Below are 56,174 nucleotides of genomic sequence, written 5' to 3'. Positions count from 1 at the left end.
CTCCTTCCGGCCATCGTGGTGGCCGAGGTCCCGGCCGCCCGCGCCGCCGAGGTGGCGGCGCGCAACGACCTGCTGACGGTGCGCGGTGCTGACGTCCAGGCCTACCAGGCCGCCGGCGAGTCCACCCTGCGCCAGGTTGTGGAGGCTTCGGTCCCCTTGCTGGATGCGGAGGACACCCGCCTGATCGCCTTCCGCGCGCCGGACGGCGGGGTGGAGCATCTGGCCATCCTGATCGGCAACCCCGACCCGACGCGGCCGGTGCTGGCCCGCCTGCATTCCGAATGCTTCACCGGCGACCTGCTGGGCTCCCTGCGTTGCGACTGCGGCGCCCAGCTGCGCGGCGCCATCCGCGAGATCGCGGCCCAGGGCAGCGGCGTGGTGCTGTACCTGGCGCAGGAGGGCCGCAACATCGGCCTGATGAACAAGCTGCGCGCCTATCGCCTGCAGGATGCCGGCGTCGACACGGTGGACGCCAACCTGATGGTGGGCTTCGAGGCGGACGAGCGCACCTACCTGCCGGCCGCCACCATGCTGAAGGCCCTGGGTTTCCACGCCGTGCGCCTGATGACCAACAACCCGGACAAGCTGTCCCAGCTGGCCCGCTGGGGCGTGAAGGTGGTGGACCGCGTCCCCCACATCTTCCCCGCCAACGGCCACAACATCGCCTACCTGCGCACCAAGGCGGAAAAGGCTGGCCACCTGCTGTGACGGGCAGGGGCTGTGACGGGGCAGGGGCCCGGCAAGTCCCGCTGGCCCTGCCCGGTTGAATCTGCCGATGGGCGGTTTCGCATGGCCGGTGCCTCAAGCTAATACACTGAAAATAATATATATTTATACTGGCATATCGCTTGCTTTGGGTTGTGGGTGCAGGAGAAAGCCCCATGACCCCCAGCGTCCAGTCTGCCCTGTCGCCGTCCTACCCCGATCCCGCGCTGGCGGGTGGCAACGCCACGGCCGCGACCGCCGGCCAGGCGGGGATGACGGGTGACTTCCAGGACCAGCTGGGCCAGCAGGTGGCGCAGGACGCGGCGCAACAGGCCGGCGCGTTGCCCGGCCAGGTGGGTGCCGCCCCGGTGGGCACCGCGGCCGCGGTCCAGGCCCAGGTGGACGCTCAGACCGCCGCCGCCCACAAGGACAACCACATGTCCTTCTGGGACGTGGTCGACATCATCAACCCCCTGCAGCACATCCCCGTCATCAGCACGATCTATCGCGAGATCACGGGCGACACCATCAAGGCCCCGGCCAAGATCCTGGGCGGCCTGCTCTATGGCGGCCCCATCGGCATGGCGCTGGCCACCGGCGACGCCATCATTGAGGAGGAAACGGGCGAGGACGTGGGCGGCCACGTCATGGACGCGCTGGGCCTGGGGCACCACAGGACCGGCACGGTCACGCTGGACCCCGATGAGGACCAGGGCGGTGGCAAGGGGCGCAGGGGCGGTGGCCAGGGCGGGCAGGAGCAGCCGGACCACGCCCCCACCGCTGGCCGCGCGCCCGTGGCCAAGGTCGACTCGCTGGTGCTGGCGCCCCAGACGGACGGTACGGCCCTGGCCGGGGCGCAGACGGCGCCGATCTCTGGTCAGCCTGTTCCGGGTCAAATGGTGCGCACCAGCTCGGTCCCCGCCGGCGCCGTGCCCGGCCTGGCCACGCCGGCCACCACGGTAAGGTCCCAGGCCCAGGCCTTCCCCAACCTGGCGGCCGTGCCCGCCGTGGCCGTAAACGCGGCGGCCATGACCTTCCCGGGGGCCGTGCCTGGCGCCAACCCGTCCCAGGCCCTGGCGCAGCAGGCCAGCCAGATCACCAACGCCACCCAGGCGATGGCGCAGGCCGCCAACGCCGCCGCCAACATCGGTGTCGGCACTCAGTCCATGCCCATGGCGGCCGGACCACAGCTGATGCCGGCCCAGGCCGCCGCCATGGCCAATGCCGCCAACCCGGCCGCCGCCGCGTCCGAGGCGGGGTCCCATCTGGGGCAGAAGCAGGCCCACGGCCTGACCCTGGCCAACTACCGCGCCATGGCGGGCGCTGGCGCCGGTGCCCCCACCGGCCGCACCCTGGTGGCCCCCAGCTATGTCCAGAACATCAAGTCCGCCACCGCCGGCCCCACGGTGCTGCAGACGGGGGCGGTCCAGGCCAACGCCGCGCAGTCCCAGGCGGTACAGTCCCAGGCCGCCCTGGCCGCCGCCTCCCATCCCGCCATGATCCAGGTGATGGATGGCGGCACGGCCGCCGCCGCGCAGCCGCAACGCACCCCTGTTCCCCAGGCCATCCAGGCCTACACCAACGCCATGGGCCAGGACACGGCCACCCTGCTGGCCCAGGCCACCGCCGCCTCGGCCAGCGTCAACGGCAGCCGGGCGCCCACCGGCGCCCAGCCCGCGATGCCGCAGCAGCCCGCCAGCGGCGGCACCCTGTCCGCCAGCGCCGTGCCCCCAGCCGGGGCTATGGAGGGACAGGGGACATCCCAGGCCGGTGCCGCCCAAACGGGCGCCGCCGTCATCAGCAACGCCACCGGCGGCCCGCCGCCGCTGCCCAAGCAGTTCATCGCCGACATCATGATGGCCAACCTGGCGAAGTACCAGGCCATGAAGGACGCCCAGGGCGCCCCCCACTAAGTCCTAAGTCCGGACGCATTGAGCCGGCCCAATTGATCAGGGCGCCCGTTGAGGTATAGAGGGGGGATGGACATCCATCTGATCCCCGATGCCGCCATTCCCGCCCCCCCTCGATCCGGCGCCGGTTACCGCCTGTGCTGGCGCGACGGCCAGGGACGGCCGCAGGCGGCCGCCTGCGTCATCGGCCGGGGTGGCGTCATCCAGGACAAACGGGAAGGGGACGGGGGAACCCCCGTGGGCTGTTTCCCCCTGCGCCGCGTGCTCTACCGTCCGGACCGTGTCCCCGCACCCGTGACAGCCTTGCCGGTGGCGCCGCTCGCACCGGATGAGGGTTGGTGCGACGACCCCAGCCATCCCGACTACAACCGCCCGGTGACCCTGCCGTTTTTCGCGAGCCATGAGGTGATGTGGCGGGACGACCATGTCTATGACGTTGTCGTGGTGCTGGGGCACAACGACGACCCGCCCGTGCCCGGCCTGGGCAGCGCCATCTTCATGCACCTGGCGCGGCCCGACCGCGCCGCCACGGCGGGCTGCACCGCCCTGGACCCGGCCGATTTGCGCCGGCTGCTGTCCCACTGCCAGCCGGGGGACCGGCTGTGCGTGCCGGCCCCATCAAAGGACTGATCCCCATGAGCGATATCCTGCCGTTGGGGCCCTTGCCCCGCCTGATCGGCCACCGGGGTGCCGCCCGCCACGCGCCGGAGAACACGCTGTCCGGCATCCGCATGGCGGCGGCGCAGGGCGCCAAATGGGTGGAGGTGGACGTCAAGCTGACGGCCGACCTGGTGCCGGTGCTGATGCACGACGACACGCTGGATCGCACCACCGACGGCACGGGCCCGGCCAAGGACATGACGCTGGACGCCCTGCGCCAGCTGGACGCCGGGTCCTGGTTCTCCCCCGCCTTCCGGGGGGAGAAGGTGCCGACCCTGGTGGAGGTCATCCAGCTGGTGCTGGCCCTGAACTTGGGGCTGAACCTTGAAATCAAGCCCTGCCCGGGTCGGGAGGAGGAAACGGCCGGCGTCGCGCTGACCCTGACCTATTCCCTGTGGCCGGACGACCGGCCGCCGCCCCTGGTTTCCTCCTTCGCCGACGCGTCGCTGGACATGGCGCGCCAGGTGGTGCCGCGCTGGCCCCTGGGCTATCTCATTGACCGGCGGCCGGCCAATTGGCGCCAGCGGGTGGAGCAGTTGAACGTCAGCACCATCAACGTCAACGCCCGGAGGGAGGACGCGGCCAGCATTCGGGAGTATAAGTCCACCGGGCGGCCGGTGCTGGCCTACACGGTCAACACGGTGCCCATGGCGCGGGAGGTGCTGGGCTGGGGCGTCTCATCGGTATTCACCGACACACCCAGCGGTCTCATGGAAATCGCGGGCTGAAAAGGCGGGCCGGGCAGGCAAAAACATCAGGCGCAGTCCACGTCAAGCGGATGAGGGGCCTTTCGCCCGCCCCGGTTTTCCTATATCCAGCCTGCGATATGTTAGCGGCCGCCCGCCGCCACCCTATATGTATTGGGGACCGAACCATTCCGGTCACCCCCGCATGGGGCACGGGTTGGCACGAGGTCCGGTTTTCAGGAGACGTGAGTTGAAGGCGCTGCGGTCATTGGTGATGTCCGGTAAGGAAGTGCTGCCCGTCGTCGAGGGTGGCAAAGGCATCTCCGTTTCCAACGGCGAAAGCTCCGGCGCCTGGGCGTCGGCTGGCGGCGTTGGCACCTTCTCCGGCGTCAACGCCGACGCCTACGACGACAACGGCCAGCTGATCCCCCAGATCTATCATGGCAAGACCCGCCGTGAACGGCATGAGGAACTGATCAGGCATTCCATCCGCGGCGGCATCTATCAGGCCCGCATGGCGCACGAGACGGCGGGTGGCGAAGGCCGCATCCACATGAACGTGCTGTGGGAAATGGCGGCGGCCGAACAGATCCTGCACGGCGTGCTGGAAGGGGCGCAGGGCCTGATCCACGGCATCACCTGCGGTGCCGGCATGCCCTACCGCGTGGCCGAGATCGCCGTGAAGCACGGCGTGTACTATTACCCCATCGTCTCGTCCGCCCGTGCCTTCCGCGCCCTGTGGCTGCGCGCCTACAACAAGTTCCGGGATTTCCTGGGCGGCGTCGTCTATGAGGATCCGTGGCTGGCCGGCGGCCACAACGGCCTGTCCAACAGCGAGGACCCGCTGAAGCCCGAGGATCCCTATCCCCGTGTGAAGGCCCTGCGCGAGATGATGAACAGCTTCGGCCTGAACGAGACGCCCATCATCATGGCGGGCGGCGTGTGGTGGCTGTCGGAATGGGACCACTGGCTGGACAATCCGGAGATCGGGCCCGTCGGCTTCCAGTTCGGCACCCGTCCGCTGCTGACCAAGGAAAGCCCCATTTCCGACGCGTGGAAGCAGCGGCTGTTGACCCTGAAGAAGGGTGATGTCTACCTGAACCACTTCTCCCCCACCGGCTTCTATTCCTCGGCCGTCAGCAACCCCTTCCTGGAAGAGCTGAAGGGCCGGGCCGAGCGGCAGGTGGCCTATTCGGTGGAGCCGGTCGGCGACCTGACCGCCGAGTTCATGGTGGGCCCGCGCGGCCGCCCGGTGTACCTCACCGAACATGATCGCGAGCGGGCGCAGGGCTGGGTGGCCGGTGGCAACAGCGTGGCCCTGAGGACCCCGGACACCACCCTCATCTTCGTCGATCCCGCCCAGGCGGAGGTCATCCGCCAGGACCAGATCGACTGCATGGGCTGCCTGTCGGCCTGCAACTTCTCCAACTGGGCGCAGAACGAGGAAGGGACCACGGGCCGCAAGGCGGATCCGCGTTCCTTCTGCATCCAGAAGACCCTACAGAACATCAGCCACTCCGAGGATGTGGAGCATCAGCTCATGTTCGCCGGGCATAACGCCTACCGCTTCGCCAGCGACCCCTGGTACCAGAACGGCTTCGTGCCGACGGTGAAGCAGTTGGTGGAGCGGATCGCGACCGGGTACTAATCGCGGATCGCGACCGGGTACATGACCTGGAATCATCGCAAGGGAAGGGGGCCGGTTTCGGCTCTCTTTTCGTTTGGCCGGCTGAATGATAGCCGCCACCAACCTTTTCCCCAGGCGCAGTCCAGGCCGGCGCCTTTAAATCTGGATTCATTCCAAATTTCATGGCTGAATAGCGGAAATCCTTGAGGATCGGCTCTTTTCCGGTCCGCGTTCTTGCCCATATGCAGATCATGACCGACCTGACCCCCGCCCCCCTCACCGCTGAAGATTTCAGCAGCGAAGCGACCGCCATCCAGGCCACGGCCATCCAGGCGACGGATCGCTTGGCGCGCGCGGGCCTGCGTCCCACTCGCCAGCGCGTGGCCCTGGCCAAGCTGCTGTTCGACGGCCATGACCGCCACGTGACGGCGGAACAACTGCATGGCGAGGCATCGACCGCCGACATGCGGGTGTCCCTGGCCACCGTCTACAACACTCTGCACCAGTTCACCGAGGCGGGCCTGCTGCGCGAGGTGGTGGTGGAGGCCGGGCGGTCCTACTTCGACACCAACGTGTCGGACCATCACCACTTCTTCTTCGAGGGTAACGGCCACCTGATCGACATCCCGGGCGACGCCCTGGCCGTTAGTGGCCTGCCCGACGCGCCCGCCGGAACCCGGGTCGCCCGCGTGGACGTCATCATCCGCCTCAGCGACGGCGCCTGAACGGCGGACGTTCATCCTCCCCATTCGTCAAACCGTCCCCTTGCGGGCGCGGCGATCATTTAGAATTTGTCTAGACGAATTGCCCCGCTCGCCTGGGCATGGCATGATCCTCTCCCGCATGAAAGGCCACCGCAGATGGCCGCTGAAGGTTGGCGTGAACCCTGTCGTGGAGGACTGTTGCCATGTCGCTCAAGGGTACCAAGACCGAAAGCAACCTGAAGGAAGCGTTCTCGGGCGAAAGCCAGGCCAATCGCCGCTATCTCTATTTCGCGCAAAAGGCCGACGTCGAAGGCTACAACGATGTCGCGGCCGTGTTCCGCTCCACCGCCGAAGGCGAGACCGGCCACGCCCACGGCCACCTGGAATTCCTGGAAGAGGTCGGCGACCCGGCGACGGGTGAGCCCATCGGCTCCACCGACCTGAACCTGAAGGCCGCCATTGCCGGTGAGACGCACGAATACACCGACATGTATCCCGGCATGGCCCGCACCGCCCGCGACGAGGGATTTGACGAGATCGCCGACTGGTTCGAGACGCTGGCCAAGGCGGAGAAAAGCCACGCCGGCCGTTTCCAGAAGGCGCTGGACCAGCTGAACAGCTGACTCTCCGCCCCCGGTGACGTCTGATCTTCCCCAGCCCTATCCCGACGCCGCTCCCTGAATGCGGGCCGGCGTCGGCGGAGGTGCGCCCATGCGTGAAGGCAGCCTGGAGGCTCCCGTCCGCCATCCGGTGGATTGGCGGAACCCGGATTTTTATGACGAGGCGCTGCTGGACGCGGAGATGCGGCGCGTCTTCGACGTCTGCCACGGCTGCCGCCGCTGCTTCAACCTGTGTGACAGCTTCCCCCGCCTGTTCGACCTGATCGACCAGTCCCCATCGGAAGAACTGGATTCGGTGGCGAGCCCGGACTTCGCCAGGGTCGTGGACGCCTGCACGCTGTGCGACATGTGCTTCCTGACCAAGTGTCCCTATGTGCCGCCGCATCCTTTCAACCTGGATTTCCCCCACCTGATGCTGCGCTATCGCGCGGTGCGGGCGCGCAAATCCGGCGTGCCCTTCGCGGTGGACCAGATGACCCGCACCGACCGCAACGGCCATGTCGCGGGCAAGGTGGCGTCCCTGGTGAACTGGGCCTCCTCCACCGGCAACCGGCTGACGCGCCGCCTGATGGAGAAGATGGCGGACATCGACGCCGCCGCCAGCCTGCCCAGGTTCCACGGACGCAGCTTCGTCGCGCGCGCGGCCGACGACCCGCCGGCGGTCAACCCGATGGGGCCGGCCGCGGGGCGCAAGGCGGTGTTCTACGCCACCTGCTTTGTCAACTTTAACAACCCCGGCATCGGCCAGGCGGCGCAGTCCATCCTGGCGCACAACGGGGTGGCGACGGATGTGGCCTATCCCGCCTGTTGCGGCATGCCCCAGCTGGAACAGGGGTGTATCGAACAGGTGGTGAAAAACGCCGGCCTGGTCGCCCGCCGCCTGGGGACCTGGATCGACCAGGGCTATGACGTCATCGCCCTGGTGCCGTCCTGCGCCCTGATGCTGAAATTCGAATGGCTGCACCTGGTGCCGGCGGACCATCCCGACCGCGCGGCGGTGGAGCGGCTGTCCAAGGCCACCTTCGACATCGCGGAATACATCGTCGACATCGCCCAGAAGGAAGGGCTGGCCCCCGGCCTGCGCCCGCTGGAGGGCGGTGTTACCCTGCACATCGCCTGCCATGCCCGGGCGCAGAACATGGGGCAGAAGGCGGCGGAGATGCTGCGCCTGATCCCCAAGGATGCCGAGGGCGGGCAGATGGGTCCGGCCGAGCTGAAGGTGGTGGAACGCTGCTCCGGCCATGGCGGCAGCTGGGGCATCATGAAGGGCAATTTCGAGACGGCGCTGAAGGTGGGCAAGCCGGTGGCCAGCCAGGCCGTTAAGAACGCCAAGCATTACCTGGCATCCGAATGCCCTCTGGCGGGGGAACATGTCCGCCAGGGGGTGGAGCGGCTGGATCCGGCGCAGGCCACCCTGCTGGAACAACTGCACCCCGTTGAAATCTTCGCCCGGGCCTATGGGCTGTAAGGCCTTTGGGGCATAGTCCGGGTGCGTTCAGGAGACCCCGCCATGACCCAGGCCCCTTCCTCCGTTTCCCGCCGGCGGCACGCCATCGGCCGCGACGACATCATGTCCATGGACGAGTACGGCCGGGTACGGGCGGAGCGCCGCCGCGCCCTGGTGGCGGTGAAGCGCAACCGTCGCCTGGCGGTGGGCCCCTACGCCACCTTCTATTTCGAGAGCTATGAGACCATGTGGTCCCAGGTGCACGAGATGCTGTTCATCGAGCGCGGCGGCGAGGCCCAGGTCGAGGATGAGCTGCGCGCTTACAACCCGCTGATCCCCAAGGGGCGGGAACTGGTGGCCACCATCATGTTCGAGATCGACGACCCCCTGCGGCGCAAGGCCCTGCTGGGCCGGCTGGGCGGGGTGGAGAACACCCTGTGGCTGGAGTTCGCCGGCGAAAAGGTCCACGGCCTGCCCGAGGCCGACCTGGACCGCACCTCATCCGCCGGCAAGGCCTCCAGCGTGCAGTTCGTTCACTTCCCCTTCACCGACGGCCAGGTGGCCCTGTTCCGCCAGCCGAACGCGCGGGTGGTGGTGGGTATCGACCATGACCAGTACCCACACATGACGGTGATGCCGGAGGCCGCGCGCGCCGCTTTGGCCGAGGATTTTGATTGAGACAAACAAAAGGCCGGCTCCGTCACGGGGGCCGGCCTTCGTCTTGATGGGGCTGCGTCGCCTATCTGACGGTTTCCAGCGGCCTCGCCGGTGACACCTTGCCGCCCACATGCGGATAAGGACTTTCCGTGTCGAACATGTCGATGCCGTCGGGATCGTAGGGGAACCAGTTGGTGGGTTTGTCGTCCGACCCCGGCGTGCCCGGCGGCACGGGCGCCAGGCTGTGACCGGAGGGCTTGCCCGGGCCGCTCTTCGCCACCACCTGGTGCAGGCCGTAGATGGCGGCCAGGCCCAGGGTCGGCCCCAGGATCATCAGGCTGGCCCCCCAGGCCAGGATGGCGATGTCCATCTTCAGGCCCAGACCGGGCAGCAAGAGCTGGGCGGCGCCGTACACGGCCAGTTCGGACATGCCGAAAACCAGGCCAAGGCCGATCGCGTTGAAAGCAGGCACATCCTGAAGGATCTGAGCGTCCTTTTTCATAGCAGCCTCCCTATTTATTACAGGAATGATGCGCTCACTTTTTCGATTCCGCCACTACCCATTTTGACGTCTGGAAAAGACGGACTCTGTCTTTCGCAATTGCGAAATAAACCCGGCTCAAACCGGCACCTCTTTCCTTAACGCCCAGGTCCCGTGTTAAGGTCCCGCGATTTCACGGTTTTGGGTCATTCGGCTTTCAAGGGTAGGCGGGCATGGATCAGGCGGGTGGTTTGCGGGTTTTGCTGGTGGGGGGCACGGGCCTGGTGGGCGCCCATGCCCTGACCATGCTGCTGGAGTCGCCCAAGGTGGCCCAGGTGGTCAGTCTGGTGCGCAAGCCCACCGGCCCCACGCCCACTGGCCAGCGGCATGCCAAGCTGCGCGAGTTGGTGGTGGACTTCGCCACCCTGGCCGACCTGCCGCCGGACGTGCGGGTGGACGCCGTGCTGTGCGCCTTGGGCACCACCCGCAAGGACGCCGGCAGCGACGCCGCCTTCCAGGATGTGGACCTGAAGTACGTGGTGACGGTGGCCAAGGCCGCGCGCCGCGCCGGCGCCACCTTCTTCGGCGGCGTCTCCTCCGTCGATGCCGACTCGACCTCCCACCGCCTGTATTTGAAGACCAAGGGCATGATGGAGGATTACGTGGCCACCCTGGGCTTCACCTCCCGCCATTTCCTGCGCCCCTCGCTGCTGCTGGGCCGGCGCAGGCAGGACCGGCCGCTGGAACGGTTCTTCCAGATGCTGGCGCCTTTCATCGGCCCCTTCCTCAGCGGCCGCCTGGAAAAGTACCGCCCCATCCCGGCCAAGGTGGTGGCCGCCGCCCTGGTCACCACCGCCAGCCAGCCGGCCATCGGCGGCGTGCGCACGCACGAATACAGCGCCATCCGCTCGCTGGCGGGGATGTGACTTACACGGCCAAGTCAGCGGCGCTCAGCCAATGGATGCGGCCGAAGCCCGCCACCAGGTGGGCCTGGGTGATGTCCATCCGCCAGAAGCGGAAATCGGGGAAGTCGGCGTAGAGCGCGGCCCCGGGATGGCGGTCCAGGTAGACCGCGCGCGCGGCCTCCGCCTCGTCCCCACCCAGGGCTTCCGCCCGGCCCATGACGGACAGGCGCGGCCCGGTCAGCGGGTTTTCCCGGCCGGCGGTGTCCTCGAACAGCAGGGCGGCGCGGCCGTCCTGGCGCAGGTTGCGGGTGTGCAGCGCCAGTTCCGACAGCAACAGCAGGGGCCGGCCGCCGCCATCCAGCGCCACCAGCACCAGGGATGGGTAGGGCCACCCGACCATGGCTGCGGCGTCATCGGACGAGCCCGCGACCAGGGTGGTCAGCGTGGCCTGGGGCCGGTTGGCCAACAGGTCCAGGGCGGTTTGCCGCGCCTCGGCCGGGGCGTTTGCGGGGGCCGCTTGTGGGGGTATATCGGGAGGCATTGTCACCGGCGTCACTCCACCCATTTCTTTGGAACCGCCCCGCCCCTTGCGGACTATTCCTCTAGTGGCAGGGGCGGCTGCATACTTCGCCGTAATCATGCCATAGTGCCGGGCAATCTGGTGAACTGGGGCTGTCCCCCGACGGTTGGTCGGACGGGCGGCCGGGGCAAAGTGGGAAGAGGGGAAACTCCGTGGTTCAGACCATCGCGCTGGTTGACGATGACCGCAACATCCTGACCTCCGTCTCCATCGCGTTGGAGGCCGAGGGGTACGAGGTGCGCACCTACACCGACGGGGATGAGGCCCACCGCGCGCTCAGCTCGCGGCCGGTGGACCTGGCCGTGCTGGACATCAAGATGCCGCGCATGGACGGCATGGAGCTGTTGCAGCGCATCCGCCAGAACTCGGCCATGCCCGTCATCTTCCTCACCTCCAAGGATGATGAGATCGATGAGTTGCAGGGTCTGCGCATGGGCGCCGACGACTACATCAAGAAGCCCTTTTCCCAGCGCCTGCTGATCGAGCGCATCAAGGCCCTGCTGCGGCGCGAGGTGCTGAACGCCGGCGGCGGCAAGGGGACGGTGGAGCCGGGCTCCGTCATGGTGCGCGGCGAGCTGGTGCTGGACAATGCCCGCCATTCCTGCACCTGGAAGGGGCAGGAGATCGACCTGACCGTGACGGAATTTCTGCTGGTGAAGGCGCTGGCCCAGCGCCCCGGCCATGTGAAAAGCCGCGACCAGCTGATGGACGCCGCCTATGGCGAGCATATCTATGTCGACGACCGCACCATCGACAGCCACGTGAAACGCCTGCGCAAGAAGTTCAAGGTGGCCGACGCGGACTTCGCCCAGATCGAAACCCTGTACGGCGTGGGCTACAAATACCGCGACGCTTGAGCGGCTAAGGGCGCTCCCTGGGAAAAATTCCGGAAAGTCCTAGGACGCGACCGCGTCCGCCGAAGCGTTCCGGGGAGCGCAGCGGACTGGAAAGCGAGGATAGCCAAGGGGCGCATGCCCCGCCGGCGCCTGAGGAACCTGATATGCTCAAGGACATGCTGGCACGGCGCGCGGCCCCCGCCGGGGGGACCGCCACAGCGCAGGAAATGGGGGCCGCCCCGCTGCGGCGCGGCCCCCAGGCGGAGGCGGACGGCGACGCCAAGCCGGTGGTGCGCGCCCGCCGGCGCCGCTCCTATGGCGTCATCTCCCCGCTGACGCGCCACATCCTGACCGTCAACCTGCTGGCGCTGGCCTTGCTGCTGTCGGGCCTGCTGTATCTGGAGCGCTATCAGGACTGGTTGGTGCAGCGCCAGCTGGACATCCTGACGACCGAGGCGCGCATCTTCTCCGGCGCCTTGGGCGAAGGGGCCATGGAGCCCAGCAGCGATGAGTTCAACGAGCCTGCAGGCACGCTGTCCTGGACGCTGGCGGCCCAGATGGTGCGCCGCCTGGGCGACACCACCGACACCCGCTTCCGCCTGTACGATCCCAAGGGCAAGCTGCAGGCCGACAGCCGCGTGCTGAGCCTGGCCAAGGGGACGCGCGTGCAGATCGAGGAGCTGCCGCCGCTGCCCGATGGCAACCAGCTGACCCAGCTGGGCATAGACCTCTATAACGCCATCGTGCGCGCCCTGCCCACGCGGGACCATCTACCGGTCTATGCGGAGAACCGGGCCGCCGACGGCAGCCATTTCCCCGACGTGCAGAAGGCCCTGAACGGTGAGGCGGCCACCCACGTCTGGCGCGTGGCCGGCGATGCCGGCAAACAGGACATGGTGCTGACCGTGGCCGTGCCCATTCAGCGCTACAAGCAGGTGCTGGGCGCCGTGCTGATCAGCCGCAGCGGGTCTGAGATCGATACCGAGGTGCGCGAGTTCCGCGTGAACATCCTGAAGGTGTTCGGCGGCGTCATCGTGCTGACGGTGCTGATGTCCATCTACCTGGCCAGCACCATCGTGCGCCCCATCCGCCGGCTGGCGGCGGCGGCCGACGATGTGCGCTACGGCCATGGCCGGCAGGCGGTGCTGCCCGATTTCTCCGGCCGGCATGACGAGATCGGCGACCTGTCGCAATCGCTGCGCGCCATGACATCGGCCCTGTGGGACCGCATGGACGCCATCGAGCGCTTCGCCGCCGACGTGGCGCATGAGATCAAGAACCCGCTGACCTCCATGCGCAGCGCGGTGGAGACGGTGCAACTGGTGAAGGATGAGACGCGGCTGCGCAAGCTGCTGGCCATCATCGCCGATGACGTCGGCCGCCTGGACCGCCTGATCAGCGACATCTCCAACGCCAGCCGCCTGGATGCGGAGCTGAGCCGGGCGGAAGCCAACTCCGTCGACCTGCGCCGCATGCTGACCATGTTCAAGGACATCCATGAGAACACGCTGGGCGCCCGCGACGGGGACGGGGACGACGATGCCCCGCCGCCGGTGACGGTGGAGGTGGAGCTGCCGCCGGCCAGCCGCAACCTGGTGGTCCCGGGCATCGAAGGCCGCCTGACCCAGGTGTTCCAGAACCTGATCTCCAACGCCCTGTCCTTCTCCCCGCCCGGGGGCAAGGTAGTGCTGGCGGCCAAGGTGGTGGGCGACCGGGTGGAGATCACCTGCACCGACGACGGCCCCGGCATACCGGCCGGCAAGACCGAGGCCATTTTCGACCGCTTCTATACCGAGCGGCCGGCGGGCGAGAAGTTCGGCACCCATTCCGGCCTGGGCCTTTCCATCTCCAAGCAGATCGTGGAGGCCCACAACGGCCGCATCTTCGCTGCCAATCGCACCGACGCGACCGGCAAGGTGCTGGGCGCGGTGTTCACGGTGCAGCTGCCTCGGGGCTGAAATCTTTCGTACGCGCAATTAAGTTGCTGGATCACGGGCCGTGGCGCATGGCGGGCATTAGGGCGCGGCCGCGCGGGCGGTCTTGAAATCGCCGCCAGGGCCGGTATCGTCGGCGGCCTACTTGCCCTTGGGTCCAACCGGGGTGAGCCCAGCTGACATGAGAGCGCCGCCCCATGAGCTTGAACACCTACCGCGCCGGTCCAGACGAGCACGGCCATTTCGGTATCTACGGGGGGCGCTTCGTCGCCGAAACCCTGATGCCCCTGATCCTCGACCTGGAAAAGGCGTACACCGCCGCCAAGGACGACCCGGCCTTCAAGGCCGAGATGGGCTATTATCTGAACCAGTATGTCGGCCGCCCCAGCAAGCTGTACTTCGCCGAGCGGCTGACCAATGAGCTGGGCGGCGCCAAGATCTATCTGAAGCGCGAAGAGCTGAACCACACCGGCGCGCACAAGATCAACAACTGCATCGGCCAGATCCTGCTGGCCAAGCGCATGGGCAAGACACGCATCATCGCCGAGACGGGCGCCGGCCAGCACGGTGTCGCCACGGCCACCGTCTGCGCCCTGTTCGGCCTGCCCTGCACCATCTACATGGGCGAGGTCGATATCGCCCGCCAGCAGCCCAACGTCTTCCGCATGAAGCTGCTGGGCGCGGAGGTCAAGCCTGTCACCTCCGGCTCGCGCACGCTGAAGGACGCGATGAACGAGGCGCTGCGCGACTGGGTCACCAACGTCGGCGACACCTTCTACATCATCGGCACCACCGCCGGCCCGCACCCCTATCCGGCCCTGGTGCGCGACTTCCAGTCCATCATCGGCCATGAGGTGCGCGAGCAGATGGTGGCCATGGAAGGCCGCCTGCCCGACACGCTGGTCGCCTGCATCGGCGGCGGGTCCAACGCCCTGGGCCTGTTCCATCCCTTCCTGGACGATGCCGAGGTCGCCATGGTGGCGGTCGAGGCTGCCGGCCACGGCATCGAGACCGGGGCGCACGCCGCCTCCCTCACCGGTGGGCGGCCCGGCGTGCTGCACGGTAACCGCACCTACCTGTTGCAGGACGGGGACGGGCAGATCCTGGAGGGTCACTCCATCTCCGCCGGCCTGGACTATCCGGGTATCGGGCCGGAGCATTCCTGGCTGCATGATGTCGGCCGCGTCACCTATGTCAGCGCCACGGACAAGGAGGCGCTGGACGCCTTCCAGCGCCTGTCGAAGGTGGAAGGCATCATCCCGGCGCTGGAATCCTCCCACGCGCTGGCCGAGGTCATCCGCCGCGCGCCTACCCTGCCCAAGGATCACCTGATGGTCGTGAACCTCAGCGGCCGGGGCGACAAGGACATCTTCACCGTCGCCCGCGAACTGGGGGTCAGCCTGTGAGCACCGCGAATTCCCGCATCGATCGCCGCTTCGCCGCCCTGAAGGCGGAGGGCCGCGCCGGCCTGGTCGCTTTCATCACCGCCGGCGACCCCGATCATGACACCTGCCTGGACCTGCTGAAGGGCCTGCCGGGCGCCGGCGCCGACCTGATCGAGCTGGGCATGCCCTTCACCGATCCCATGGCGGACGGCCCGGCCATCCAGGCCTCCACCCTGCGGGCGCTGGCCACCGGCGCCCGCATGACGCGCACGCTGGACCTGGTGAAGGCCTTCCGTGAGGGTGACGCCGACACGCCCATCATCCTCATGGGCTATTACAATCCCGTCTACGCCTATGGCGTGGACCGCTTCCTGGCTGACGCCAAGACAGCCGGGGTGGATGGCTTGATCGTCGTCGACCTGCCGCCGGAAGAGGATGGCGAGCTGTGCCTGCCGGCCCAGGCGGCGGGCGTCAACTTCATCCGCCTGGCGACGCCGACGACGGACAAGGCCCGTCTGCCGGCCGTGTTGGCCAACACCTCGGGCTTCATCTACTACGTTTCCATCGCCGGCATCACCGGCGCCGGCTCGGCCACCAGCGACGCCATCGCCGCTGCCGTGGCCCACCTGCGGACGGGGACCGACCTGCCCGTGGCGGTGGGTTTCGGTATCACCACGCCGGACGGGGCGGCCGCCGTGGCCCGGGTGGCGGACGCCGCCGTGGTGGGCAGCGCCATCGTCCGCCGGCTGGAGGCCAACCTGGATACCGAGGGCAAGGCCAAGCCCGGCCTGTTGCCCGACGTTCTGGGTTTCGTGGCCGAGTTGGCGGCCGGGGTGCGCGGCGCGCGGAAATAGGCTACAAGATCGGCTTTCACCTGTCCGGGGGCGCGCCATCAGGCGCCGCCCCCGCTGGTGTTTGTCAGCGCCGGCCCTGGCCAGGCGAATGTCTTTAAGGTTAAGCACATGAACTGGCTCACTAATTTCGTCCGCCCCAAGCTTCAGGCCCTGGTGTCCAAGAAAGAGGTGCCGGACAACCTCTGGCACAAGTGCCCGTCCTGCGGCGCGATGATCTTCCACCGCGACCTGGAAGATAACCTGCACGTCTGCCAGCACTGCGGTTTCCACATGCGCCTGGATCCCATGCAGCGCCTGAAGATGACGCTGGACGCCGGTTTCCAGACCATTGAGCTGCCCAAGCCGGTGGTGGACCCGCTGAAGTTCCGTGACCAGAAGCGCTACACCGACCGCCTGAAGGACGCGCAGTCCAAGACCGGCCGCCCCGACGCCATCGTCGTGGCCCATGGGCGCATCGATGGCCGCCCGGCCGTGGTCGCCGCCTTCGACTTCACCTTCATGGGCGGCTCCATGGGCATGGCGGTGGGCGAGGGCCTGCTGGCCGCGGCCAAACTGGCCGTGCTGCAGCAGGCGCCGCTGATCGTGGTCCCGGCTTCCGGCGGTGCCCGCATGCAGGAAGGCATCCTGTCGCTGATGCAGATGCCGCGCACCATCATCGCCGCCGAGATGGTGAAGGAGGCGGGCCTGCCCTACCTGGTCATCCTGACCGACCCGACCACCGGCGGCGTCACGGCCAGCTTCGCCATGCTGGGCGACATCCACATCGCCGAGCCCGGCGCGCAGATCGGCTTCGCCGGCGCCCGCGTCATCGAAAGCACCATCCGCGAAACCCTGCCGGAAGGCTTCCAGCGGTCGGAATACCTGCTGGAACACGGCATGGTGGACATGGTGGTGCACCGGCGCGAGATGAAGGGCATGCTGTCCCGCCTGATCGATCTGCTGCGCAGCCCCGGCCCCGGTGCCGACGTGGTGCGCATCCCCACCGAGCCGTCGCGCCCGCGCCCGGTGCCGGTGAAGGGCCGCTAAGGCCAAGGCTTAAACGAAGGGGGGCATTCCGTGTCGCATCTGGACCAGGTGCTGGCCCGGCTGGGCCAGCTGCATCCCAAGGTCATCGACCTGTCGCTGGATCGGGTGAAGCGCCTGCTGGACCGGCTGGGCCGGCCGCAGGATCAATTGCCCCCCGTCGTCCACGTCGCCGGCACCAACGGCAAGGGCAGCACCATCGCCTTCCTGCGCGCCATGCTGCAGGCGGCGGGCCATCGGGTGCATGTCTACACCAGCCCCCACCTCGTCCGCTTCAACGAGCGGGTGCGCCTGGCCGGCCGCTTGGTGGATGACGCCGCCCTGGTCACCCTGCTGGAACGGTGCGAGGCCGCCAACCAGGGCGACCCCATCACCATCTTCGAGATCATCACCTGCGCCGCCTTCCTCGCCTATTCCGAGGTGCCGGCCGACGTGCTGCTGCTGGAGACGGGGTTGGGCGGGCGGCTGGACGCCACCAACGTGGTGGACCGGCCGGCGGCGACCGTCGTCACCCGCATCTCCTTCGACCATACCCAGTTCCTGGGCGACACGCTGGCGGCCATCGCGGGCGAGAAGGCCGGCATCTTCAAGGCCGGTTGTCCCGCCGTGGTGGGGCCGCAGGCGACGGACGTGCCCCTGGCCGTCTTCCGTGACCGCGCCGCCGTGCTGGGCGCGCCGCTGGCCATCGCCGGGGCGGACTGGTCGGCCCTACCCACCGCCGTCGGTTTCCGCTTCGAAGGCTTTGGCCGTACGCTGGACCTGCCCATGCCGGGCTTGCTGGGCGCCCACCAGATCGGCAACGCCGGCACCGCCATTGCCGCCTTGCAGCACCTGCCCCTGACGGTGCAGGACGCCGACATCATCCAGGGCCTGGCCACGGTGGAATGGCCCGGCCGTCTGCAGCGCCTGACGCGCGGGCCCTTGGCCCAACTGCTGCCCGGCACGGAGCTGTGGCTGGACGGCGGCCACAACGACTCGGCGGGCGAGGTGTTGGGCGTCCAGGCTGAACGCTGGACCGGTACCGGTGAGGTGCTGGACCTGGTGGTGGGCATGATCACCAGCAAGGTGCCGGCGGACTTCCTGCGGCCCATCGCCCCCTACGTCCGCCGGCTGGTGGCCATTGCCATCCCGGGCGAGGACGCGACCCGTCCCGCCGCTGACATCGCCGCCGCCGCCCGCGCGGTCGGCATCACCGACGTGACCGAGGCCGGCAGCGCCGCCGAGGCCATCGCCGGACTGGCGGCCCGGGGGGCGGCGCGGCGCACCCTGATCTGCGGGTCGCTCTACCTGGCGGGTTCCATCCTGGCCGACAACGGCTGAAAAAAGGTAGGCTGACGGGGGCCCGCCCTCACCAATGCACCTCCAGCGTGCCGCCGATGGTGCGCGGCGCGCCCAGGATGGCGCGGTTCTGGGACGTCAGGACGTACTGGGCATAATGCTCGTCCGTGAGGTTGCTCACGAACAGGTAGGCACCCCACAGGCCCGTCTCATAGCCCACGCGCGTATTGGCGATGGCGCGGGCGCCCACGCGGTACTGGCCCTGCGTCGCGCCCACGGCGGTGAAGACGGCGTCGCGCCAGTTGGCGTTGAGGTTGGCGACGAAGCCGCCGCCGAAATGCAGGTTCACCCCACCCGCCACCGTCCAATGCGGGGCGTAGGGGAATTCCGACCCCGTCAGGTCCACGGTGGCGCTGCTGCCGTTGGGCAGGTGCAGCTCATCGAACTTGGTGCGCAGATAGCCGACGGAGGCGTACCAGTCCACCACCGGGCTGATCCTGTGCGTGGTTTCCAGCTCAACACCGTAGAGGTGGGATTTGCCGGCGTTGACGGTGTTGTAGTCGTAGACGTTGTCGCTGAAGCGGGCGGTGACCTGCTGGTCGCTCCAGTCCGTGTAGAAGGCGTTGGCGTTCACGGCCAGCGACCCGTCCAGCCAGGTGGAGCGGACGGAGCCCTCATAGTTCCAGCTGTACTCCGGATCATAGGGCACCAGGGCGGCGTGCGCGGCGTTCTGGCTGGATCCGCCGGACCGATACCCGCGCTGCACCGTGAAGGCTGTCACCAGGTCCGGTGTCCAATCCATGGAAACGCCCGCCTTGGGCAGGAAGGCGTCGAAGGTGCGCTGGTTCGAGGCGGTGGCCGAGGCCGCCTGGGCCACGATGCCGGCCACACCCTGGTTGATGGCCTGCACGGCCAGGTTCAACGGCGTGCCCGCGGCGCCGAAGGTGGCGGGGTCGGGATAGATGCCGGTGAACTGCGTGGCGGTGCCGGCGCCATAGCGATTCTGCTCATGATCGTAGCGGAAGCCGGCCAGCAGCGACAGCCGGTCGGTCACGCGATAGCGACCGTCGCCGAACAGGGCCGCCGTCTCCACCTGCTGCGGCTGGTGGGCCTGGTAGGACACCGGGATCACGGGCAGGACCTTGCCATAGGCGGCGCTGATGGCGCTGGCCGTGGCGGCGGGGAAGCCGCCGCTGCGCAACAGGTTGGTGATGGTCGTCAGCGGCGTGGTGACGGTGACGTGGCTGTCGGCGTCGATGGCCAGGTCGCGGTTGTAGTACCAGCCGCCCAGCAGGCCGCTGAACCGGTCGCCCTGGTAATTCAGGCGCAGTTCCTCGGTGTAGGTGGTGGCCTTGGTCTTATTGTCGACCACCTCGATATCCGCCGGCGTGCCGTCGCTGTCCTGGCTGGCGTCCTGGCGCAGCCGGTTCCAGGAGGCGACGTTTGTGATGGTCAGCGCGTCGCTCAGCTTATAGGACAGGTTCAGGGTGGCGATGTCGGTATCGACCTTGCCGATGTTGGGCCGGTTGGAGAACGAGGTGCGGTGGTCGTAATAGTCCGGCACGTCGGTGCGGACATATTGGTAGAGATAGCCGCCATCGCGCCGCGTGCGGTCATAGCTCAGCACCGCCGTCAGGTCGGGCAGGGCCTTGAGCGTCCATTTCAGCTTGCCGCGCAGGTTCAGGCTGCGCAGGGCGTCATCGCGGTCGCCCAGCACCTTGTTCTCGATGATGCCGTCGTTGACGCGGCGCTCCGCCGCCACCCGCAGGCCCAGCTCATCCGCCACCAGCGGTCCGCCGGCGGCGGCGGAGAAGGTGCGCTCCTGCTGGTCGGTCCATTGCACGCGGGCGTCGCCGGCCCAATGGTCGGCGGCGGGGTCGCGGGTGGTGATGACCACGGCGCCGGCCATGGCGTTCAGCCCCTGGATGGTGGATTGGGGGCCGCGCAGGATTTCCACCTGCGCCACGTCCCACATGTCCGTCGGCCCGCCGAACAGGGCGGCACCGGGGATGGGCGCCCCGTCGATGTAGACGGTGGCGGCGTCGGCGTTGCCGGCGTTGGACACGCCGGTGTTGCCGATGCCGCGAATGGTGAAGCCGGCGGCGCCATAGGTCTGCGCGACGTTGGCCGTGCGGTCGTAGATGTCCTGGATGGTCTGGATGTTTTCCTGGGCGATGCGCGCCGGCGTGGTGACGGCCACGCTGGTCGTCGTCTCCTTCAGCGTGCGGTTGGCCTTCTCACCCGTGATGATGATGTCGTCCAGCGCCTCGCCCTCCGCGGGGGCATCCCCAACGGCGTCCCCGGAGTTGGCCAGCGGCGCAGGCGTGGCCTCAGCGGCCAGCGCGGCCCCCGAAGACGGCCAGGAAAGCGCGGTCATGGCCAACAGCAGGAAGGAATAGTTTGTTTTCGCACGCATTTTTGTCCCCGTCTTTTGTCGGGACCGTAAATGCTATGAAACTAAGAATCAATATCATTATTAACAAGATTTTTAGGCGAGGGCTGATGCGCCTTCCCGGGAAGGCGGTCCCAGGATGCAGGCCCTGCGCGAGTGCGCAAAGAAGAAGGCGGGCGCCCCGGGGACGCCCGCCTCTCTCTACCCGACACGTTCGGCCCTGGTGGGCCGCTTCAGATCACAGGTTGGACTTCACCCAGTCGGTCAGGGCCTGCTTGGGCAGGGCGCCCACCTTGGTGGCGACCACTTCGCCGTCCTTGAACAGCATCAGGGTCGGCACGCCGCGCACGCCGTACTTGCCCGGGACGTTGGGGTTGTCGTCAATGTCCAGCTTGGCCACCGTCAGCTGGCCGTTCAGCTCTTCGGCGATGGACTCCAGGGACGGGGCGATCATCTTGCAGGGGCCGCACCAGGTGGCCCAGAAGTCGACCAGCACCGGGCCGCCGGCCTTCAGCACGTCGGTCTCGAAGCTGCTGTCCGTCACCTTCACCGTATTCTCGCTCATAACGCTATCCTTGGCTGCTAGGGCCCCAGGACTTGGGGGTTCCTATGGTGGCCCTACCTAGTGCGGGTAGGTGCGCGGGGATTCCGCGCCCAGTTTCACCGGTAAATGTAGGTGCCCTGGGCGGGTATGGTCAAGGCGGGGCCGGATGGGGGGCAGGGCGGTGGCGGGGCCCCCTTGAAAAGCGGCAAAACCGTCCCTTTCAGGCCCCGAAACGCAGGAAATGCCCAGTTCAACACGACGCGGCCTCATGGTCATGGCGTCGGGCCCCCCTGGCGCCAGGGGGCAACGGTGGCGGCCCATCCTCGAAGACGGGGGCGTTAGGCCATGCCGGTTCGCCAAGCCACCCCTGTCCGCTCTCTTTTCCGAGTCGGTTGAAATATTTTAACGCGATATCTGTAAGCTTCTTTCCTCGGCAGCATCCGGGGCGGCATCCGGTAAAATTCCGGACGCCGTCGGTTTATTAGGATGCGCAGCAGTGGCCCGGGATTTGCTTACAGAATTGTCCAAGGTCAGTCCGTGGCCCGGCTGGGTGGAATTGGGTTCCACCACGTCCCGTCACAATTAATCATTTGTCTGGCATATTGCCTTTGGATAGGAGAGGCTGAGTTCGCCTCCCCCAAAATGGGGGGCGGGTGGGGCCCGAGGGACAGCGGGGGCGGCGGTTTCTGGGATGAGCCAAGCGAAAAGTCTGGATATTTCGCCGGGTACGTTTGGTGAGCGGGGAATTTCAATTCCCTTCACCACCCCGATGCTGAGTCAGGCCCGCATGCGGCCCACCCGCCAGGGCGAACCGGAATTCCTGCTGCCCAGCTTCAACGGCGGCAAGGGCATGTACATCATGCCCTGGCGCTCCCTGCCCGCGGTCATGACCGTCACCCTGCATGACAGGCTGTTGTACGACGCCCTGCTGGAACTGAAGCAGTATTCGCCCGACACGGTGCGCCAGGCGGTATTGGCCGTGCAGGCGACGGGCGTGGCCGGCGGCGACGCCTCGCTGGCGGCGGAAAAGACCCTGGCGCTGGATGCGGGCTATCAGGCGTTGACCCAATTCACCCTGGTCATCGAGTTGCTGAAGCTGGCGCGCATGGACCCGGCCGAGCTGCTGGCCACCGGCATGACCGGCTCGGAAAGCCAGCGCCTGGTACGCGCCGCCCTGGGGCAGCTGGGCCAGCGGGCCAACCTGCCCGTGGAGGAAATGGTATCGCGGGTGGAGACCCTGGCCACGCTGATCGCCCCCGTGGGCCTGCCGCAGTGCCAGCAGCTGGGCCGCCTGCGCATGGCGGTGGGCGAACTGGAGCGCACCCGCGCCAGCCTGCAGCGCTGGGGCGCCACCGACTTCTCCGAGGTGTCGCAGCTGGCCGATTTCGTGGCCGAGACGGCCAAGGCGGCGCTGGACATATCGCGCGACCGGCTGGCGCGGCTGGACAACCGCTGCCGCGACCTGGGCGCCATCGCCGGTGATTTCCGCGCCCTGCGCACCGCGGTGGCGGAGGATGTGACGCGGCTTGGCTGGCTCATGGACGGCTGGCCCTTCCTGATCCGTCTTTGGGACAGTGTGTCCGACAGCCCGCTGGAGGCGCAGCAATCCACCATGGGTGAGCTGTTCCGCCTGGCCCCCCTGATCCCGGTGGGCGAGGGCGGCAAGGAGCCGTCGGCCTACGACCTTGAGGTGCTGGGGAAGATACAGACGCGCTGGCTGCGCATGGGGGAGGACTGGCGCACCGGCGCCCTCGACATGGCGGCGGTGATGCGGATCGAAGCCTTGAAGGCGACGCTGTCATGACCGATCCGGCTATTGCCCAGTGGCAGACCTTGGCGCGTGACGCCACCCGGCTCAGCGACGCCAAGTTCCTGCAGATCTACGCCTTGCTGGAACAGCTGGGGGAAAAGCCCGGCATCGCCGGGGCGTTCGACGCGATGCGTCCGCGCCTGACCCAGTTGCGACCGCCCCGCCGGCCCACCGTCTCGCGCCTGTTCTTCCGCCCCGCGGAGGATCTGTTCGACGATCCCGGCGTCTATACCCGCCGGCTGCAACGGGTGTCGCGCGGCACCTTGCCCACCGCGTGGAAGCTGGTGCGGGCGCGGCTGGACGGCGGCATGGTGGACGGCGTCGCCCAGGGCATCCTGAAGGCCGACCCGCGCGATCCGCGCGTCATGGCCCGCGTGGCGGCGCCCCTGTGGGAAGCGGGCGCCCAGGCGCTGGCCGCCATCGCCGACGAGGCGGAAAACAACCTGCGCTTCATGGTCGACAATTTCGGCCGTGACGACGACGTGCTGCGGCAGATTCAGACGCTGCGCGACGTGCTGCTGCTGGGCGGCGTCATCGAGGATTTGAAGCAGCGCCTGCCGGAACGCCCCATCGGCGACCTGGCGGAAAGCCATGTCGAGGCGATCAAGGGCGTCATGGCCCAACTGGGCGGGGCGGAAAGCCCGCAGGCCGCGGCGCCCGTGCTGCTGGTGCTGACCGCCCGTATGCTGCGTCCCGGCGTGATCCTGAAGATGCTGACCGACATGCGCGTGACCGGCAACAGCCAGGCGCAGCGCGACGCCCTGACGCGCGATCTGTCGGGCGTGGTGGTGGGCAACCTGCTGCGCCAGACCGGCACCATGGCCAAACCGCCGGAGCCGACGCCCGGCGCCACATCGGGCGCCGCCCCGGCGGTGAAGGACCCGGTGCAGCAACTGGGTTCCCTGGCCGCGGTGGCGGAACGGCTGACCGATGGCCTCACCTCGGTCAATGACAGTGTCGCCATCCTGCGCGACAAGAAGATCGTCGACCGCGTGGCCGCCGCCCGCAGTGAGATCGGCGAATTCGTGCTGACCACCGTGCTCGGCGACGTGGAGAAGACCCTGGCCGCCCTGATGTATTCCGCCGGTGGCGTCTCCACCCCGCCTGACGAGATGAAGAAGGCGGAGGCCACGGTTCTGGCCCTCAAGCGCTCGTCCAAGCTGGCGGGGCACCTGGGCATCCAGCGCGAGGTCACCGCCAAGATCACGGAAATCCGGCGGGAGATCGACCGCCAGACCGAGCGCATGATGGCGGCCCCCGGCGCCCGGGGCGATCCCGAGGTCCGCCGGCAGATGTTCAACAACCTGCGCCTGGTGGAAATCCTCGCGGGCTCGGACGAGGCGGAGCGGATGTACCGCGAGTGGAACCGCCGGTTGACTTGAGGCCGGTCAACTGACAGGGGGCCGCCTACCGGCCGCCTTAGCCGTTAACCGCCCTTTTCAGCGATTTCTCGATCTGGCCGCCGCAATAGCTGTCGCCGTAGCGCCTGACCGATACCTTGTCCCAGGCAGCCAGGGCCGGCGTCTGCCAGACCCGGCGGCTCAAGGCAGCGACCCCCGGGGCCATCTCGTCCAGGATCGTACCGATCCCGGGGAAGACGCGGCGCAGGGTGGACCACAGGGTGGCGGTGACAATGTCGGCCACGCCGATGGCGTCGCCGCCCAGCATCAGGCCATGGTCGCGCTGCAGGCCGTGGCGCTGGCCGGTCGCCTCGAAAATGGACATCCAGCGGCGCAGCCGGGGGACGAAGTCCTCCCACGTCGCGGGTGTCCACATCTCCCGCCCGCCGTTCAGGGTGATCTCGTCGATCACGTCGTTGGCGTCGGCCACGACCTTCAGGGTCATGGCCCGGCCCTGCGGCGAAGGCGGCAACAGACCCAGGGTATCGCCCAGATACAGGGCGATGGCCGGCATCTGCGACACGGTGAAATCGGCCGCGCGGTCCACCAGCACGGGCGGACCCATGAAGGGCACCGGCTGGTCGCCGGGGGCTTCCTCCATCACCTCCACCAGGGTGCTTACCTCAGGCTCGTCCCAGGCCTTGCCGGCCTGGGTCAGGATGGTACGAATAAACTCCCCCCGAAAGGGGACAGGCCAGTAGTACAAGGTATAGTCGGACATCGTCAGGGGTCCTCCGGTAGGCTGGTGGGCCCATCACCCAATTATCCCCCAATTGTCCCCCTCTTGTATCCCCCAATTGTCCCCCTCTTGGGTAACTCCCGGCGCGCGATAAGGTTCAGCCCAAAATGACGGCGTCCATGCGGGCGGGATCAACCTCGGTGATGAAGGGGCCGTCGGTCCACAGCAGCAGGCAGCGGATGGCCAGGTCCGGATAGATGCGCCTCAGGGCGTCCCGGTAGGCGGCCATTTGCGAGACGTACAGGCCGGGAATCTCCTCCGCCGTGCGGGGCGGGGGGCGGTTGGTCTTGAAGTCGATGATCTTGACCTCGGTCGCCGTCACCACCAGCCGGTCGATCTGTGCCGCCAGGGGACGCGTGCCCACCGTGCCCACCAGGGGCACTTCCGACCGGCTGTCGGGGCCGAACAGGTCGGCAAACTCATCGTGATTCAGCACGCGCAGGGTTTCCGCCCAGATCTCCTCCCGCGCGGCCTCATCCAGGCCATGGGCCGGGCGGTCCAGCCAGCGGCGCGCGGCCCCGGCCCGGGCCGCCACCGGCATTTCCGGCAACAGCTGCAGCAGCTTGTGGATCAGGGTGCCGCGCTTGAAGCGGCGGGCCTCTTTCGCCTCGCCATCGCCCAGGGGCGACCGCACCGCCGGTTCCTCCCCGTCCGGGCGGGAGGGGGCCAGCGGGCGCGACGGGGCGGGCTCGGCCGCCGGCGGGGCCAGCAGCCAGGCGGGGGCCGGCGGGACCGCCTCGGCTCCTTCGCGCGCGGCGCGCTGGGCGGGCGGGGGGCGGGTCTGCGGTTCCGACAGCACCCGGCCGTCACCGGTCCATCCCTGGCGCGACACGGCGGTCAGGTCGAAGGCCCGGCTGGGCGCCACGGCGGCCAGCGCCCGTTCCGTCAACCGGAACCAGGTGTCGTCGCTGGTGGCGGTCTTGCCCTCATAGCCGCAGACATGCAGCCGGTCTTCCGCCCGGGTCAGGGCCACGTACAGCAGGCGGCGGTATTCCTGGTCGCGCCGGCGGTCGGCGGCGGCCCGGGCGGCCCGGGTCTTCACGTCCTCCTGCTCCCGCCGGGGGGCGTACAGGGGAACGCCGGGGGCGGCGGCGCCCTCTTCGTCTCCGTGGGGCCACAGGATACGGGGGCTGGTCACCGGCTTGCGCGTCGTATCGGGCAGGATGACCACCGGCGCCTGCAGGCCCTTGGACCCATGGACGGTCATGATGCGCACCTGACCGCCCTCCGGCCCGCGATCCTTGGCGCCCGTGTCCAGCTCGCGCTTCACCTCCGTCTTTCCCGCAGCCAGCCAGTGCAGGAAGGTTTGCAGGGACGGCGGATGGGCGCGGTCAAAACCCAGGCACAGGCTCAGGAACTCGTCCACCGGGTCGATGGCCTCCGCCCCCAGGCGGCCCAGCAGGGCCCGCCGGCCGCTGACCGGGTCGGCCGGACAGGGCCGGGTCAGCAGGCCCGCGAACAGCTCATAGGGGGCGGTGTAGTCGACCTCGCCCAGCAGGCGGCGCAGCCAGGCGTAGGCGGGCTGGAAGCGCATGTCCGTCTCCGCCCGCTTCACCAGGGCCGGCCACAGGCGGCCGCCGCGCCCGTGCGCCAGGGTGAACAGCGCCTCCTCATCCAGGCCGATGAAGGGGCTTTTCAGCACGGTGGCCAGGGTCAGGTCGTCTTCCGGCATCAGCAGGAACTGGCCCACCGCCATCAGGTCCATGACGGCCAGCTGCTCGGTCAGCACCATGCGGTCCACGCCCGCCACCGGCACGCGCCGTTCCTTCAGCGCGCGCACCAGCTGTTGGACGAAGGCGTTGCGGCGGCGGACCAGCACCAGGATGTCGCCGGCGGTCAGGGGCCGGCCGCGCGCCTCCAGCACCTCCCCCTTGGCGATCCAATGGGCGATCTGGTCGGCGATGACGGTGGCCAGGCGGGCCTGGGGCCTGTCTTCCGGCTCATGGTGCAGGGGCGGCGACCAGGCCGGGGTGTCCGCCCCGTCGCCGGGCCGTACCAGAGGCCACAGCTCCACCGTGCCCGCCATGCCCTGGCGGAAGGGGCGGTGGCGGATGGCCTGCGCCGACACGCCGTCCCGGGCGTCCTGCTGCGCGAACACCGTATCCACCGCCTGCAGCACGGCGCCGACGGAACGGAAGGACGTTTCCAGGTCCACGATGGCCCAGGGCCGTTCCGCCGCCTGTACCCGCGCCTGGAAGGTGCGGCGCATGCGGGCGAACTCCGCCGGGTCGGCGCCCTGGAAACTGAAGATGGACTGCTTCTCGTCGCCCACCACGAACAGGGTGCGCCGGGCCTGCGACTGGCCCTCGCCAGCGAAGAACTCCTCCGCCAGGGCGCTCACCACCCGCCACTGCTCCGGGTTGGTGTCCTGCGCCTCGTCGATCAGGATGTGGTCCAGGCCGCCGTCCAGCTTGTACAGCACCCAGGCGCAGGCCTGGGCATCGCCGGTCAGCAGGGCGCTGGCCGCCAGGATCAGATCGTCGAAGTCCAGCTGTGCCCGGCTGTCCTTCCAGCGCTGATAGCCTTCCAGCATGCTGCCGGCCAGGGTCAACAGGCTGGCGGTGGAATGGGCGACCGTCACGGCGCGCAGGCGTTCCTGCAGGTCCAGCAGGCGCTGGCCTTCCTGGGCCAGGATGTCGGCGGTGCGCGGATTCGCGGCCAGGGCGCCCTTGGTCGCCAGTCGGGACCGCACCGTGCCGTCGGCGGTCAGGAACAGCTGGCGATAGGCCGCGATGTCGGTCAGGCGGCGGTCGATCTGGTCCAGCCACCGCTGGATGCCCATGCCGCGCTCCACGTCCGTGGCCGTGCCCTCGGCCAGGGCGGCGCAGGCCGCCCGCAGGTTGGCGACGTCCAGCACCTCGTCCCGGCAGCCAGCCGCCAGCACGCCGGCCTCCGTCTCCTCCGGGCTCACGCCCAGGTGGCGGAACAGGGCGGCGATGGTGCCGTCCAGCCCACGTTCCCCGGGGCCGCCGTGCGCCTCCAGAATGCGGCGGATGCGGCCGCGCTGGGCCACCAGATCGGCCAGCAACTCGGCGAAGCTTTCCTCATTCAGGGCGCCGGCCAGGCGCTTCAGGGCTTGGCCCAGGGGAGTGGCCGGCCGGTCCTGGGCCGACGCCAGCATCTGCGCCTGCGCCTCGGCCAGCGCTTCGGCCGCCGTGCGGTCATCCATGACCTGGAAATTGGGCGGCAGCCGCGCCTCCAGCGGGAAACGGCGCAGCAAGGACTGGCAGAAGGCGTGGATGGTCTGGATCTTCATGCCGCCGGCGGTGTCCAGCACGCGGGCGAACAGGCGGCGGGCGGTCAGCACCTCATCCCGCGTGGGCGGGCGGCCGTTCAGCTCGGCCAGGGCCTGCGTCAGGTCGCCATCCGCCATGACTGCCCAACTTGCAAGGCGTTCTGCAATGCGGTTGGCCATTTCCGCCGCGGCCGCCTTGGTGAAGGTCAGGCACAGGATGCGGCCGGGCTCGGTGCCGGCCAGCATCAGGCGCACCACCCGGTCGGTCAGCACCTTGGTCTTGCCGGTGCCCGCCGACGCCCCCACCCAGACCGATGTCTCCGGGTCCGAGGCTTGGCGCTGCTTGACCGTGGGGTCGATCGGGCGATCCGGGGGGGGCGCCGCGCTCATGCCTCACCCCCGTCGCCCATCGACCATTCCGCCACGCGCGCCAGGTGCAGATAGTCGGAATAGCGCGGCGCCATGCCTGGCCGGGGCTGCGAGCGGTAGGGGGTGGATTCCTGGTCGAACAGGTCGATCAACTGGCGCAGGCCTTCCACCGCCTCCGCCGCCAGGCGGGCGGGGTCCAGTTTCAGCACGACCTCTAGGCCGGCGGGCTCGCCGCCCGTAAGGCGCCAGAACGACAGTTGGCCAACGGCGCTGGTTTGAACGTCGGGGCCGAAGCCGTTGGCCAGCGCGATGGCGGCTTCCAGCGGCAGCTGTGGGGAAAAGCCCAGTTCCACGTCGCGGGCGCGAGGAGGGCTACCGGTCTTGTAATCAATGATTTCGACGGACCGGTCGATCAGCCGGTCGATACGATCGGCTTTGGCGATGATGTCGAACGGCAGATAGGACGTTTCCAGGGTCAGGCTGCCTTTCGCCTCGGTCTTCAGGGGCTGGATGCCGCTGGCGCGCCGCGACCGCTCCTTCGCCAGGAACCAGTCGGCGATGCGCTCGAACCGCGGCCACCAGAAGGTTTCCAGGCTGGGCTGGCCGCTATAGGGGGCGAAGGCCAGCCGGCCGAAGCGCAGCAGCTGTTCGCGCGCGTCCTCGGGCAGCAGGGTGCCGGGGTTGGCTTTGATGAAGTCGTCCAGCGCCTCGTGGATCATGGTGCCGCGGTCGGCCGCCCCGGGATCGGCGTCCAGCGGGTCCAGCGCCTCCAGGCGCAGCACGTGGCGGGCGTACAGGGCATAGGGGTCGCGCATCCAGGTCTCCACCTGGGTGACTGACAGGCGGCGCGGCCGAGCGGCCACGGGCGGGCGCGGCTCCGGCGGGGGGCAGGGCCGTACGGCCGCCGGCGTGTCCATGGCCTCGGCCCAGGCGGTCCAGCGGCCCATGGTGGCGCCCAGCGCCAGTGGGCGCCCAATGGGACGGCCCAGCGCCTTCAGCACCGTGTCCAGCCGCAGCAGCCAGCGCGACGGCACGGTGGGCGTGCCCTCCACCCGCTCCGACCGGGTCAGCACCACCGTGGCGGCGCCGCAGGCCTGGGCGAAGTCATGCGCCGTCTGGCCCAGGTGGCGCTCCGGCGTTGGCAGGCCGAAGCGCTGGCGCATGGGGCGGGACAGCCAGGGGTCGGCCTTGGGCTGCGGCGGCCAGGTGCCCTCGTTCAGGCCGCCCAGGATCATGACGTCGAACTGCTGCAGCCGCGCCTCCAGCAGGCCCAGGATGTACAGGCGCGGGTGCAGGCCATAGCGGGGGCGCACCGCGCGGCCCACCATCAGGGCGCTGATGACGGCGGCATAGTCCGGTCCGCCCAACTCGGGGAAATCATGGCCGGCGTCCTGCAACTCATCCACGAAGGCGGCGGCGGCCTCGCCATCATCCAGGCGCCACAGGCGGTCGGCCCCCGATTGCGTGTCGCCGGCGGCCAGGGCCTCCGCCGTGCGGGCATGCAGGTCCAGCCAGCCGGCCAGGGTCTTGCCTGTGCCACTCATGGCCGCCAGCAGGGGCCGCAGGATTTCCTCCAGCCCGTCGATGAAGGCCGACAGGCGGGCGCGGTGGGCGTCGATGTCACCATGAGTGTCGAAACGCCGGGGCTCCGCCTGGGCCAGCGCCAGGCGCAGGCCCTGGAAACCGTCGGCCGGCCGGGGGCCGCGCAGCACCGCCCGTTCCAGGTCGCGCACCTGGGCGCGGAAGAAGGATGGGTTCTGCCCGCCCGCCGCCAGGGGGTGCTTCAGCAGGGACAACAGCGCCAGGGGGGCCGGCTCCGCCGCCCAGTCGGCCAGCAGGCGCAGATAGCTGCCCACGGCACTTTGGGTCAGGGGCAGGCCGGCGCTGTCGTTGACGGCGATGTCCCAGCGTTTCAGCGCCAGGGCCACGCGCCGGGCCAGGTCGCGGTCGGGCGTCACCAGGGCTGCCGTTCGGCCCGGCGTTTCCAGCACCTCGCGCATCATCAGGGCGATGGCGCCCGCCTCCTCCTGCGGGGTGGCGGCATCCAGGCGCGACAGGCCGGCCAGGGCCTGGTCGGCCACCGCCGCCAGGGTGCTGGCGGACAGGTCCTGCCAGGCCTCCGTCGTGCCGGCGGGGCGCAGGGCTTCCGCCACTAGGCGGGCCCGGACGGGGGCGCTGCGGCGGTGGGCCATGACGTCCGGCAACGGGTCGGGCAGGGGCCAGGGCCGCACCGCGCCCCGGCGGATCTCCAGCCGTTCCAGCAGGCGCTTCAGGCCGTATTGCGGATGCGCCTCGTCCAAGTCCTGCCAGGTGGCTTCATCGCAATCGAGGTCCAGGCCGGGCAGGACGACGGCACCCTGGGGCAGCCTGGCCACCACCGCCAGCAGGTCGGCGGTGGCGGGGATGCTGCCGGTGGATCCGGCGGCGATGACCGGGCCGGGCGGCGGCTGGGCGCGCCAGGTCTCGGCCAGGGCCTTGAGCCGCAACTCGCGTTCCTTGGCGGGATCGACACCTCCCTCGTCGGCCAATAGCGCCGGCCAATGCTGGGTGATGATTTCCAGGAAGCGCAGGGTCACTTGCCAGTGCTGGGCGTAGTCGTCCGGCACCAGGCGGGCCAAATCATCGAATTTGCAGCCCTCGGTCTGCACCTCGTCCAGCAGGCGCGCCAGCTCGCCCGCCAGGCTCACGGCCTGGGCGGGCGTGGCGGCCAGATCGGGCGCGCGCATGACCAGTCGGGCCAGCAGCAGCTGGCGGCGCAGGGCGGGCACGGCCTGGGGCAGCTCGGTGCCGCCCTGGGTGAACACCACCTCGTCCGTGTCCACGTCGCCCAGGGGCGACAGTCGGGGCAGCAGGATGGGCTTGCCGCCCGACAGGCGCAGGAATGCCTCACGCAGGGACCGCACGGCGCGCACCGTGGGCAGCAGGACGGTCAGCCGCGACAGGGCCAGCGGATCATCGCCCACCCGCGCCAGGATGCCGGCCGCCAGCGCGTCCACGAACGGCAGCCCGGGCGCGATGGTGAACAGGGATGCGCCAGTCTCCTCCCCCGATGCGGCAGGCCAGGTCATGGGTTCAGGGCTCGGCCTTGCGCGGTTGGCTCAGCTTGGCGTCGTGCAGGATGGGATGGCCCAGCAGGGTGTTCACTTCCTCCACCGCCTCGGGCGTGCCGACATGGAACCAGACGCCGTCGTGGCGCATGCCGTAGAGGCGCCCCGCCTCCTCCGCCTGTTGCCAGAGCCTGAGGTTGGAGAAACGGTTCTCGGTGATGGCGTGGTACAGCTCCGGCTTCACGATGTGCACGCCGGCGAAGACGAAAGGCGCCAGTTCGCCCTCGGCGCGATAGCGCAGGCGGCCGTCGGCTTCCATGTGGTAATCGCCGGGGCCGTCATAGCCGACGGCGGCCACCGTGGGCATCAGCAGCAGCAGCACGTCCATGACCGCCGGGTCCCAGGTGGCGGCCAGCCGTTTCAGCGCCGGGATGGGCCCGTCCAGCCACAGGATGTCGGCGTTGACGACGAAGATGGGATCGGTGCCCAGGTGGGGCAGGGCGTGGCGCACGCCGCCGCCCGTCTCCAGCAAGTCCGCCTCGGGTGACAGGGTGATGGCGGGGCTGGACCGGTCGGCCAGATGGCTTTCGATCATGGCGCCCAGGTGATGGGTGTTCACCACCGCGCGTTCCACCCCGCTTTCGGCAAGCCGGTCCAGGGCGTGGTCCAGCAGGGGGGCGCCACCCACCTCCACCAGCGGCTTGGGCCGCGTCAGGGTCAGCGGGCGCATGCGCAAGCCCAGGCCGGCGGCCAGCACCATGGCGGTATGGGGGACGGAAGCGGCGGGGGCGGGGGTGGCAACGGCGGCGGCAGAAACGGACATCGCGTCAGAAACTCCGGACGATGGTATCGGCATCAAGGTTAGCGGGCAGGTGGCGTTCCACCCAGTGGGCAATCGGCGACAGGGCGGGATGGCGGATGGCGCCGGTGAACTGCCCCCACACCCGGGGCAGGAAGGACAGCTGCGGCGCGCCGGTGGTGGCCTGGATCAGTTGCGCCACCCGGCCCAAGATGCGGGCGTGGCGCACGGCGCCCAGAATGGCGGCGGACGCCCTGAAGGTTCCCTGGTCGACGTCGGGGAAGGCTGCCAGGTAGCGCAGGGTCATGGCCTGGCGCAACTCCTCCGGCACGTCGCGCCGCGCATCCTCCAGCAGCGACACCAAGTCGTAGGCGCGGGGGCCGATGCCGCCATCCTGGAAATCCAGCAGGCCGCAGGCCGCCACGCCGGCGCGACCGGTCAGGCGCATGAGGTTGCCGGGGTGGTAGTCGCGCAGCAGCAGGGTGGGCGGCAGTGACAGGGCGGCGGGCAGCACCCCCTCCCACGCCTCGGCCAGCTCGTCCCAGGCGCCGGCGGGCAGGGCCCGGCCGCGCACCACGGGCGCGAAGGCGTCGGCGAACAGCATGACCTGGTCGCGGAACAGGCCGACGTCATAGCGCGACAGGTCGGGGGCGGAGGCGGGCACGAAGCGCTGGTGCAGGGTGACCAGCACGTCGGTCGCCACCTCGTACAGCGGTTGCCACGGATCTTCGCCGCCGTCCAGCAGGCGGGCGTAGTCGTCGCCGCCGAAATCCTCGATCAGCAGCAGGCCCTGCGGCTCGTCGCCGGCCAGGATGACGGGGGCCGACAGGGCGCAGTCGCGCAGCAGGCCGGCGATCTGGACGAAGGGCGGCACCTGGCTGGCGGCCACCTCGTCACGGCAATCCATCAGGATGGCCGTGGCGCCGCCCCCACCCGCCCCCGGCAGGGTCAGGCGTTCATATCGCCGGGCCGACCAGTCGGCGCCCATGGGTTGGCGCCGGGCGGCACCCCAGCCGGCCTGGTCCAGGAAGCGGCGGATGACGGTCTCACGGGGCGGGGTGTCGCGTCTCATGGCTCGGAAGCTTTCCCAGTCTCGGGGGCCCAATCGGGGGCGTCCAGGCGGCGGGCCCAGGCGCCGTGACCCGTCAGGGTGGCGCGCCGACTGTCGGGCCCGGTGATGGCGAGGTGCAGGTCCAGCCGGTCGGCGGGCAGCAGCGCGCCCAGGCGCGCCGGCCATTCCACCAGCGCCACGCCCTCATGAATAACCTCCTCCCACCCCAGTTCCAGCACCTCATCCGGTTCCGTCAGGCGGTAGAGGTCGAAATGCCACAGGGGGAAGCCGGGCAGGTCGTAGGTCTGCACCAGGGTGAAGGTGGGGCTGGGCACCTCTTCCTCGGCATCGCCCAGGCTGCGGATCAGGTGGCGGGCGAAGGCGGACTTGCCCGCCCCCAGATCGCCGGACAGGGCCACCACGTCGCCGGGGGCCAGCAGGCGGCCCAGCCGCGCCGCGAGATCGGCCGTCGCCTGCTCATTAGCCAGATCCAATGTCAGCGCGTGGGGCATGGGGCTCCTGAGGGTGGGATGGCGGGGGCCGTCGGCGGATACTGCGGCGGCGTAGGTTACCGGAGCAAGCATCCAGGCGGGGCGCCCCCCGCAAACTGGGCAGTTGATTAGCGCATCAATTCGCGTGATGAAAGCAACCCGAACCGCCGACCGGCCGTGCGTACCCCGTTGGACACGCCCTTCGCCGCCGGTCCCTGCGTGCCGTGCCAGGAGTAGACCCGACCCATGTCCAGCCAGCTTGAGACCATCGCCCCCGGCGGCGTTCACCGCACCGACGTCTGCATCATCGGCGCCGGCCCCGTGGGCCTGTTCGCCATTTTCGAATGTGGCATGCTGAAGCTGGACTGCCACGTGGTCGACGCGCTGGACATGGTGGGCGGGCAGTGCACCGCCCTCTATCCCGAAAAGCCCATCTACGACATTCCGGGCTATCCGCAGGTCGAGGCGGCCACCCTGATCGACCGGCTGGCCGAACAGGCGGCCCCCTTCAAGCCCAACTACCATCTGGGCCAACAGGTCACGACCCTGACCCCAGGCCAGGATGGCCGCTGGCTGGTGGGCACGGACAAGGGCACCACCATCGACTGCCGCGCCGTGCTGGTCGCCGCCGGTTGCGGCGCCTTCGGCCCCAACAAGCCGCCGCTGGACGGCCTGGACGCGTATGAGGGCAAGTCGGTGCACTACCTGGTGCGCCGGCGCCAGGATTTCGCGGGCAAGCGCGTGGTCATCGCCGGTGGTGGCGACAGCGCCGTGGACTGGGCCATCTCGCTGTCCGAGGTGGCGGGGCGGGTCATGGTGGTGCACCGCCGGGCCAAGTTCCGCGCGGCACCCGAAAGCGCCGCCCGGCTGGACCAACTGGCCAAGGACGGCGTCATCGACATGGTCGTTCCCTACCAGCTGGCCGGCCTTGAGGGAGAAAACGGCCGGCTGAGCGGCGTGAAGGTCGCGACGCTGGAGGGGGAGGAGAAGACCCTGCCCGCCGACGCCTTGCTGGCCTTCTTCGGCCTGGCCATGGACCTGGGCCCCATCGCCAGCTGGGGCCTGAACGTGGAACACCACCACGTGGCGGTGAACCCGGCCACCATGGCCACCAACGTGCCGGGCGTCTACGCCATCGGCGACATCGCCACCTACCCCGGCAAGGTGAAGCTGATCCTGTGCGGCTTCGCCGAGGCCGCCATGGCCGTGCACGCCATCCACCCCCTGGTCCACCCGGGCGAAGCGCTGCACTTCGAATACTCCACCAGCCGGGGCGTGCCTGGGAGTTAAGGTTGCCTCAAACGCCGGGCGCGGGCATCCGCCCGCTTGGCGGGAGTCAGCGGCTCTCTTCCCGCACGATCAGGCGGTCGATGGCGTCCGACAGCGGGGGCAGGTGCTCCAACACGCTGTTCCACAGCACGCGGGTGGCCACCCGGCGGTCGGGGGGATGCAGCAGCTGGCCCATGGCCGCGATCTGGCGCCAGGGGATGTCCGGCTCCGCCGCCGTCACGTCGGGCGGCAATTGCCGGACGGCGGCCGACACCATCTCCAGCGATCGTTCCACCGCGCGCTGCAGGCCCCAGCTTTCGGCGAACTCCGGATAGGCGGTGCCGGCGGTGATGCCGCTGATCCCATCCAGCATTTCACGCAGGTCGCCCAGGCGCAGGATGACGTTCCGCCGCATCGTCAGAACACGCGCAAGGCGTCGGCCTCGATCCCCGGGCGCAACTGGGGGTGCAGGCCGTCGCGGGTGGTGACTTCGGATTGCCGGCCCAGGATGGCGCGCACCTTGTCCTGAATGTCCGCCAGTTCGATCAGGCTGAAGCGCGGGTTGTCGCTGTCCAGGAACAGGTCCACACCGCCCTCCCGCTCCGGCGCCGCCGGGCCGCCCACCAGGAACAGATGCGCCACGCCGGCCCGGTGCAGCTCGGCCTCATGGGCCCGCAGCTTGCTGACCGCCTGTTCCTGGTTCATGACCGCCCCGCTTCCTCAGCCGTTCTTGAGCGACGCTAACATCTCCCGCCGCAGAATGGCATTGATCCGGGATTGGTAGCCCTTGCCCTGGGATCGCAGCCAGGCCAGTACGTCGGAATCGATCCGTACGGTCGTCGATGTCTTGGTCGGCTTGTAGAAGCGGCCACGCGCGGCGTTCTGCCAGAAATCTTCCGTCGTTTCGGGAATGTCGCTGAAGTCGATCTCACTGTCCGGCCGTTCGGCCAGAGCTCTCAATTGCGCCTTTTGCTCCTCGGTCAGAGGAGGAACGTCGGCCCTACGCATCCTAACGATCTTCGTGCTCATATTGGCGCCTTTCGGTCCGCGTGGCCCTTCGTGCTGAAATGATCCGTATAACCTCGATCGCGTGACCCTGATCGTCCTCTTCCCATAGGGTATGGGCGACCAGCAGCAGCAAATGTCCCGTAACCACACCCAGGGTTTGCCACCGGAGCTCGCCGCCTTCGATACGGTCTTGCCGGGTCAGGACGAACGGGTCATCGAAGGCGAGCACGGCCATTTCAAAGGTGACGCCGTGCTTGCGGTAATTGCTTACCGCTTTCGCCTCATCCCATTCGAAGAGTCTTTCCATACGAAAACGTTACTACAAATCCGTTGGTACGGAAAGGCGGATCATTCCTCTCGCAGCAGCGGAGCCGCCGGTTGGCTGAGCGCCCGCCAGGTGGCCACCAGGCCCAGGGCCAGCGTGATGGCGGTGCTCAGCAGGGCGGTCAGCACCAGGGTCTGGGGCAGGAACACCCACTTCATGCTCATGACCTTGGTCAGCACCGCCCAGGCGGTCAGGGTGCCCAGCGCGCCCGAGATGACGGCCGTCACCAGGCCCAACGCACCGTATTCGATAAGGAAGGTGCGCAGAATGGTGGCGCGCGCGGCCCCCAGCACCTTCAGCACCACGGCGTCATAGACGCGGCGGCGGTGGCCGGCGGCGATGGCGCCGGCTAGCACCAGGGTGCCGGCCACCAGGGTCACGGCCGCCACCACCCGCACCGCCATGCCGATGTTGACGATGATGGTGGACACGGTGGCCAGCGCCTCCTTCACCCGGATGGCGGTGATGTTGGGAAAGGCCTGGATGACGGCGCGCTGGATGGCGGCCTCGGCCTCCGCCGGGGCCCGCACGGTGGCCAGGTGAGTCTGGGGCGCGTGCTCCAGCACGCCGGGGCTCATCACCAGGGTGAAGTTGATGCCCAGGGTGGTGAAGTCCAGGTCGCGCACCACCGCCACCTCCGCCTCGATCTCGCGGCCCAGGACGGACAGGGTCATGCGCGCGCCGGGGCCGATGCCGAAGGCCTGCGCCACATCCTTGGAGATGGCCAGCTTAGGATCGCCGCTGTAGTCCGCCGGCCACCAGGCGCCGGCCACCACCTTGTCGCCGGCGGGGGCGGCGGCCTGGTAGGTCACGCCGCGGTCGCCGTTCACCACCCACTTCTTGTCGGGATCGTGCACCTGCTCCTGCGCCGGCTTGCCCTCCACCCGCACGATGGTGCCGCGCAAGCTGGGCGTGGTTTCCAGATCGTGCGCGCCGGGAACGGCCATGACCGTCTGGCGGAACTGGTCCAGCTGGTCGGGCTGGATGTCGACGAAGAAGAAGCTGGGGGCGTTGGCCGGCAGGGATTCCCCCACCTCGCGGCGAAAATTGCCCTCGATCAGGGCCACGGCCACCAGCACGGTCAGGCCCAGGCCCAGCGACAGCACCACCATGCCCGACAGGTTGCCCGGCCGGTGCAGGTTGGTCAGCGCCAGGCGCAGGGCTGGTCGCCGGGGGCGCGGCAGCAGGCGGGCCAGGCGGGTGATGGCGGTGCCCGCCCCCAGGAACAGCAGCAGGGTGACCGCCGCCCCGATGACGAAGAACGCCGCCAGCTTCTGGTCGATGGAGGTCAGCACGGCCAGGCTGCCCAGGGCCGCCGCCAGCCAGGCCAAGGCCGCCAGCACCAGGGCCGGCGGCCGGCCCCGGCGCCCGGCCGATCCCTCGCGGAACAGCCGCGCCGCCGGCACCCCCTGCGCCTGGCCCAGCGGCCAGAGGGAGAAGACCAGCGCGGTGGTGAGGCCGAACAGCGCGGCCAGCGCCAGGCGGCCGGGATAGACGCCGATCTCCGCCGTGATGGGCAGCAGGCCCGCCAGGGCGTGGCCTGCCGCCAGCGGCAGCACGGCGCCCAGCATCAGGCCGGCGGCGATGCCCAGCCCGGCCAGCGCCAGGATCTGCATCAGGTAGACCTGGAAGATCAGACGGGCGGGCGCGCCCAGGCATTTCAGGGTGGCGATGGAATGGACGCTGGCGTCCATATGGCTGCGGACGGCGTTGCCCACGCCCACCCCGCCCACCAACAGGGCCGTCAGGCCCACCAGGGTCAGGAACTGGGCCAGCCGGTCGATGAAGCGGGTCAGTTGCGGGGCGGCGTTGTGGAAATCGCGCACCCGCCAGCCGGCGTCGGGGAAGGTCTGGTCCACGGTCTTGGCCCAGGCGGCGGCGTCAGCGCCCTCCGGCAGGCGCAACTGGTACGACCAGTTGACCAGGCTGCCCGGTCGGATCAGCCCGGTGGCGGGCAGGGCATCCATGGCGATCATCAGGCGAGGCCCCAGCGCGATGCCGCCTGATCCCGCCTTGTCCGGCTCATGGTCGATGATGCCGCGCACCTCCACCGTCGTATCACCGACGGTCAGCCTGTCGCCGATCTTCAGTGACAGGCGGGTGGCCAGGGTGTCGTCGACGAAGGCGCCGAAGATGCCGCCGCGCGCCGCCAGGCGGGCCTGCACGTCGCTGCCGCCATCCGTCAACGTCAGCCGGCCATAGAGGGGGTAGCGGCCGTCCACCGCCTTCAGCTCCACCAGGCCGCTGGCGCCCAGGTCGGTTTCTCCGCCGGCGGTATCGGCCGCCTTGCGCGCCATGGCCCGCATGTCGGCGGTGACGGCCACGGTGCCCTGGCCCTCCAGCCACTGGCGCTGCTCCGCCGTCGCCTCGCGGTAGAGGACGCGGACGCTGGCGTCGCCACCCAGGATGGCCCGGCCGTCCTGGGTCAGGGACCGCTGGATGCCGCCCGCCACAGACTGCACGGCGGCAATGGCGCCCACGCCCAAGGCCAGGCACAAGAGGAAGATGCGGAAGCCCCGGATGCCGCCGCGCAGTTCGCGTCGCGCCAGCCGGGCCGCCAGCTTGAGTTCGGTGAGGCTGATCATGGCGGCCTCAATCCGCCCCTTTTCGTTCACCAGACGCCGCACGCGCCACGGCGGTATCCTCCACCACCCGGCCATCGGCCAGGCGGATGGTGCGATCGCAGCGGGCGGCCAGGCCGGGGTCGTGGGTCACCAGGATCAGGGTGGTGCCGTGGCGGCGCGCCTGGTCGAACATCAGGCGGATGATCTGCTCCCCCGTCTCCTGGTCCAGGTTGCCGGTGGGCTCATCCGCCAGGATCAGGCGGGGCCGGGGGGCGAAGGCGCGGGCCAGCGCCACGCGCTGCTGCTCGCCGCCCGACAGCTGGCCGGGATAGTGGTCCAGCCGGTGGGACAGGCCCACGGCCGCCAAGCCGTCGCGGGCGCGGTCGAAGGCGTCGGCCTCGCCCGCCAGTTCCATGGGCAGGGCCACGTTTTCCAGCGCCGTCATTGCCGCCATGAGGTGGAAGGATTGGAAAACGATCCCCACATGATCGCGGCGGAAGCGGGCCAGCGCGTCCTCCGACAGACTGTTCAGCGTCTGGGTCGCCACTGTGACCGTGCCGCCGGTGGGCCGTTCCAGCCCGCCGATGACCATCATCAGTGACGATTTCCCCGACCCGCTGGGCCCGACGATGCTGATCCGCTCCCCCGCCTGGATTGAAAGGTCGATGCCTTTCAGGATGTTGACGCGCCCGGCGGCGCTTTCCAATGTCAGGGTCAGGCCGTTCAGTTCCAGGGCGGGCTCCAGGGCGGGCTGGACAGGGGGCATGGGTGCTGGGCTTTCGGGCTGAAGGTCTCCAGCCGATATGGCCCGGGCCCCTTTTATTTCAACAGGAATACCGGCAATGCGACTTTCCTTTCTACTGGCCTCGCTGCTGTTTGCCCCGCTGCTGGCCCTGGGCCTGGTGACGGGCACCGCCCAGGCCCGGCCGCTGAAGGTGGCGGTGCTGGGCGACAGCCTGTCGGCCGGCTACAACCTGCCGCCGGGCCAGGGCCTGACGCGCCAGCTGGAGGCGGCGTTGCGCCAGGACGGCTTCGACGTCACGGTGGGCGACACCGCCGTCTCCGGCCAGACCTCGGCCGGCGGCCTGGCCGGCCTGGACTGGATGCTGGGCGACAAGCCGGACCTGGTGGTGGTGGAACTGGGCGCCAACGACATGCTGCGCGGCATCGATCCTAAATCCACCCGCGCCAATCTGGACAAGATTCTGGCCACCCTGAAGGACCGGCACGTCCCCGCCATCCTGGCCGGCATGAAGGCCCAGCCCAACCTGGGCGCCGACTACGTCGCCGCCTTCGACAAGATCTATCCGGACCTGGCCAAGCAGTATGCGCTGCCCTTCTACCCCTTCATCCTCGACGGCGTGGCGCTGGACCCGAAGCTGACCATCGCCGACCGCATGCACCCCAACGGCGACGGCGTGGCCATCATGGTCCGGGGCCTGAAGCCCCTGGTGGCCAAGGCGCTGACGACGCTGAACGGTAACGCCGCAGCCGGCAAATAACGGTTACACAGGCCCGCGGGCCTGGCGTATGAGAGGCGTCAACCTTTCCCGCTTAGAAGGACCCTGCCCATGGAATACCGCCGTCTCGGCCGCACCGACATCACCGTCAGCGCCATCTGCCTGGGCACCATGACCTGGGGCCGCCAGAATACCGAGGCGGAAGGCCATGCGCAGATGAACTACGCCTTCGACCGGGGCGTCACCTTCTTCGATACGGCGGAGATGTATGCCGTGCCGCCCACCGCCGACACCTACGGCAAAACCGAGGAGATCATCGGCACCTGGTTCCAGGCCACCGGCCGGCGCGCCCAGGTCTTCCTGGCCAGCAAGGTCAGCGGCCCCGGCCCCATGCCCTGGGTGCGCGGCGGCCAGCACCGGCTGGACCGCGCCAACATCCACGCCGCCGTGGACGCCAGCCTGCGGCGCCTGCGCACCGACTACATCGACCTCTACCAGGTGCACTGGCCGCAGCGGCCCCTGGCCCTGTTCGGCCGGGCCACGCCGGACGGGCTGTACAGCGACGGCGGTGTGCCCATCGAGGAGACGCTGGCGGCGCTGGATGAACTGGTGACGGCCGGCAAGGTCCGGCACATCGGCGTGTCGAACGAGACGGCGTGGGGCGTCATGGCCTATCTGCGCGCGGCGGAACGGCAGGGGTTGCCCCGCATCGCCAGCATCCAGAACGTCTACAACCTGCTGTCCCGCGTCTTCGACACCGACCTGGCGGAGGTGGCGGTGCGCGAGCAGGTGGGCCTGCTGGGCTATTCGCCCCTGGCCGGCGGCACCTTGAGCGGCAAATACCTGAACGGCGCCATGCCGGCGGGCTCGCGCCGCGCCATCGACACCCGTGGGTCCCGCTACGGCGCGCCGGTGGTCGACCCCATCGTGGGGCGCTACCTGGACATCGCGCGCCGCCACGGCCTGAACCCGACGCAGATGGCGATATCCTTCGCCCTGGGCCGGCCCTTCATGACCGCCGTCATCATCGGCGCCACCAGCATGGCCAACCTTGAAAGCAACATCGCCGCGGCCGACGTTACGTTGAGCGACGCGGTGATCGACGAGATCGAAGCCGTGCACCGGTCCAACCCGTCCCCCTGTCCTTGAGGGTCGCCCCTGAGGGCCGTGTGGGGGGGGAGCCTTAAGGTAAAGCGTCATGATCCGCCTGTTCGTGGGCCTGGAAATGCCGGAAGCGGTGCGGGACGCCCTGTCCCGCCTCACCGGCGGCCTGCCGGGCGCCCGCTGGGTGCCGCCGGAAAACTATCACCTCACCCTGCGCTTCATTGGCGAGGTGGATGAGGGCGTGGCCCAGGACATCGATGAGGCGCTGGATTTGGTGGTGGCGCCCGCCTTCACCCTGGCGCTGGACGGCCTGGGCCAGTTCGGCAAGGGGGAGAAGTCGCGCGTGCTGTGGGCCGGGGTGCGGGCGGAGCCGGCGCTGGACCACCTGCAGGCCAAGGTGGAGAGCGCGGTGGTGCGGGCCGGGCTGGCGGCCGAGACGCGCAGGTTCAGCCCCCACGTCACCCTCGCCACCCTGGGCCGCGAGACGCCGCCGTCGCGCGTCGGGCGGCTGATGGAGGAGCACGGCCTGTTCCAGGCGGGGCCGTTTCCTGTCGACCGCTTCGTCCTTTATGAAAGCGTGCTGGGCCGGCAGGGCAGCACCTATCATGCGCTGCGGGATTATCCGCTGGGCGGCTGGTGGCCGGCGGACGAGGCGCCCTGACGCGCAAGCCCCCTCGCGCATAATTGCGCATGCGCGGTGGGCGCGGATCCCGTATTCCCTCTAAAATCCTATCGATAGCCGGAGCAGCGCCCCGCCATGATCCCGCCCGCCCGCCGCACCTTCGTCGCCCTGGACACGCCCGAGCCCAAGGCGGCCCGCGCCCTGGCCCAACGGCTGGCCGGTCATGTCGGCGGCGTCAAGCTGGGGCTGGAGTTCTTCTGCGCCGCCGGCCCCGATGGCATCCGCGCCGTGACCGAGGGCCTGGACATGCCGCTGTTCCTGGACCTGAAGCTGCACGACATCCCCAACACGGTGGCGGGCGCCATCCGCTCCGTCATGACCCTGGCGCCGGCCTTCATCACCCTGCACACCCTGGGCGGGGCCGCCATGATGCGGGCGGCGGTGGACGCGGCCGCCGACGCGGCGGCCCAGATGGGCGTGCCCCGGCCCCGGCTGCTGGGCGTCACGGTGCTGACCAGCATGAGCCTGCTGGACCTGGCCTCGGTGGGCGTGGACCGGCCGGTGGCGGACCAGGTGGCCCTGCTGGCGGATCTGGCCCATGTCGCCGGCATGGACGGTGTCGTCTGTTCCCCCAATGAATGCGCCGTGCTGCGCCGGCAGCTGGGGCCCGACTTCACCTTGATGGTGCCGGGCATCCGCCCCCTCTGGGCCTCGGCCAATGATCAGAAGCGCATCATGACCCCGGCCGCCGCCGTGACGGCCGGCGCCACCTACCTGGTCATCGGCCGCCCCATCACCGACGCCCAGGACCCCGTCCAGGCCGCGCAGCGCATCGTCACCGAGCTGGCCGCGTGATTTTTATCAGGCCTGCGACCGCGGGCCCCCGGAGATTTCCGGGGAGCGTGGCGGATTGGAAATCGAGGATAGCCAAGCGGCCGGATGGCCGCGCCGGCGCTTGAGGAGCAGGCAAATGCCCGCCAAAGCGAAGATCTGCGGCATCAATCACCCGGACGCCCTGAAGGCCGCCGTGGAGGGGGGCGCCCGCTACATCGGCCTGGTGTTCTTCGCCAAGTCGCCGCGCAACGTCTCGCTGCCCCTGGCGGCGGAGCTGGCGCGCATGGTGCCCACGGGCGTGCGCACGGTGGGCCTGTTCGTCGACCCCACCGATGAGTTCCTGGACCAGGCCCTGGCCCAGGTGCCGCTGGACCTGATCCAACTGCACGGGGAAGAGACGCCGGAGCGCGTGGCCGCCATCCGCGTCGCCCATCGCCTGCCCGTCATGAAGGCGCTGAAGGTGGAAACGGCCGCCGACCTGGACGCGGCCGCCGCCTATGAACCGGTAGCCGACATCCTGCTGTTCGATGCCAAGCCGCCGGCCAAGTTGCCTAATGGGGGTGCGGTTCTGCCGGGCGGCAACGGCGTCGCCTTCGACTGGACCCTGCTGACCGGCCGCCGGTGGTCCAAGCCCTGGATGCTGTCCGGCGGGCTGGCCCCCGACACGGTGGCCCAGGCCATCCGCATCAGCGGGGCCGATGCGGTGGACGTGTCCTCCGGCGTTGAGGACAGGCCGGGCCACAAGGACCCGGCCCTCATCCGCGCCTTCCTCGACGCCGTGCGCGGCGCCTGAATAAGAAAAAAAGGGAGCCAGGCGCGATGCCTGGCCCCCGGTGTGGTGTCTGGGTGCGACCGGCCTGAAGCCTCAGAACCGGTCCAGTTCCATGGTCTTGCTCCAGGCCGCCACGAAGTCCTTCACGAACTTGTCCTTCGCGTCGTCGCTGGCGTAGACCTCCGCCACCGCGCGCAGCTCCGCGTTCGATCCGAAGATCAGGTCGACGGGGCTGGCGGTCCACTTCAGGGCGCCGCTGGCCCGATCATAGCCCTCATAGACGCCCTGGGTCTTGGTGGACGGCGTCCACTTGGTACCCATGTCCAGCAGGTTCACGAAGAACTCGTTGTTCAGCGTGCCCGGATGGGTGGTCAGCACGCCGGTCTTGGATGCCCCCTCATTGGCGTTCAGGGCGCGCAGGCCGCCCACCAGCACCGCCATCTCCGGCACCGTCAGGGTCAGGGTGTTGGCCTTGTCCACCAGCGCCTCGGCCGGGGACAGGCGGTTGTGGGGACCGTAGTAGTTGCGGAAGCCGTCGGCCGCCGGTTCCAGGTAGGCGAAAGAGGCGACGTCGGTCTGCGCCTGGGTGGCGTCGGTGCGCCCGGGCTTGAACGGCACCTCGACGGTGTAACCCGCCTGCTTGGCCGCCTGCTCGATGCCCACGCCGCCGCCCAGCACGATCAGGTCGGCCAGCGACACCTTCTTGCCGCCCTTTGCGGCGCGGTTGAAGTCGGCCTGGATGCCCTCCAGCTTGGCCAGCACCTTCTTCAGCTCCGCCGGGTCGTTGACGGCCCAGTCCTTCTCCGGCGCCAGGCGGATGCGGGCACCGTTGGCACCGCCGCGCATGTCGGTGCCGCGGAAGCTGGAGGCCGAGGCCCAGGCGGTGCGCACCAGTTCCGGCACCGTCAGGCCCGACGCCTGGATCTTGGCCTTCAACTGAGCCACGTCCTGCGTGTCGATGGGGGCGTAGTCGGCGGCGGGGATGGGGTCCTGCCAGCTGAACACCTCCTTCGGCACCTCGTTGCCCAGGTAGCGGGCGCGCGGACCCATGTCGCGATGGGTCAGCTTGAACCAGGCGCGGGCGAAGGCGGCGGCGAACTCCTCCGGGTTCTTCTGGAAGCGCAGGGCGATGGCGCGGAAGCCCGGGTCCATCTTCAGCGACAGGTCCGTCGTGAACATCATGGGCGGGTGGCGCTTGTTCGGGTCGTGCGCGTCCGGCACCAGTTCATCGGCGCCCTTGTCCTTGGGTTCCCACTGTATGGCGCCCGCCGGGCTCTTGGTCTGCACCCAGTCGAAGCCGAACAGGTTGTCCAGGTACTGGGTGGTGAAGGCGATGGGGTTGGCGGACCAGGCACCCTCCAGGCCGCTGCTGACGGTGTCGGCGCCGTTGCCGGTGCCGCACTTGTTCTCCCAGCCCAGGCCCTGCTTCTCGATGCCGGCGCCGGCCGGGTCGCTGCCCAGGCATTTGGCCTCATGCGCGCCGTGGGCCTTGCCGAAGGTGTGGCCGCCGGCGATCAGGGCCACCGTCTCCTCGTCATCCATGGCCATGCGGCCGAAGGCCTGGCGGATGTCCTTGGCGGCGGCGATGGGGTCGGGGTTGCCGTTGGGCCCCTCCGGATTCACGTAGATCAGCCCCATCTGGGTGGCGGCCAGGGGGCCCTTCAGCTGGTGCTGGCCATCGAAACGCTGGTCGTCCAGCCACTTCTTCTCCGGCCCCCAGAACACCAGGTCGGGTTCCCACTCATCGACCCGGCCGCCGGCGAAGCCCAGGGTCTTGAAGCCCATGTTCTCCAGCGCGACGTTGCCGGCCAGCACCATCAGGTCGCCCCAGGACAGCTTGCGCCCGTACTTCTGCTTGATGGGCCACAGCAGCCGGCGCGCCTTGTCCAGGTTGACGTTGTCCGGCCAGCTGTTCAGCGGCTCGAACCGCTGCTCCCCGCCGCCGGAGCCGCCGCGCCCGTCACCCACGCGGTAGGTGCCGGCGCTGTGCCAGGCCATGCGGATGAAAAAGGGGCCATAGTTGCCGTAGTCCGCCGGCCACCAGGCCTGGGGCGTGGTCAGGACCTTGTCGATGTCCTTCTTCACCGCCTGCAGGTCCAGGCTCTTGAACTCGGCCGCGTAGTCGAACTTGTCGCCATAGGGATTGGACGCGGCCTCGTTCTGGCGTAGCGGGCTGAGGTCCAGCCGATTGGGCCACCAGTCCTGGTTGGACATGGGTTTGTCCTGCTGGGGCCGGTCCATCTGGGGCTTATCCTGGGCGTGGGCGGTGCTGGCCAAAGCCAGCGGCGCAACGGCCACCGACAGCAGAAGGGCGAAGGAAAGGGCGCGCGGGTGCATCGAAGTCTCCCTTGTGGGACAATCAGAACTCGGATGCATCTGCAGCTAACATGCTAAAAAAGGTGGAACAAACTAATTGATTCTATAATCCTTATAGGGAAAATCTATAACAGCAATAAAAATGGAAACGTCGCCAATGAATAAGTGGCATAATTATTAACATAAAGCGGATCGACGGAATTAATAATTTGTGCGGCGGGGCAATGTGGCGGCGCTGGACCTGCCTGCCTAGTGTCGCGCCTCACGAATCGCCTGCGCCAGGCGCTGGTAGGTGGTGCCGAGGGCGGCACCGCTGCGCCAAGCCAGGACGATGCGGCGCTTGGCCTCCGGGTCCGGCAGGGTCCGGGTGGTCACGTGCAGGCCATGCAGCAGGCCGGCCTGCACCGCCATTTCCGGCAGCAACGTGACGCCCAGCCGGTTGTCAACCAGATGCACCAGGGTCTGTAGCGTGGCGGCGGACATGGCCTGGCGCTGGTGGTCGGCGCGGCCGCACAGCGCCAAGGCATGATCGCGCAGGCAGTGCCCGTCCGGCAGCAGCAGCAGGCGTTCCGTCCAGTCAGCCTCTTGCAGCGTGGCATGGCCACCCACCGGGTCCTCCATATGGAAGGCCAGCATCAGCGGGTCATCGAAGAGGAAATCGTAGTCCAGCGCCGTGCAGGGATAGGGCAGGGCCAGAATGGCGCAGTCCAGTTCCCCATGGCTGAGCGCCGCGCACAGGTTGGCGCTAAACTCTTCCCGCACATGCAGTTCCAGCAGGGGATAGCTGCTGGCGAACTTGGGCAGCAGGCGGGGCAGCAGATAGGGGCCCACCGTGGGGATGATGCCCAGCCGCAGCATGCCGGCCAGCGGCCCCTCGCCATGCCCGATATTGCCCAGGTCCTGCGCCACGCGCAGCAGCTCACGCGCCTTTTCCACCACCTGCTCGCCCACGGCGGTGAAAGCCACCATGCGCCGCGTGCGTTCCACGAGGTGCAGGCGCAGCAAGGACTCCAACTCCTGGATGCCGGAGGACAGGGCGGCCTGGGTGACGTTGCACGCCGCGGCCGCCCGGCTGAAATTCCGGTGCTCATGCAGGTGCACGAGATAACGGAGTTGCTTGAGGCTGGGCAGGGTCATTGGTGGCGTCTTCAAAGGGACGGTGACCGCGCCATCTTAGCCCCAAAGCATCATAATTGGAATTATTCTAATTAAAAAAACTGGTCGAAGCGTGTGGTATCGGAATGAAGGCAGCTCCACATAAAATGCGTACAACGCGCCCCCGTCTACATACGGGAGGGCTGCCGGACCTTTCCGGGGAGCGGACTGGAAAGCGAGGATAAGCCGAACGACCGGACGGCCGCGCCCGGCGCCCGAGGAAATTCAGAGAAGCACGTCCAGGAACATGCCCCGGCGATAGCGCGCGGGCAGGGTCAGGATGCCATTGACCATCAGGCTGGCCAGCTCACGGGCCGAGGGCCAGCGGTTGCCCGGCTTGGCCTTCTGCACGGCGCGCGTCGGCGCCGGCGGCGGCACCAGGATGGAGTGCCGGTCCGAACCGTCGGGGATCAGCCCGCCGAGGCGGGAGGTAGTGGGGCGGGTCTCGACCATGGCACAATCATATAGCCGGCGAGGGCTTGGGGCCAAGGGGCCTTATGGGCAGCCCTCCCAACCTCATAAATAATCCTGCACGATATCGACGCTGGTCTCCACGCCCACCTTGTCGAAATTGGCGGCTAGCCAGCAGTCGGCCGTCTCCCGCCCCTTGGTGAACAGGTACTGCAGGAATTCCGGCTCGGCGTTCAGCTTGCTGCTGGCGTGCATGTCGGCCAGGGCCTCGTCATTCTCGATGACGTGCATGCGCAGGGCCTTGTACTGGTCCGATGTCAGGTCGCCGGAGTCGATGAGGCGGGAAACGAAACGGATGGACCGCATCTCGCGCATCAGCGAGGCGTTGAAGGTGATCTCGTTCACCCGGTCGGCAATCTCGAACGGCGTCTTGGGCACGCCCTTGCGCACCAGCGGGTTGATCTGCACGACGATGATATCGTGGCTTTCGTTCTCATACGCGATGGGCCACAGCGATGGATTGCCCATGAAGCCGCCGTCCCAGTAATACTCCCCCTTGATCTCCACCGCCTGGAACATCTGGGGCAGGCAGGCCGAGGCCAGCACGGCGTCCACGGTGATGTCGCGGTTGCGGAAGATCTTGACCTTGCCCGTCTCCACATTGGTGGCGGACAGGTAGAGGTCGATGCCGGCGGCGAAGCGCACCTGGTCGAAATCGATCAGGTCCTCCAGGATGCGGCGCAGCGGGTTGATGCCCAGCGGATTGCTCTGGTAGGGCGAGACCAGCATGTTCATGATGTTGAACCAGGCGTAGCCCGGACTGTCGTCCACCCGCCAACTGCCGCGCAGGCGTGACAGCAGGCTGCGCTGCAGCGGCGATCCGCGCCCGGCTTCACCCACCTTGGTCCAGAAGGTGCGCAGCGCCTTGCGGGCGCCCTCGCGGCCGTCCTTGCCATAGCCGTCGGCCATGACCACGGCGTTCATGGCGCCGGCGCTGGTGCCGGAGATGGCCTCCACCTCCAGCCGGCCATCCTCCAGCAGGCGGTCCAGCACCCCCCAGGTGAAGGCGCCGTGCGACCCGCCCCCCTGCAGGCCCAGGTTGACCCGCTTATGCGGCTGGCCGTCGCGCTTGGGGCGGGCGGCGGCATCGGTGGGGCCGGGCGGGGTCTGGGGAGGCGTGCTGTCGGGCATCGGGGGACCTTGTCGCTGGGTTGATCCATGATGCGGCGCAACCGAACGGCGGCCGGAACGCGGGTGGCGCCCCTGGATGGCGCGCCTTGGCGCCCCCGGGGCGTCAAAGATATGGGGCCGCACCCCGCCGGTCCAAGGGCGGCATTTCGCGCCACACCCGGCCGTTCGCGCGGGTGGGCGACCCGACATCGGCACTCTATCGCGGTGCGGCGCCGCGCGTCGTTACAAATTTCCCCACCGAATGTTGCGCCGCCAAACCAAAATGCCGCCCCGGCTTTGCGCCCACCGGCCGCTTCTGCTAAAACCGGCGACGCGAATTCGCCTTCGGGGGTTGGCGAAGGGCCGCGACGGCCGGGATCGCCGCAGGATCGGGGCAGCGGAGTCGGAAGGAAGGCGGGGACGATGGTAAGGGCAGGCGGGTCCGGGGGGACCACGCATACGCGTCATGCCATTGACAGGGGGGGCCATCGGTCGCACCTTCCCTCGACCATGATCCGCGTCCATGCCACTTGCGTCAGTGTTGGCGGTGCCGGCGTCCTCCTGCGGGGGCCGTCGGGGTCGGGCAAATCCGATTTGGCCCTGCGCCTGGTGGATGCGGGCGCCCTGCTGGTGGCTGACGACCAGGTGGTGCTGGCTGCCGACCCCACGCAAACCCTGCTGACCGCCACCGCGCCCGAGCGTCTGGCCGGCCTGATCGAGGTGCGTGGCCTGGGCATCCTGCCCGCCCCCGCCATCCCATCGGCCTTCGTGCGCCTGGTGGTCGATCTGGCCGATCGCGACGCCGTTCCCCGCCTGCCCGATCCCGCTGCCGTGACCTTGGCCGGCGTGGCCGTGCCCCGCGTGGCGCTGTGGCCCTTCGCGGCATCCGCCCCCGCCGCCCTGCGCCTGGCCCTGGCGGCTGTGGCCGCCGGCCTGCCCCTGGTGCCGGCTGCATTCGATGAGGCGGCGGCCGATGAGGTGGCGGCATGAGTGACCGTCCCGTGTCCACCTCCCCCCTGCCGCCCGTGGTGGTGGTTACCGGCCTGTCCGGCGCCGGTCTTTCCACCGCGCTGAAGGCGCTGGAGGACCTGGGCTATGAGGCGGTGGACAACCTGCGCCTGTCGCTGCTGACCCACCTGGTGGAACAGGCCAGCGACCGGCCGCTGGCCATCGGCATCGACAGCCGCACCCGCGATTTCTCCGCCGACGCCGTGGGCGCGGAACTGGAACGGTTGCGCAAGGCCACGGGCCGAACCGTCAACCTGCTGTTCATGGAGGCGTCGGACGAGGCGCTGCAGCGGCGCTACACCGAAACCCGCCGGCCCCATCCCCTGGCCACCGACCGGCCCGTGCCCGACGGCATCGCCCGGGAACGCGGCCTGCTGTGGTCCTTGCGTGACAATGCCGACGTGGTGGTCGACACGACCCAGCTTTCCATCCACGATGTCCGCCGTTTGCTGGGCGGGCATTTCCGGTTGGACACGGCGCCGTCGTTGCATGTCTTCGTGACCAGCTTCTCGTTCCGCCACGGCGTCCCGCGTGAGGCCGACCTGGTGTTCGACGTCCGTTTCCTCGACAATCCCCACTGGATTCCCGATCTCCGGCCCCTGACCGGCAACGATCCGCCCGTGGGCGCCTTCATCGAGAAGGATGGCGACTTCCCCGCCTTCTTCGACAACCTCACCCGCTTGCTGGCCCCCCTGCTGCCCCGCTACATGAACGAGGGCAAGCGCTACCTCACCATCGCCGTGGGGTGCACCGGGGGTCGCCATCGTTCCGTCTTTGTCGCCAACCGGCTGGCGGCATGGTTGCAAACCCAGGGCTCCCGGGTGGGCGTCGCCCACCGAGAATTGGACCGGTCCGGCGTGTCCCCGGAGCCCGCGCATGTCGTCAATAGGGAGACCCGATGATCGGTATGGTCCTCGTGACCCACGGCCGTCTGGCCGAGGAGTTCATACTGGCCCTCCAACACGTGGTGGGGGAACAGCCACAGGTGCGCGCGGTCTGCATCGGGCCGGAAGATGACATGGAGCAGCGGCGGGAGGACATCCTGGCCAAGGTCGCGGAGTGCGACACCGGTGACGGTGTGGTGGTCCTGACCGACATGTTCGGCGGCACGCCATCCAACCTGGCCATCAGCACCATGGACCGCGCCAAGGTCGAGGTCATCGCCGGCGTGAACCTGCCCCTGCTGATCAAGCTGGCCTCGGTGCGCAAGACCGAGTCGCTGGAAAGCGCGGTCCAGGCCGCGCGCGAAGCGGGCCGCAAGTACATCAACGTCGCCTCCTCCCTGCTGGCGGATAACTGAGCCATGACGGGCGGGGGGGAAGGAAACGCGGGCGACTTCGGCCCGTCGCGCACGGCGCTGATCCAGAACCGGCGCGGCCTGCACGCCCGGGCGGCGGCCAAGTTCGTGAAGCTGGCGGCGGAGTTCGATGCCGAGGTGGAGGTGGAGCGGGGCGACACCCAGGTCAACGGCCAGTCCATCATGGGCCTGATGATGCTGGCGGCCGCCATCGGCACCTCCATCACGTTGCGGGCGCGGGGGCCGCAGGGGGAACAGGCGCTGGATGCCCTGGTCGCCCTGGTCGACCGCAAGTTCGATGAGGACTGAACGGCAAATGGCCGATCGCGCATCTGGCCGGGGCCGCACGACGAAGGCGGCGGCCGATCGTCTGCTGCGGGGCGTGGGGGTTTCCTCCGGTATCGCCATCGGGCCGGCGCATGTGGTGGACGCCAGCGCCCTGCTCGCGCCGGAATACGCCATTCCCGAGGCTGAGCTGGAGGCGGAGGTCCAGCGTTTCGCCACCGCCGCCGACAAGGCGCGCCGCCAGGTGCGCAAGCTGAAGACCAAGGCCTCCGGCCTGCCGGACAGCGCCGCGGAGGAGATCGGCTTCCTGCTGGACGCCCATTTCGCCATGCTGTCGGGCTCCCGCCTCATGCGCGGCGTGGAAAAGCGCATCCGGCAGGACAAGGTGAACGCCGAGGCCGCGGTCCAGGCGGAAATCACCAGCATCGCGCAGAGCTTCGCCGATATGGAGGACGCCTACCTGGCGGCCCGCGTCGCCGATGTGCGCGAGGTGGGCCAGCGGCTGCTGCGCAACCTGATGCAGCACAAGTACCAGGCCTTCTCCTTCCTGCCGGAGGGCTGCATCGTCCTGGCGGAGGATTTGAGCCCCGCCGACACCGCGCTCATGGATCCGCGCCGCATCGCCGGCTTCGCCACCATGCTGGGCGGGCCGGAGGGCCACACCGCCATCATGGCGCGCTCCCTCAGCCTGCCGGCCGTGCTGGGCACCCTGGGCCTGCTGCAGGGCGTGCAGAACGGCGACACGGTGGTGGTGGACGGCATCGCCGGCCAGGTTTGCGTCAACCCCAGCCCGGACGTGCTGGACGGGTACCGCCGCCGCCGGGCCGAGCTGCTGGCCGAACGGGCGCAACTGAAAAGCCTGCGCAAGCTACCGGCCATCACCCGCGACGGCACCGCCGTCACCCTGAACGCCAACCTGGAACTGCCGCGCGAGCTGGACGGCGCCATCGAGGTGGGGGCGTCGGGCGTGGGCCTGCTGCGCACCGAGTTCCTGTTCATGAACCGCGAGGATCTGCCGGACGAGGATGAGCAGACGGAGATCCTGACCCGCATCGTCACCAGCATGGACGGCAAGCCGGTGACGGCGCGCACCCTGGACATCGGCGGGGAGAAGATCGCCACCGCCCTGCGGGGGTATTTCAGCGAGCCCACCAACCCCGCCCTGGGCTTGCGCGCCATCCGCCTGTCGCTGAAGGAACCCAAACTGCTGGAAACCCAGCTGGCCGCCATGTTGCGCGCCGGGGCGCACGGCAACCTCCGCATCCTGCTGCCCATGATCAGTTCGGTGGCGGAGGTGCGGCGCGTGCGTGAGATCATGGCCACGGTGGTGCGCCGCCTGCGCCGCCGGGGGGTGAAGATCGCCCACCCCCTGCCCAAGCTGGGCATCATGATCGAGATACCGGGGGCGGCGCTGTCGGCCGACGGCCTGGCGCCTTTCTGCGACTTCTTCGCCATCGGCACCAACGACCTGATCCAGTACACCCTGGCCATCGACCGGGGTGACGAGCAGGTGGCCGACCTGTACGACCCGCTGCACCCGGCCGTGCTGCGCCTGGTGCAGTTCACCACCGAGGCGGCGCTGCGCGCCCGCATCCCCGTGTCCATCTGCGGCGAGATGGCGGGCGACCCGCGCTATACCGCCCTGCTGCTGGGCCTGGGCATCCGCGAGCTATCCATGGCGCCCAACAACCTGCCCCTGGTGAAGCGCCGCCTGCGCGGGCTGGACCTGATCGAGGCCACCCGCCGCGCCCGCACCATCATGGACCAGACCGACCGGGGCCGCATCGCCGCCCTGCTGGACGATTTCAACGACGCGGCGGCTTGACGGCGGCCCGCCGTCAAGCCGCCTAGGCCACGACTGTGGCCGCCGCAGCATTCCGGGGAACGCAGTGGACTGGAATGCGAGGAAGCCAAGCCGGCGGACGCCGGCGCCCGGCGCCTGAGGGTGAAGCGAACAGCTTGACGGGATTCCGGTGTTTCAGCACCCTCGGGCGCGCCAGCACTGCTGGCATTGCCTGGGAGGAACCCGATGCCCACCGCCCTGACCGTCCGTGGCCTGGATGAGGACCTGGTGCGCCGCCTGAAGCTGCGCGCCGCCCGTCACGGCCGTTCCATGGAAGCCGAGTGCCGCGACATCCTGCGCCAAGCGCTGGCCAACGAGCCGCAGGACTTCCGCGCCCTCGCCTCTTCCCTGCGCCAGTCCCTGGCCGACCGCGCCCACCGCCCGGCCGGCGACGTCATGGCCGCGACGCGGGCCGAGACCTGGGCGGCCCTGCCGGAGGCCATTCCGGCGGGCGGCGTTCCCGGGCCGGGAGACGAGCCATGACCCTGCAATTCGTCATCGACGCCTCGGTCGCCCTGCAATGGGTGGTGCCGGAGGCGACCAGCCCGGTGGCCGACCGCCTGCTGGGCCACCGCCTGCTGGCGCCCGACGTACTCATGGGCGACCTGGCCCAGGTCCTGGGCGCCAAGGTGGCCCTGGGCGACCTGACGGCGGTGGAGGCCGCCACCGCCGCCATGGCCCTGCAGGGGGCGGAGGTGGAGCTGATGCCCTCCCGCCCCCTGCTGGCCGATGCCGTGCGCTTGGCGGCGCAGCTGTCCCACCCGGCCCAGGACTGCCTGTACCTGGCCCTGGCCCAGGGCCTGCAGCTGGTCTACGTCACCGCCAACCCGGCCCTGGTGCGCGCCGTGCGCGGCCCCCTGGGCGGCCGCCTGGCGGGGCGCGTGGTGCTGGTGCACGAGGTTGAACGGTTCCTGCGGTGACGGCGGCGCCCGGTATCCCTGGGGCGCACCAAACAAATGCACACATAAAGATGTCTTTATGCTTGCTGGTGAGGCGGTGCGCTGGTACACCCTGGCGCAGTCATCCCGCCCGGGCCGTCCAGGCTCGCCTTGTGCGCCGGCGGGGCACCAAAGGAGCATCGCCCCCATGACCGCCTTCACCGATTACAAAGTCCAGGACATCGGCCTCGCCGGCTGGGGTCGCAAGGAAATCACCATCGCCGAGACCGAGATGCCGGGCCTGATGGCCCTGCGCGCGGAATACGCGGGCAAGAAGCCGCTGGAAGGCGCCCGCATCGTCGGCTGCCTGCACATGACCATCCAGACCGCCGTGCTGATCGAGACGCTGGTGGACCTGGGCGCTACCGTGCGCTGGTCCTCCTGCAACATCTTCTCGACCCAGGATCACGCCGCCGCCGCCATCGCCGCCGCCAACATCCCGGTCTTCGCCTGGAAGGGCGAGACGGAGGAGGAGTTCTGGTGGTGCATCGAGCAGACGCTGCGCGGGCCCGCCGAAGGTCCCAATGCGGGCTGGACCCCCAACATGATCCTGGACGACGGCGGCGACGTCACCCAGATCCTGCACGACAAGTATCCCGAGATGCTGGCCCACATCCGCGGCCTGTCGGAAGAGACCACCACGGGCGTGCATCGCCTGTATGAGATGATGAAGAAGGGCACGCTGAAGGTTCCGGCCATCAACGTGAACGACAGCGTCACCAAGTCCAAGTTCGACAACCTGTACGGCTGCCGCGAAAGCCTGGTGGACGGCATCAAGCGCGCCACCGACGTCATGATGGCCGGCAAGGTGGCCGTGGTCTGCGGCTACGGCGACGTGGGCAAGGGGTCCGCCGCCTCGCTGCGCAGCCAGGGCGCCCGCGTCATGGTGACCGAGATCGACCCCATCAACGCCCTGCAGGCCGCCATGGAAGGCTATCAGGTCGTCACGATGGAACAGGCCGCCCCCCTGGGCGACATCTTCGTCACCGCCACCGGCAACGTCGACGTCATCACGCTGGACCACATGCGTGAGATGAAGGACCGGGCCATCGTCTGCAACATCGGCCACTTCGACAGCGAAATCCAGATCGACGCCCTGCGCAACTACGTGTGGGAAGAGGTGAAGCCGCAGGTGGACGAGGTGTTGTTCCCCGACGGCAAGCGCCTGATCGTCCTGGCCAAGGGCCGCCTGGTGAACCTGGGCTGCGCCACCGGCCACCCCAGCTTCGTCATGTCCGCCAGCTTCACCAACCAGGTGCTGGCCCAGATCGAGCTGTGGAACAACGCCGACAAGTACGAGAACAAGGTCTATGTGCTGCCCAAGCACCTGGACGAGAAGGTGGCCCGCCTGCACCTGGCCAAGATCGGCGCCACCCTCACCACCCTGACCGACAAGCAGGCGGAGTACATCGCCGTCAGCCCGCAGGGCCCGTTCAAGCCGGACCACTATCGTTACTAAGAGTGGCCCTGCGCCTCAGGGCGCAGAGGTTCCAGGAAAGGCCGGGCCCCAGCGCCCGGCCTTTTTCATTGGTGCGCCAGGCATGGCGCGAGGTGCGTAAGCACCGAGAGCCGGGTTGGTAACCGGCTTGTGACTTGGAGGTGGAAGTCCTCTACGGACCCTGGT

The 56,174-nt window shown here is 69.0% G+C and carries 52 protein-coding genes (1 of these 52 running past the window's edge); 32 read left to right on the top strand and 20 right to left on the bottom strand.

Annotated elements, in window-relative coordinates; genetic code table 11:
- The 9 genes from ribA to FBZ89_RS05490 all read left to right on the top strand — a co-directional run.
- A protein-coding gene (gene ribA / locus FBZ89_RS05530; protein ID WP_145749047.1) for a GTP cyclohydrolase II crosses the window boundary here: on the top strand, positions 1-708 show its 3' portion. It extends 474 nt beyond the left edge of the window; 708 of the gene's 1,182 nt are visible here — the last part of the coding sequence; its start codon lies beyond the left edge, outside the window; the stop codon is at positions 706-708.
- Between the two features lie 173 nt (positions 709-881).
- On the top strand, positions 882-2,618 hold the full coding sequence (locus FBZ89_RS05525; RefSeq protein WP_145749046.1) for a hypothetical protein: 1,737 nt from the start codon (positions 882-884) through the stop codon (positions 2,616-2,618).
- 66 nt (positions 2,619-2,684) lie between these two features.
- Positions 2,685-3,245 carry a L,D-transpeptidase family protein gene (locus FBZ89_RS05520; protein ID WP_145749045.1) on the top strand — a complete coding sequence of 187 codons (561 nt, stop codon included), beginning with the start codon at positions 2,685-2,687 and terminating at the stop codon, positions 3,243-3,245.
- Positions 3,246-3,250: 5 nt separating this feature from the next.
- On the top strand, positions 3,251-4,003 hold the full coding sequence (locus tag FBZ89_RS05515; protein WP_186457216.1) for a glycerophosphoryl diester phosphodiesterase: 753 nt from the start codon (positions 3,251-3,253) through the stop codon (positions 4,001-4,003).
- Positions 4,004-4,235: 232 nt separating this feature from the next.
- The gene (locus FBZ89_RS05510; RefSeq protein WP_145749044.1) at positions 4,236-5,609 is read left to right on the top strand and encodes an NAD(P)H-dependent flavin oxidoreductase; all 1,374 of its coding nucleotides are present in this window, start codon (positions 4,236-4,238) and stop codon (positions 5,607-5,609) included.
- 230 nt (positions 5,610-5,839) lie between these two features.
- Complete coding sequence (gene irrA / locus FBZ89_RS05505) at positions 5,840-6,313, top strand: iron response transcriptional regulator IrrA (RefSeq protein WP_145749043.1); 474 nt, start codon at positions 5,840-5,842, stop codon at positions 6,311-6,313.
- A 182-nt stretch (positions 6,314-6,495) separates the two neighbouring features.
- A complete protein-coding gene (locus FBZ89_RS05500) occupies positions 6,496-6,915 on the top strand; it encodes a rubrerythrin family protein (RefSeq protein ID WP_145610861.1) in 420 nt (139 codons plus the stop codon).
- 88 nt (positions 6,916-7,003) lie between these two features.
- Complete coding sequence (locus FBZ89_RS05495; protein ID WP_145749042.1) at positions 7,004-8,380, top strand: (Fe-S)-binding protein; 1,377 nt, start codon at positions 7,004-7,006, stop codon at positions 8,378-8,380.
- 42 nt (positions 8,381-8,422) lie between these two features.
- Entirely contained in the window at positions 8,423-9,037 is a 615-nt protein-coding gene (locus tag FBZ89_RS05490) for a DUF3501 family protein (RefSeq protein ID WP_145749041.1), read from the top strand.
- Between the two features lie 61 nt (positions 9,038-9,098).
- On the opposite strand, the gene FBZ89_RS05485 is transcribed toward FBZ89_RS05490, so the two are convergent.
- Positions 9,099-9,518, bottom strand: coding sequence for a hypothetical protein (locus FBZ89_RS05485; protein ID WP_145749040.1), 420 nt, complete (start codon positions 9,516-9,518; stop codon positions 9,099-9,101).
- Positions 9,519-9,730: 212 nt separating this feature from the next.
- Here FBZ89_RS05485 and FBZ89_RS05480 point away from each other — a divergent pair, with 212 nt between their 5' ends.
- Positions 9,731-10,423, top strand: coding sequence for an NAD-dependent epimerase/dehydratase family protein (locus FBZ89_RS05480; protein WP_145749039.1), 693 nt, complete (start codon positions 9,731-9,733; stop codon positions 10,421-10,423).
- A 1-nt stretch (position 10,424) separates the two neighbouring features.
- On the opposite strand, the gene FBZ89_RS05475 is transcribed toward FBZ89_RS05480, so the two are convergent.
- On the bottom strand, positions 10,425-10,943 hold the full coding sequence (locus tag FBZ89_RS05475; protein ID WP_246172082.1) for a HugZ family pyridoxamine 5'-phosphate oxidase: 519 nt from the start codon (positions 10,941-10,943) through the stop codon (positions 10,425-10,427).
- A 191-nt stretch (positions 10,944-11,134) separates the two neighbouring features.
- Here FBZ89_RS05475 and FBZ89_RS05470 point away from each other — a divergent pair, with 191 nt between their 5' ends.
- The 6 genes from FBZ89_RS05470 to FBZ89_RS05445 all read left to right on the top strand — a co-directional run bounded on the left by FBZ89_RS05470 (position 11,135) and on the right by FBZ89_RS05445 (position 18,334).
- On the top strand, positions 11,135-11,839 hold the full coding sequence (locus FBZ89_RS05470) for a response regulator transcription factor (protein WP_044561898.1): 705 nt from the start codon (positions 11,135-11,137) through the stop codon (positions 11,837-11,839).
- A gap of 143 nt (positions 11,840-11,982) precedes the next feature.
- Positions 11,983-13,776, top strand: coding sequence for a stimulus-sensing domain-containing protein (locus tag FBZ89_RS05465; RefSeq protein WP_246172053.1), 1,794 nt, complete (start codon positions 11,983-11,985; stop codon positions 13,774-13,776).
- 173 nt (positions 13,777-13,949) lie between these two features.
- Positions 13,950-15,158, top strand: coding sequence for a tryptophan synthase subunit beta (gene trpB / locus FBZ89_RS05460; RefSeq protein WP_145749037.1), 1,209 nt, complete (start codon positions 13,950-13,952; stop codon positions 15,156-15,158).
- Positions 15,155-15,991 (top strand): tryptophan synthase subunit alpha, encoded by an 837-nt coding sequence (gene trpA, locus FBZ89_RS05455; RefSeq protein ID WP_145749036.1) that lies wholly within the window; start codon positions 15,155-15,157, stop codon positions 15,989-15,991. Before trpB ends, trpA begins: the two co-directional genes overlap by 4 nt.
- Positions 15,992-16,099: 108 nt before the next feature.
- Positions 16,100-17,017, top strand: coding sequence for an acetyl-CoA carboxylase, carboxyltransferase subunit beta (gene accD / locus FBZ89_RS05450; protein WP_145749035.1), 918 nt, complete (start codon positions 16,100-16,102; stop codon positions 17,015-17,017).
- A 30-nt stretch (positions 17,018-17,047) separates the two neighbouring features.
- Positions 17,048-18,334 carry a bifunctional folylpolyglutamate synthase/dihydrofolate synthase gene (locus FBZ89_RS05445; RefSeq protein ID WP_145749034.1) on the top strand — a complete coding sequence of 429 codons (1,287 nt, stop codon included), beginning with the start codon at positions 17,048-17,050 and terminating at the stop codon, positions 18,332-18,334.
- A 28-nt stretch (positions 18,335-18,362) separates the two neighbouring features.
- Here FBZ89_RS05445 and FBZ89_RS05440 read toward each other — a convergent pair whose 3' ends face one another.
- On the bottom strand, positions 18,363-20,708 hold the full coding sequence (locus FBZ89_RS05440; protein WP_246172052.1) for a TonB-dependent receptor: 2,346 nt from the start codon (positions 20,706-20,708) through the stop codon (positions 18,363-18,365).
- A 214-nt stretch (positions 20,709-20,922) separates the two neighbouring features.
- Positions 20,923-21,249 (bottom strand): thioredoxin TrxA, encoded by a 327-nt coding sequence (gene trxA, locus FBZ89_RS05435; RefSeq protein WP_088872363.1) that lies wholly within the window; start codon positions 21,247-21,249, stop codon positions 20,923-20,925.
- A gap of 766 nt (positions 21,250-22,015) precedes the next feature.
- Here trxA and FBZ89_RS05430 point away from each other — a divergent pair.
- Together FBZ89_RS05430 and FBZ89_RS05425 are read left to right on the top strand one after the other, a co-directional pair.
- On the top strand, positions 22,016-23,032 hold the full coding sequence (locus tag FBZ89_RS05430) for a hypothetical protein (RefSeq protein WP_145749033.1): 1,017 nt from the start codon (positions 22,016-22,018) through the stop codon (positions 23,030-23,032).
- A complete protein-coding gene (locus tag FBZ89_RS05425; protein WP_145749032.1) occupies positions 23,029-24,420 on the top strand; it encodes a hypothetical protein in 1,392 nt (463 codons plus the stop codon). Before FBZ89_RS05430 ends, FBZ89_RS05425 begins: the two co-directional genes overlap by 4 nt.
- A 37-nt stretch (positions 24,421-24,457) precedes the next feature.
- On the opposite strand, the gene FBZ89_RS05420 is transcribed toward FBZ89_RS05425, so the two are convergent.
- The 6 genes from FBZ89_RS05420 to tsaE all read right to left on the bottom strand — a co-directional run bounded on the left by FBZ89_RS05420 (position 24,458) and on the right by tsaE (position 34,190).
- Positions 24,458-25,159 carry a glutathione S-transferase gene (locus FBZ89_RS05420; RefSeq protein ID WP_145749031.1) on the bottom strand — a complete coding sequence of 234 codons (702 nt, stop codon included), beginning with the start codon at positions 25,157-25,159 and terminating at the stop codon, positions 24,458-24,460.
- Positions 25,160-25,274: 115 nt separating this feature from the next.
- The gene (gene addA, locus FBZ89_RS05415) at positions 25,275-28,802 is read right to left on the bottom strand and encodes a double-strand break repair helicase AddA (RefSeq protein WP_145749030.1); all 3,528 of its coding nucleotides are present in this window, start codon (positions 28,800-28,802) and stop codon (positions 25,275-25,277) included.
- Positions 28,799-31,849, bottom strand: a complete 3,051-nt coding sequence (addB, locus tag FBZ89_RS05410) for a double-strand break repair protein AddB (protein ID WP_145749029.1) — start codon at positions 31,847-31,849, stop codon at positions 28,799-28,801. The genes addA and addB overlap by 4 nt, the downstream gene beginning before the upstream one ends.
- A gap of 4 nt (positions 31,850-31,853) precedes the next feature.
- Entirely contained in the window at positions 31,854-32,651 is a 798-nt protein-coding gene (locus tag FBZ89_RS05405; protein ID WP_145749028.1) for a nucleotidyltransferase family protein, read from the bottom strand.
- A gap of 4 nt (positions 32,652-32,655) precedes the next feature.
- A complete protein-coding gene (locus tag FBZ89_RS05400; RefSeq protein WP_145749027.1) occupies positions 32,656-33,699 on the bottom strand; it encodes an aminoglycoside phosphotransferase family protein in 1,044 nt (347 codons plus the stop codon).
- Complete coding sequence (tsaE, locus tag FBZ89_RS05395) at positions 33,696-34,190, bottom strand: tRNA (adenosine(37)-N6)-threonylcarbamoyltransferase complex ATPase subunit type 1 TsaE (RefSeq protein ID WP_145749026.1); 495 nt, start codon at positions 34,188-34,190, stop codon at positions 33,696-33,698. The genes FBZ89_RS05400 and tsaE overlap by 4 nt, the downstream gene beginning before the upstream one ends.
- 225 nt (positions 34,191-34,415) lie before the next feature.
- Between tsaE and FBZ89_RS05390 the strand changes: the two genes are divergently transcribed.
- Positions 34,416-35,459, top strand: a complete 1,044-nt coding sequence (locus FBZ89_RS05390) for an NAD(P)/FAD-dependent oxidoreductase (protein WP_145749025.1) — start codon at positions 34,416-34,418, stop codon at positions 35,457-35,459.
- Positions 35,460-35,505: 46 nt separating this feature from the next.
- Here the strand turns inward: FBZ89_RS05390 and FBZ89_RS05385 are convergent, their stop codons facing one another.
- From FBZ89_RS05385 to FBZ89_RS05360, 6 genes are read right to left on the bottom strand one after another with little or no spacing between them, the layout of a single operon-like run.
- Entirely contained in the window at positions 35,506-35,853 is a 348-nt protein-coding gene (locus FBZ89_RS05385; RefSeq protein WP_145749024.1) for a HepT-like ribonuclease domain-containing protein, read from the bottom strand.
- Between the two features lie 2 nt (positions 35,854-35,855).
- Positions 35,856-36,143 (bottom strand): nucleotidyltransferase family protein, encoded by a 288-nt coding sequence (locus tag FBZ89_RS05380; RefSeq protein ID WP_040850312.1) that lies wholly within the window; start codon positions 36,141-36,143, stop codon positions 35,856-35,858.
- A 15-nt stretch (positions 36,144-36,158) separates the two neighbouring features.
- Entirely contained in the window at positions 36,159-36,467 is a 309-nt protein-coding gene (locus FBZ89_RS05375; RefSeq protein WP_145749023.1) for a BrnA antitoxin family protein, read from the bottom strand.
- Positions 36,448-36,753, bottom strand: coding sequence for a BrnT family toxin (locus FBZ89_RS05370; RefSeq protein WP_145749022.1), 306 nt, complete (start codon positions 36,751-36,753; stop codon positions 36,448-36,450). Before FBZ89_RS05370 ends, FBZ89_RS05375 begins: the two co-directional genes overlap by 20 nt.
- A 41-nt stretch (positions 36,754-36,794) precedes the next feature.
- A complete protein-coding gene (locus tag FBZ89_RS31865) occupies positions 36,795-39,356 on the bottom strand; it encodes an ABC transporter permease (RefSeq protein WP_145749021.1) in 2,562 nt (853 codons plus the stop codon).
- A 7-nt stretch (positions 39,357-39,363) separates the two neighbouring features.
- Positions 39,364-40,101, bottom strand: coding sequence for an ABC transporter ATP-binding protein (locus FBZ89_RS05360; RefSeq protein WP_145749020.1), 738 nt, complete (start codon positions 40,099-40,101; stop codon positions 39,364-39,366).
- Positions 40,102-40,177: 76 nt separating this feature from the next.
- Between FBZ89_RS05360 and FBZ89_RS05355 the strand changes: the two genes are divergently transcribed.
- From FBZ89_RS05355 to FBZ89_RS05335, 5 genes are all read left to right on the top strand, one after another.
- Positions 40,178-40,837 carry an arylesterase gene (locus FBZ89_RS05355; protein WP_145749019.1) on the top strand — a complete coding sequence of 220 codons (660 nt, stop codon included), beginning with the start codon at positions 40,178-40,180 and terminating at the stop codon, positions 40,835-40,837.
- 69 nt (positions 40,838-40,906) lie between these two features.
- Positions 40,907-41,944, top strand: coding sequence for an aldo/keto reductase (locus FBZ89_RS05350; RefSeq protein ID WP_145749018.1), 1,038 nt, complete (start codon positions 40,907-40,909; stop codon positions 41,942-41,944).
- Positions 41,945-41,993: 49 nt separating this feature from the next.
- Positions 41,994-42,560, top strand: coding sequence for an RNA 2',3'-cyclic phosphodiesterase (gene thpR / locus FBZ89_RS05345; RefSeq protein WP_145749017.1), 567 nt, complete (start codon positions 41,994-41,996; stop codon positions 42,558-42,560).
- A gap of 96 nt (positions 42,561-42,656) precedes the next feature.
- Complete coding sequence (gene pyrF, locus FBZ89_RS05340; protein ID WP_145749016.1) at positions 42,657-43,376, top strand: orotidine-5'-phosphate decarboxylase; 720 nt, start codon at positions 42,657-42,659, stop codon at positions 43,374-43,376.
- 115 nt (positions 43,377-43,491) lie between these two features.
- Complete coding sequence (locus tag FBZ89_RS05335; RefSeq protein WP_145749015.1) at positions 43,492-44,148, top strand: phosphoribosylanthranilate isomerase; 657 nt, start codon at positions 43,492-43,494, stop codon at positions 44,146-44,148.
- A 72-nt stretch (positions 44,149-44,220) separates the two neighbouring features.
- On the opposite strand, the gene katG is transcribed toward FBZ89_RS05335, so the two are convergent.
- The 4 genes from katG to FBZ89_RS05315 form a co-directional block, all read right to left on the bottom strand.
- Positions 44,221-46,464 carry a catalase/peroxidase HPI gene (katG, locus tag FBZ89_RS05330; protein WP_145749014.1) on the bottom strand — a complete coding sequence of 748 codons (2,244 nt, stop codon included), beginning with the start codon at positions 46,462-46,464 and terminating at the stop codon, positions 44,221-44,223.
- A gap of 228 nt (positions 46,465-46,692) precedes the next feature.
- Positions 46,693-47,580 (bottom strand): hydrogen peroxide-inducible genes activator, encoded by an 888-nt coding sequence (locus FBZ89_RS05325; RefSeq protein WP_145749013.1) that lies wholly within the window; start codon positions 47,578-47,580, stop codon positions 46,693-46,695.
- Positions 47,581-47,823: 243 nt separating this feature from the next.
- On the bottom strand, positions 47,824-48,051 hold the full coding sequence (locus FBZ89_RS05320) for a hypothetical protein (protein WP_004274531.1): 228 nt from the start codon (positions 48,049-48,051) through the stop codon (positions 47,824-47,826).
- 63 nt (positions 48,052-48,114) lie between these two features.
- On the bottom strand, positions 48,115-49,200 hold the full coding sequence (locus FBZ89_RS05315; protein WP_145749012.1) for a patatin-like phospholipase family protein: 1,086 nt from the start codon (positions 49,198-49,200) through the stop codon (positions 48,115-48,117).
- 489 nt (positions 49,201-49,689) lie between these two features.
- On the opposite strand from FBZ89_RS05315, the gene FBZ89_RS05310 reads away from it, so the two are divergent.
- From FBZ89_RS05310 to ahcY, 8 genes are all read left to right on the top strand, one after another.
- Positions 49,690-50,169, top strand: coding sequence for an HPr kinase/phosphorylase (locus FBZ89_RS05310; RefSeq protein ID WP_145749011.1), 480 nt, complete (start codon positions 49,690-49,692; stop codon positions 50,167-50,169).
- The gene (gene rapZ / locus FBZ89_RS05305) at positions 50,166-51,089 is read left to right on the top strand and encodes an RNase adapter RapZ (protein WP_145749010.1); all 924 of its coding nucleotides are present in this window, start codon (positions 50,166-50,168) and stop codon (positions 51,087-51,089) included. Before FBZ89_RS05310 ends, rapZ begins: the two co-directional genes overlap by 4 nt.
- On the top strand, positions 51,086-51,487 hold the full coding sequence (locus tag FBZ89_RS05300) for a PTS sugar transporter subunit IIA (RefSeq protein WP_040843498.1): 402 nt from the start codon (positions 51,086-51,088) through the stop codon (positions 51,485-51,487). Before rapZ ends, FBZ89_RS05300 begins: the two co-directional genes overlap by 4 nt.
- 3 nt (positions 51,488-51,490) lie before the next feature.
- Positions 51,491-51,793, top strand: a complete 303-nt coding sequence (locus FBZ89_RS05295; RefSeq protein ID WP_145749009.1) for an HPr family phosphocarrier protein — start codon at positions 51,491-51,493, stop codon at positions 51,791-51,793.
- Positions 51,794-51,800: 7 nt separating this feature from the next.
- On the top strand, positions 51,801-53,594 hold the full coding sequence (gene ptsP, locus FBZ89_RS05290; protein ID WP_145749008.1) for a phosphoenolpyruvate--protein phosphotransferase: 1,794 nt from the start codon (positions 51,801-51,803) through the stop codon (positions 53,592-53,594).
- Between the two features lie 204 nt (positions 53,595-53,798).
- Positions 53,799-54,095 carry a FitA-like ribbon-helix-helix domain-containing protein gene (locus FBZ89_RS05285; RefSeq protein WP_145749007.1) on the top strand — a complete coding sequence of 99 codons (297 nt, stop codon included), beginning with the start codon at positions 53,799-53,801 and terminating at the stop codon, positions 54,093-54,095.
- Positions 54,092-54,532 (top strand): type II toxin-antitoxin system VapC family toxin, encoded by a 441-nt coding sequence (locus FBZ89_RS30700; RefSeq protein WP_186457215.1) that lies wholly within the window; start codon positions 54,092-54,094, stop codon positions 54,530-54,532. The genes FBZ89_RS05285 and FBZ89_RS30700 overlap by 4 nt, the downstream gene beginning before the upstream one ends.
- 166 nt (positions 54,533-54,698) lie before the next feature.
- Positions 54,699-56,009 (top strand): adenosylhomocysteinase, encoded by a 1,311-nt coding sequence (gene ahcY / locus FBZ89_RS05275; RefSeq protein ID WP_145749006.1) that lies wholly within the window; start codon positions 54,699-54,701, stop codon positions 56,007-56,009.
- Positions 56,010-56,174: the final 165 nt, after the last annotated feature.

Source organism: Nitrospirillum amazonense, assembly GCF_007828045.1.
Lineage (GTDB): Bacteria > Pseudomonadota > Alphaproteobacteria > Azospirillales > Azospirillaceae > Nitrospirillum > Nitrospirillum amazonense_C.
The sequence above is the reverse complement of the archived record's forward strand: the minus strand, read 5'-3'. Positions and strand labels throughout refer to the sequence as shown.

Excerpts from the sequence above, each read along its gene's own strand:
- FBZ89_RS05525 (WP_145749046.1), top strand. The coding sequence starts at position 882 with ATGACCCCCAGCGTCCAGTCTGCCCTGTCGCCGTCCTACCCCGATCCC.
- FBZ89_RS05520 (WP_145749045.1), top strand. The coding sequence starts at position 2,685 with ATGGACATCCATCTGATCCCCGATGCCGCCATTCCCGCCCCCCCTCGA.
- FBZ89_RS05515 (WP_186457216.1), top strand. The coding sequence starts at position 3,251 with ATGAGCGATATCCTGCCGTTGGGGCCCTTGCCCCGCCTGATCGGCCAC.
- FBZ89_RS05510 (WP_145749044.1), top strand. The coding sequence starts at position 4,236 with ATGTCCGGTAAGGAAGTGCTGCCCGTCGTCGAGGGTGGCAAAGGCATC.
- irrA (WP_145749043.1), top strand. The coding sequence starts at position 5,840 with ATGACCGACCTGACCCCCGCCCCCCTCACCGCTGAAGATTTCAGCAGC.
- FBZ89_RS05500 (WP_145610861.1), top strand. The coding sequence starts at position 6,496 with ATGTCGCTCAAGGGTACCAAGACCGAAAGCAACCTGAAGGAAGCGTTC.
- FBZ89_RS05495 (WP_145749042.1), top strand. The coding sequence starts at position 7,004 with ATGCGTGAAGGCAGCCTGGAGGCTCCCGTCCGCCATCCGGTGGATTGG.
- FBZ89_RS05490 (WP_145749041.1), top strand. The coding sequence starts at position 8,423 with ATGACCCAGGCCCCTTCCTCCGTTTCCCGCCGGCGGCACGCCATCGGC.
- FBZ89_RS05485 (WP_145749040.1), bottom strand. The coding sequence starts at position 9,518 with ATGAAAAAGGACGCTCAGATCCTTCAGGATGTGCCTGCTTTCAACGCG.
- FBZ89_RS05480 (WP_145749039.1), top strand. The coding sequence starts at position 9,731 with ATGGATCAGGCGGGTGGTTTGCGGGTTTTGCTGGTGGGGGGCACGGGC.
- FBZ89_RS05475 (WP_246172082.1), bottom strand. The coding sequence starts at position 10,943 with ATGCCTCCCGATATACCCCCACAAGCGGCCCCCGCAAACGCCCCGGCC.
- FBZ89_RS05465 (WP_246172053.1), top strand. The coding sequence starts at position 11,983 with ATGCTCAAGGACATGCTGGCACGGCGCGCGGCCCCCGCCGGGGGGACC.
- trpB (WP_145749037.1), top strand. The coding sequence starts at position 13,950 with ATGAGCTTGAACACCTACCGCGCCGGTCCAGACGAGCACGGCCATTTC.
- accD (WP_145749035.1), top strand. The coding sequence starts at position 16,100 with ATGAACTGGCTCACTAATTTCGTCCGCCCCAAGCTTCAGGCCCTGGTG.
- FBZ89_RS05440 (WP_246172052.1), bottom strand. The coding sequence starts at position 20,708 with ATGCGTGCGAAAACAAACTATTCCTTCCTGCTGTTGGCCATGACCGCG.
- trxA (WP_088872363.1), bottom strand. The coding sequence starts at position 21,249 with ATGAGCGAGAATACGGTGAAGGTGACGGACAGCAGCTTCGAGACCGAC.
- FBZ89_RS05430 (WP_145749033.1), top strand. The coding sequence starts at position 22,016 with ATGCGGCCCACCCGCCAGGGCGAACCGGAATTCCTGCTGCCCAGCTTC.
- FBZ89_RS05425 (WP_145749032.1), top strand. The coding sequence starts at position 23,029 with ATGACCGATCCGGCTATTGCCCAGTGGCAGACCTTGGCGCGTGACGCC.
- FBZ89_RS05420 (WP_145749031.1), bottom strand. The coding sequence starts at position 25,159 with ATGTCCGACTATACCTTGTACTACTGGCCTGTCCCCTTTCGGGGGGAG.
- addA (WP_145749030.1), bottom strand. The coding sequence starts at position 28,802 with ATGAGCGCGGCGCCCCCCCCGGATCGCCCGATCGACCCCACGGTCAAG.
- addB (WP_145749029.1), bottom strand. The coding sequence starts at position 31,849 with ATGACCTGGCCTGCCGCATCGGGGGAGGAGACTGGCGCATCCCTGTTC.
- FBZ89_RS05405 (WP_145749028.1), bottom strand. The coding sequence starts at position 32,651 with ATGTCCGTTTCTGCCGCCGCCGTTGCCACCCCCGCCCCCGCCGCTTCC.
- FBZ89_RS05400 (WP_145749027.1), bottom strand. The coding sequence starts at position 33,699 with ATGAGACGCGACACCCCGCCCCGTGAGACCGTCATCCGCCGCTTCCTG.
- tsaE (WP_145749026.1), bottom strand. The coding sequence starts at position 34,190 with ATGCCCCACGCGCTGACATTGGATCTGGCTAATGAGCAGGCGACGGCC.
- FBZ89_RS05390 (WP_145749025.1), top strand. The coding sequence starts at position 34,416 with ATGTCCAGCCAGCTTGAGACCATCGCCCCCGGCGGCGTTCACCGCACC.
- FBZ89_RS05385 (WP_145749024.1), bottom strand. The coding sequence starts at position 35,853 with ATGCGGCGGAACGTCATCCTGCGCCTGGGCGACCTGCGTGAAATGCTG.
- FBZ89_RS05380 (WP_040850312.1), bottom strand. The coding sequence starts at position 36,143 with ATGAACCAGGAACAGGCGGTCAGCAAGCTGCGGGCCCATGAGGCCGAG.
- FBZ89_RS05375 (WP_145749023.1), bottom strand. The coding sequence starts at position 36,467 with ATGAGCACGAAGATCGTTAGGATGCGTAGGGCCGACGTTCCTCCTCTG.
- FBZ89_RS05370 (WP_145749022.1), bottom strand. The coding sequence starts at position 36,753 with ATGGAAAGACTCTTCGAATGGGATGAGGCGAAAGCGGTAAGCAATTAC.
- FBZ89_RS31865 (WP_145749021.1), bottom strand. The coding sequence starts at position 39,356 with ATGATCAGCCTCACCGAACTCAAGCTGGCGGCCCGGCTGGCGCGACGC.
- FBZ89_RS05360 (WP_145749020.1), bottom strand. The coding sequence starts at position 40,101 with ATGCCCCCTGTCCAGCCCGCCCTGGAGCCCGCCCTGGAACTGAACGGC.
- FBZ89_RS05355 (WP_145749019.1), top strand. The coding sequence starts at position 40,178 with ATGCGACTTTCCTTTCTACTGGCCTCGCTGCTGTTTGCCCCGCTGCTG.
- FBZ89_RS05350 (WP_145749018.1), top strand. The coding sequence starts at position 40,907 with ATGGAATACCGCCGTCTCGGCCGCACCGACATCACCGTCAGCGCCATC.
- thpR (WP_145749017.1), top strand. The coding sequence starts at position 41,994 with ATGATCCGCCTGTTCGTGGGCCTGGAAATGCCGGAAGCGGTGCGGGAC.
- pyrF (WP_145749016.1), top strand. The coding sequence starts at position 42,657 with ATGATCCCGCCCGCCCGCCGCACCTTCGTCGCCCTGGACACGCCCGAG.
- FBZ89_RS05335 (WP_145749015.1), top strand. The coding sequence starts at position 43,492 with ATGCCCGCCAAAGCGAAGATCTGCGGCATCAATCACCCGGACGCCCTG.
- katG (WP_145749014.1), bottom strand. The coding sequence starts at position 46,464 with ATGCACCCGCGCGCCCTTTCCTTCGCCCTTCTGCTGTCGGTGGCCGTT.
- FBZ89_RS05325 (WP_145749013.1), bottom strand. The coding sequence starts at position 47,580 with ATGACCCTGCCCAGCCTCAAGCAACTCCGTTATCTCGTGCACCTGCAT.
- FBZ89_RS05320 (WP_004274531.1), bottom strand. The coding sequence starts at position 48,051 with ATGGTCGAGACCCGCCCCACTACCTCCCGCCTCGGCGGGCTGATCCCC.
- FBZ89_RS05315 (WP_145749012.1), bottom strand. The coding sequence starts at position 49,200 with ATGCCCGACAGCACGCCTCCCCAGACCCCGCCCGGCCCCACCGATGCC.
- FBZ89_RS05310 (WP_145749011.1), top strand. The coding sequence starts at position 49,690 with ATGATCCGCGTCCATGCCACTTGCGTCAGTGTTGGCGGTGCCGGCGTC.
- rapZ (WP_145749010.1), top strand. The coding sequence starts at position 50,166 with ATGAGTGACCGTCCCGTGTCCACCTCCCCCCTGCCGCCCGTGGTGGTG.
- FBZ89_RS05300 (WP_040843498.1), top strand. The coding sequence starts at position 51,086 with ATGATCGGTATGGTCCTCGTGACCCACGGCCGTCTGGCCGAGGAGTTC.
- FBZ89_RS05295 (WP_145749009.1), top strand. The coding sequence starts at position 51,491 with ATGACGGGCGGGGGGGAAGGAAACGCGGGCGACTTCGGCCCGTCGCGC.
- ptsP (WP_145749008.1), top strand. The coding sequence starts at position 51,801 with ATGGCCGATCGCGCATCTGGCCGGGGCCGCACGACGAAGGCGGCGGCC.
- FBZ89_RS05285 (WP_145749007.1), top strand. The coding sequence starts at position 53,799 with ATGCCCACCGCCCTGACCGTCCGTGGCCTGGATGAGGACCTGGTGCGC.
- FBZ89_RS30700 (WP_186457215.1), top strand. The coding sequence starts at position 54,092 with ATGACCCTGCAATTCGTCATCGACGCCTCGGTCGCCCTGCAATGGGTG.
- ahcY (WP_145749006.1), top strand. The coding sequence starts at position 54,699 with ATGACCGCCTTCACCGATTACAAAGTCCAGGACATCGGCCTCGCCGGC.